Origin of the sequence: Echinicola pacifica DSM 19836, from assembly GCF_000373245.1 — a bacterium.
GTDB classification, from domain to species: Bacteria; Bacteroidota; Bacteroidia; order Cytophagales; family Cyclobacteriaceae; genus Echinicola; species Echinicola pacifica.
In genome coordinates, this window is sequence record NZ_KB890739.1 from 57672 (window position 1) to 115342 (window position 57671).

Annotated in this window: 43 protein-coding genes (1 of these 43 only partly in view); 18 read left to right on the forward strand and 25 right to left on the reverse strand. The window is 44.9% G+C overall.

All coding sequences use genetic code 11. The features are described 5' to 3' along the window. Window positions 1–876 precede the first annotated feature (876 nt). From B050_RS0104860 to B050_RS0104880, 3 genes are all read left to right on the forward strand, one after another. Window positions 877–1683, forward strand: coding sequence for a type IV toxin-antitoxin system AbiEi family antitoxin domain-containing protein (locus tag B050_RS0104860; RefSeq protein WP_018472764.1), 807 nt, complete (start codon window positions 877–879; stop codon window positions 1681–1683). Beyond that, complete coding sequence (locus B050_RS22050) at window positions 1680–2225, forward strand: nucleotidyl transferase AbiEii/AbiGii toxin family protein (RefSeq protein ID WP_018472765.1); 546 nt, start codon at window positions 1680–1682, stop codon at window positions 2223–2225. Before B050_RS0104860 ends, B050_RS22050 begins: the two co-directional genes overlap by 4 nt. Before the next feature lie 1095 nt (window positions 2226–3320). After that, the gene (locus B050_RS0104880) at window positions 3321–3779 is read left to right on the forward strand and encodes a DUF1569 domain-containing protein (protein ID WP_018472768.1); all 459 of its coding nucleotides are present in this window, start codon (window positions 3321–3323) and stop codon (window positions 3777–3779) included. A 239-nt stretch (window positions 3780–4018) separates the two neighbouring features. Here the strand turns inward: B050_RS0104880 and B050_RS0104890 are convergent, their stop codons facing one another. The 5 genes from B050_RS0104890 to B050_RS0104910 all read right to left on the reverse strand — a co-directional run bounded on the left by B050_RS0104890 (window position 4019) and on the right by B050_RS0104910 (window position 14143). Further along, the gene (locus B050_RS0104890; RefSeq protein WP_205744966.1) at window positions 4019–4885 is read right to left on the reverse strand and encodes a glycoside hydrolase family 16 protein; all 867 of its coding nucleotides are present in this window, start codon (window positions 4883–4885) and stop codon (window positions 4019–4021) included. A gap of 14 nt (window positions 4886–4899) precedes the next feature. After that, the gene (locus B050_RS0104895; protein ID WP_240473664.1) at window positions 4900–6240 is read right to left on the reverse strand and encodes a glycoside hydrolase family 5 protein; all 1341 of its coding nucleotides are present in this window, start codon (window positions 6238–6240) and stop codon (window positions 4900–4902) included. 86 nt (window positions 6241–6326) lie between these two features. Continuing rightward, window positions 6327–7850, reverse strand: coding sequence for a RagB/SusD family nutrient uptake outer membrane protein (locus B050_RS0104900; protein ID WP_018472771.1), 1524 nt, complete (start codon window positions 7848–7850; stop codon window positions 6327–6329). Window positions 7851–7868: 18 nt separating this feature from the next. Further along, window positions 7869–10982, reverse strand: coding sequence for a SusC/RagA family TonB-linked outer membrane protein (locus tag B050_RS0104905; protein WP_026235643.1), 3114 nt, complete (start codon window positions 10980–10982; stop codon window positions 7869–7871). Window positions 10983–11236: 254 nt separating this feature from the next. Continuing rightward, the gene (locus tag B050_RS0104910; RefSeq protein WP_018472773.1) at window positions 11237–14143 is read right to left on the reverse strand and encodes a ligand-binding sensor domain-containing protein; all 2907 of its coding nucleotides are present in this window, start codon (window positions 14141–14143) and stop codon (window positions 11237–11239) included. Between the two features lie 760 nt (window positions 14144–14903). Here B050_RS0104910 and B050_RS0104915 point away from each other — a divergent pair. Further along, the gene (locus B050_RS0104915; RefSeq protein ID WP_157492579.1) at window positions 14904–15881 is read left to right on the forward strand and encodes a M20/M25/M40 family metallo-hydrolase; all 978 of its coding nucleotides are present in this window, start codon (window positions 14904–14906) and stop codon (window positions 15879–15881) included. 205 nt (window positions 15882–16086) lie between these two features. Here the strand turns inward: B050_RS0104915 and B050_RS0104920 are convergent, their stop codons facing one another. From B050_RS0104920 to B050_RS0104930, 3 genes are read right to left on the reverse strand one after another with little or no spacing between them, the layout of a single operon-like run. Then, window positions 16087–16842, reverse strand: coding sequence for an SDR family NAD(P)-dependent oxidoreductase (locus tag B050_RS0104920; protein WP_026235644.1), 756 nt, complete (start codon window positions 16840–16842; stop codon window positions 16087–16089). A 13-nt stretch (window positions 16843–16855) separates the two neighbouring features. Then, entirely contained in the window at window positions 16856–19042 is a 2187-nt protein-coding gene (locus B050_RS0104925; protein ID WP_018472776.1) for an alpha-glucuronidase family glycosyl hydrolase, read from the reverse strand. A 22-nt stretch (window positions 19043–19064) separates the two neighbouring features. Beyond that, the gene (locus B050_RS0104930; RefSeq protein WP_018472777.1) at window positions 19065–20087 is read right to left on the reverse strand and encodes a LacI family DNA-binding transcriptional regulator; all 1023 of its coding nucleotides are present in this window, start codon (window positions 20085–20087) and stop codon (window positions 19065–19067) included. 300 nt (window positions 20088–20387) lie between these two features. Here B050_RS0104930 and uxuA point away from each other — a divergent pair, with 300 nt between their 5' ends. The 3 genes from uxuA to B050_RS0104945 all read left to right on the forward strand — a co-directional run bounded on the left by uxuA (window position 20388) and on the right by B050_RS0104945 (window position 26340). After that, window positions 20388–21554: a mannonate dehydratase gene (gene uxuA, locus B050_RS0104935; RefSeq protein ID WP_018472778.1), complete on the forward strand. Its 1167-nt coding sequence runs from the start codon at window positions 20388–20390 to the stop codon at window positions 21552–21554. 14 nt (window positions 21555–21568) lie between these two features. Then, window positions 21569–24478 (forward strand): glycosyl hydrolase 115 family protein, encoded by a 2910-nt coding sequence (locus B050_RS0104940; RefSeq protein WP_018472779.1) that lies wholly within the window; start codon window positions 21569–21571, stop codon window positions 24476–24478. Between the two features lie 218 nt (window positions 24479–24696). After that, window positions 24697–26340 carry a sodium/sugar symporter gene (locus B050_RS0104945; protein ID WP_026235645.1) on the forward strand — a complete coding sequence of 548 codons (1644 nt, stop codon included), beginning with the start codon at window positions 24697–24699 and terminating at the stop codon, window positions 26338–26340. 277 nt (window positions 26341–26617) lie between these two features. On the opposite strand, the gene B050_RS0104950 is transcribed toward B050_RS0104945, so the two are convergent. After that, the gene (locus B050_RS0104950) at window positions 26618–27457 is read right to left on the reverse strand and encodes an AraC family transcriptional regulator (RefSeq protein ID WP_018472782.1); all 840 of its coding nucleotides are present in this window, start codon (window positions 27455–27457) and stop codon (window positions 26618–26620) included. A 225-nt stretch (window positions 27458–27682) separates the two neighbouring features. Between B050_RS0104950 and B050_RS0104955 the strand changes: the two genes are divergently transcribed. The 3 genes from B050_RS0104955 to B050_RS0104965 all read left to right on the forward strand — a co-directional run bounded on the left by B050_RS0104955 (window position 27683) and on the right by B050_RS0104965 (window position 31961). Further along, a complete protein-coding gene (locus tag B050_RS0104955; RefSeq protein WP_018472783.1) occupies window positions 27683–29182 on the forward strand; it encodes a xylulokinase in 1500 nt (499 codons plus the stop codon). A gap of 107 nt (window positions 29183–29289) precedes the next feature. Continuing rightward, window positions 29290–30603, forward strand: a complete 1314-nt coding sequence (xylA, locus tag B050_RS0104960) for a xylose isomerase (RefSeq protein WP_018472784.1) — start codon at window positions 29290–29292, stop codon at window positions 30601–30603. Window positions 30604–31352: 749 nt separating this feature from the next. Next, the gene (locus B050_RS0104965) at window positions 31353–31961 is read left to right on the forward strand and encodes a hypothetical protein (protein ID WP_157492580.1); all 609 of its coding nucleotides are present in this window, start codon (window positions 31353–31355) and stop codon (window positions 31959–31961) included. A gap of 214 nt (window positions 31962–32175) precedes the next feature. On the opposite strand, the gene araA is transcribed toward B050_RS0104965, so the two are convergent. From araA to B050_RS0104990, 5 genes are all read right to left on the reverse strand, one after another. Continuing rightward, window positions 32176–33678 (reverse strand): L-arabinose isomerase, encoded by a 1503-nt coding sequence (araA, locus tag B050_RS0104970; RefSeq protein ID WP_018472786.1) that lies wholly within the window; start codon window positions 33676–33678, stop codon window positions 32176–32178. Between the two features lie 82 nt (window positions 33679–33760). Then, a complete protein-coding gene (locus B050_RS0104975; protein ID WP_018472787.1) occupies window positions 33761–35635 on the reverse strand; it encodes a sodium/sugar symporter in 1875 nt (624 codons plus the stop codon). Window positions 35636–35748: 113 nt separating this feature from the next. Then, entirely contained in the window at window positions 35749–36462 is a 714-nt protein-coding gene (locus B050_RS0104980) for an NUDIX hydrolase (protein ID WP_018472788.1), read from the reverse strand. A 506-nt stretch (window positions 36463–36968) separates the two neighbouring features. After that, the gene (locus B050_RS0104985; RefSeq protein WP_018472789.1) at window positions 36969–37415 is read right to left on the reverse strand and encodes a VOC family protein; all 447 of its coding nucleotides are present in this window, start codon (window positions 37413–37415) and stop codon (window positions 36969–36971) included. A gap of 80 nt (window positions 37416–37495) precedes the next feature. Continuing rightward, on the reverse strand, window positions 37496–39172 hold the full coding sequence (locus tag B050_RS0104990) for a S41 family peptidase (protein WP_018472790.1): 1677 nt from the start codon (window positions 39170–39172) through the stop codon (window positions 37496–37498). A gap of 168 nt (window positions 39173–39340) precedes the next feature. On the opposite strand from B050_RS0104990, the gene B050_RS0104995 reads away from it, so the two are divergent. The 4 genes from B050_RS0104995 to B050_RS0105010 all read left to right on the forward strand — a co-directional run bounded on the left by B050_RS0104995 (window position 39341) and on the right by B050_RS0105010 (window position 42038). Beyond that, on the forward strand, window positions 39341–40099 hold the full coding sequence (locus B050_RS0104995) for a hemerythrin domain-containing protein (RefSeq protein WP_026235646.1): 759 nt from the start codon (window positions 39341–39343) through the stop codon (window positions 40097–40099). Between the two features lies 1 nt (window position 40100). After that, a complete protein-coding gene (ruvX, locus tag B050_RS0105000; protein ID WP_018472792.1) occupies window positions 40101–40514 on the forward strand; it encodes a Holliday junction resolvase RuvX in 414 nt (137 codons plus the stop codon). Then, window positions 40511–41065 carry a peptide deformylase gene (gene def / locus B050_RS0105005; protein ID WP_018472793.1) on the forward strand — a complete coding sequence of 185 codons (555 nt, stop codon included), beginning with the start codon at window positions 40511–40513 and terminating at the stop codon, window positions 41063–41065. The genes ruvX and def overlap by 4 nt, the downstream gene beginning before the upstream one ends. A gap of 178 nt (window positions 41066–41243) precedes the next feature. Then, the gene (locus B050_RS0105010) at window positions 41244–42038 is read left to right on the forward strand and encodes an amidohydrolase (RefSeq protein WP_018472794.1); all 795 of its coding nucleotides are present in this window, start codon (window positions 41244–41246) and stop codon (window positions 42036–42038) included. A 210-nt stretch (window positions 42039–42248) separates the two neighbouring features. On the opposite strand, the gene B050_RS0105015 is transcribed toward B050_RS0105010, so the two are convergent. Next, window positions 42249–44375 (reverse strand): T9SS type A sorting domain-containing protein, encoded by a 2127-nt coding sequence (locus B050_RS0105015; protein WP_018472795.1) that lies wholly within the window; start codon window positions 44373–44375, stop codon window positions 42249–42251. Between the two features lie 385 nt (window positions 44376–44760). Here B050_RS0105015 and B050_RS0105020 point away from each other — a divergent pair, with 385 nt between their 5' ends. The 4 genes from B050_RS0105020 (at window position 44761) to B050_RS0105035 (ending at window position 48840) form a co-directional block, all read left to right on the forward strand. Beyond that, entirely contained in the window at window positions 44761–46056 is a 1296-nt protein-coding gene (locus tag B050_RS0105020) for a UDP-N-acetylmuramoyl-tripeptide--D-alanyl-D-alanine ligase (RefSeq protein ID WP_018472796.1), read from the forward strand. A 236-nt stretch (window positions 46057–46292) separates the two neighbouring features. After that, window positions 46293–47213, forward strand: a complete 921-nt coding sequence (locus B050_RS0105025) for an O-fucosyltransferase family protein (RefSeq protein ID WP_044201835.1) — start codon at window positions 46293–46295, stop codon at window positions 47211–47213. A 192-nt stretch (window positions 47214–47405) separates the two neighbouring features. Continuing rightward, complete coding sequence (locus tag B050_RS0105030) at window positions 47406–47816, forward strand: hypothetical protein (protein WP_018472798.1); 411 nt, start codon at window positions 47406–47408, stop codon at window positions 47814–47816. A 103-nt stretch (window positions 47817–47919) separates the two neighbouring features. Continuing rightward, window positions 47920–48840 carry an SGNH/GDSL hydrolase family protein gene (locus tag B050_RS0105035; RefSeq protein ID WP_018472799.1) on the forward strand — a complete coding sequence of 307 codons (921 nt, stop codon included), beginning with the start codon at window positions 47920–47922 and terminating at the stop codon, window positions 48838–48840. 103 nt (window positions 48841–48943) lie between these two features. On the opposite strand, the gene B050_RS0105040 is transcribed toward B050_RS0105035, so the two are convergent. From B050_RS0105040 to B050_RS0105085, 10 genes are all read right to left on the reverse strand, one after another. Continuing rightward, window positions 48944–50131 carry a molybdopterin molybdotransferase MoeA gene (locus tag B050_RS0105040; protein WP_018472800.1) on the reverse strand — a complete coding sequence of 396 codons (1188 nt, stop codon included), beginning with the start codon at window positions 50129–50131 and terminating at the stop codon, window positions 48944–48946. A 196-nt stretch (window positions 50132–50327) separates the two neighbouring features. Continuing rightward, complete coding sequence (locus tag B050_RS0105045) at window positions 50328–51407, reverse strand: HesA/MoeB/ThiF family protein (protein ID WP_018472801.1); 1080 nt, start codon at window positions 51405–51407, stop codon at window positions 50328–50330. Further along, on the reverse strand, window positions 51404–52003 hold the full coding sequence (locus B050_RS0105050; RefSeq protein ID WP_018472802.1) for an NTP transferase domain-containing protein: 600 nt from the start codon (window positions 52001–52003) through the stop codon (window positions 51404–51406). The genes B050_RS0105045 and B050_RS0105050 overlap by 4 nt, the downstream gene beginning before the upstream one ends. Further along, window positions 51987–52460, reverse strand: a complete 474-nt coding sequence (moaC, locus tag B050_RS0105055; protein WP_018472803.1) for a cyclic pyranopterin monophosphate synthase MoaC — start codon at window positions 52458–52460, stop codon at window positions 51987–51989. Before moaC ends, B050_RS0105050 begins: the two co-directional genes overlap by 17 nt. 1 nt (window position 52461) lies before the next feature. Beyond that, window positions 52462–53439 carry a GTP 3',8-cyclase MoaA gene (moaA, locus tag B050_RS0105060; protein ID WP_026235647.1) on the reverse strand — a complete coding sequence of 326 codons (978 nt, stop codon included), beginning with the start codon at window positions 53437–53439 and terminating at the stop codon, window positions 52462–52464. A gap of 13 nt (window positions 53440–53452) precedes the next feature. Next, window positions 53453–53869, reverse strand: a complete 417-nt coding sequence (locus tag B050_RS0105065; RefSeq protein ID WP_018472805.1) for a molybdenum cofactor biosynthesis protein MoaE — start codon at window positions 53867–53869, stop codon at window positions 53453–53455. A gap of 12 nt (window positions 53870–53881) precedes the next feature. Beyond that, on the reverse strand, window positions 53882–54121 hold the full coding sequence (locus B050_RS0105070) for a MoaD/ThiS family protein (protein WP_018472806.1): 240 nt from the start codon (window positions 54119–54121) through the stop codon (window positions 53882–53884). Window positions 54122–54477: 356 nt separating this feature from the next. Continuing rightward, window positions 54478–55158 (reverse strand): response regulator transcription factor, encoded by a 681-nt coding sequence (locus B050_RS0105075; protein ID WP_018472807.1) that lies wholly within the window; start codon window positions 55156–55158, stop codon window positions 54478–54480. Window positions 55159–55179: 21 nt separating this feature from the next. After that, window positions 55180–56997: a sensor histidine kinase gene (locus tag B050_RS0105080; protein WP_026235648.1), complete on the reverse strand. Its 1818-nt coding sequence runs from the start codon at window positions 56995–56997 to the stop codon at window positions 55180–55182. Window positions 56998–57060: 63 nt separating this feature from the next. After that, window positions 57061–57671, reverse strand: the final stretch of a protein-coding gene (locus B050_RS0105085) for a DUF4153 domain-containing protein (protein WP_018472809.1). 1285 nt of this gene lie beyond the right edge of the window; 611 of the gene's 1896 nt are visible here — the last part of the coding sequence; its start codon lies off the right edge, out of view — the gene reads right to left on this strand; it ends in the stop codon at window positions 57061–57063.

Here is a 57671-nt window from a genome sequence, read left to right on the forward strand (position 1 = left end):
GCCTCACAGAAATGTGGGGCTTTTTTATTTCCCATTTATGAGCTCATCGCAAAGCCCGCCCCAGGGTCAAATGAAGAACGACTGAGGCCTGAAAGACATAACAATGGGATAAATACCATGCTTTGCAAAACCAAGCTTAAAACGTGATTACGCCTTGGAAATAGGATGCTGTGCGATGGTGTAGGTTGGTGGTATGTAACTCATATTATGCAATTAAAGATAGAAGTTCCAGGACACTCTTGATAAAATCCAGAATCCCTTTCAAAGGAGCAGCTGCAGGAGCAAAGAGTCTTGTCCAGCAATGCCGAAGGATTGGGCGAAAACTTCAACTGGCTCCCCACTGGCAGGTTTGAAATAGACGTCGCCATAGTGAATATTGCGCTCAGCCCCATAACACAGGGGCGGAATAACTAATTCTTTTGTCGGATTCCATAAGGCTGCACAGTGAGCGGCCATGCTTTTCTCCTCTTTTGCCATCTACAAAAAAAACATGAAGGTAATCGCTGCGATTGGATAAATTATGCCCTTCCAAGCATTATGAATATTAATTATAAGGCTATCCAGCGTCTAAATCCCTTAAATTTTAAACCTTAAATGTGGGATGGAGGAATGGTTAATCTGAAAAAACACTGCCTCAGGTTTTTGATTCCAATAAGATGACAGATGAATTGAGAGAAGCACGTATGCAGAATGACCTCTTTATGGAGCATAGCTACCACATCAGACCACTAGAGTAGGATGAGCGGCGCTTAGAATATTTATTAAAGATCAATGAGAAAATACCTAGAGAAAATGCATTTGAATCAAAATTTATCAGTTAAGTTTGTGTATGCAAAAAGGGATAAATATCATCCCTTTTCTTAAACAGAAACTTAAATGATAGGGCAATACGGTTACTTAAAGGACTTTGTTAATGAACTGCGTTCTAATGGAAGGTATGCCTTTTCATTGCCGGAGGTACGGAACAAATTTGAACAATCTGATGAAGCAATTAAAAAGGCGCTACAGCGGTTAAAAAAGAAAAGAGAAATTACCTTAATAAGAAATGAGTTCTATGTGGTTATTACTCCTGAATATCGGAGTAAGGGCATTCTTCCACCATCCTTATTTATTGCAGAGCTGATGAAATTTTTAGATAAAGATTATTACGTTGGTCTATTAAATGCAGCCGCTTATTATGGGGCAGCCCACCAACAACCACAATCTTTCTCGGTAATCACAATGAAACCAAGCTTAAGGAATATTGACAATGACCAACTGAAAATAAATTTCTATATAAAGAAGGAATGGGCAAAAAGTGATATAGTTCAAAAGAAAGTTGATACAGGATATATAAACGTATCATCTCCGGAGTTAACCGCTTTGGATTTGGTAAATTATTTTGAACAGGCGGGTGGTCTCAACAGGGTTGCAACTGTGTTGGAAGAACTTTGTGAAAGTATCGATGCTGATAAAATGCTTGACCTAGCAAAACGATATTCTCCTATAACTGCGGTTCAACGTTTAGGCTTCCTGCTAGAAGAGATTTTGGATATGCGTGATTTAAGCGAGCCAATAAAAGAGTACTTAAAAACAGTGAACTATTTCCCTGTACTGTTAAGACCGCAGAAGGAAAAGCCGGAGATGATAACCGGTAATGACTGGAAGGTTGTGCAAAATTTAGAAATAGATACGGATTTATGATTCCACAGGCATATATAACAGCATGGCGTAAAAAGGCTTCCTGGCAGGAGGATTTTCAGGTAGAACAGGATTTGGTCATTGAGCGAGCTCTAATGGCAATATACAGTGATGAATATTTAAAAGAAAGATTGGCATTCAGAGGTGGAACTGCATTACACAAATTATATCTGGCACCAGCCGCACGGTACTCTGAAGACATCGATTTAGTGCAAATTACAGCAGAGCCATTCGGGCCAATTATGGATAAACTTCGTGAGGTATTATCTTTTTTAGGAGACAAACCCATATGTAAACAGAAACAACATAATAATACATTGATTTACCGCTTTGATTCAGAAGGCGGAATTCCACTGAGACTAAAAGTTGAGGTCAATTGCCGGGAACACCATACCATTTTTGGCATTCAGGATGTAAAGCACGATATGCAATCGGAATGGTATACTGGTGAAGTTCTTATTCCGACCTATGAACCGCTTAAAATATGTAGTCCCATAACCACCCAATTATTTACCCGGCCATTTTTCTTCACAACCACTGAATAAAAGTTCAATTCCTTTTCATAATACTCAAATAAATCTTGGATCATAGTGTTCTAATTAAATTTAATACTCGTTCATTTTTCTTCTATAAAATATATTCTCTAATGCCCCGATCACCCCTTTTGAGAAAAGCATATTGCTCCAAAGAGAGATGCGTATAAGTGGGGTAAGGTGACTTAGGTTTCCTGAAGGTCATGTCAGGTTTCCTCTTCATTTCCACCTTTAAAATAGATTAAGACATCTTTTCTCAATTGGGATTCTTCTTCACTTTTTCTATGTTTGACCCCAATATCCTTGATCTTTATATAGTTCTTGCCAGAGGGAAATACCAATGGGCTTCCTGCAAATGCCTGCGGATGTCATGCCAACTACCTAGAGGACCTGTCTGGTGACTTGGATTTCAGCGCATAATTAAATAGGCCCATCGAGAAATATAGAGATTTTTCCTTATGGTTTATCTACTTACTGGTTTTATTGTAAACCCTGATAATCACCATCTTCCTTATCTCATTGTTTTTTTTATAATTACCTTACTCAAATCTTCAGACCAGGCCGATATTTACAAAAGCTTAATACCAGATTTAGGTTATTTTTACCTATGTTTGGAGGAGGTGGAAGGGGGGCTTACTTCCCATTCTAAAGGGAATTAATCAGCCTTAAATTCCCGCCCTAAAATCTTTTTCCCCTTAATTGTGGGCGATTCCTTTGAGGAGGGTTTTCACCACTTACCGAGGAAACTATTTGTCCCATGACTATTATAAAGGGTGAAAGAGCAGGAAGCGATCTTGGGTTTAATTTGGTTCCTGAATAGCTTTATAAGCTAATATGGCTTATACTTATTGCTCTTTGCTAGTCCCTCTAGGAAATGCATTGGAAACATGTCAGGGCGATAGATTTAGAAGGAGGTAGGTGGGGCAGCTCGAGTGTCGAAGTAAGCGATTTGGGAGTGGGAAGAGGATTTTAAATGTTCGCCTCAGTCTAAATTACAAAGGCTTGGTCTATGGCGGTTCTAGGGCTTTAGCAGAGCTTTGCTCACTTTTATTAAAGGACAGGAATATTATAGTCGTTGATTGTATAAAATTTAACCAAAAGAAAAATATGGCCTTACCTAATATTTTCAGCAAGCCAGTTTCTGATCAGCTTATTGGTCGGATAGAGGCCCTAAACCCGAGTTCTCCAGCCCTCTGGGGGAAGATGGGAGTCTCGCAAATGCTAGCCCACAGCAGTGTGATGTATGAAATGGTCTTTGAAAACAAGCATGCAAAGCCTAATTTCTTTATGAGCCTGATCTTAAAATCCTTCGTGAAGAATATGGTGGTTTCAGAAAAGCCCTATAAGAGAAATTCGCAAACGGCTCCTGCATTTGTAATCAAGGGGGACAGGGATTTTGAGGCCGAAAAAAANCGGCTTATCGCCTATATTTCCAAATCCCAGCAGCTCGGAGAGAAGCATTTTGATCAGAAAGAATCTCTATCCTTCGGAAAGCTCTCCACCATAGAATGGAATAATATGTTCTATAAGCATCTGGACCATCACTTGCAGCAGTTTGGCGTATAGCAGTTTCGGACTTTGTCATCGATAGTGTCATGGCGAATTTCCAGTACTTTTCTTAGAAGTAACCAATATATCCATATCACAAAATGGCTATCCGCTAATGGCGCCATGCTTTCGCAAGGATATTGGGAAGCTGGGAGGATGGCTATTTTTCCTTTCACCTCTTTATATATTCACCCAAAAAAGAAGCCTTAGCCCATGATCAGGACTAAGGCTTCTCAGCGTTGGAAATGGTAGGTGGTTTATTTTTCGATCATTTTATATACTCTTACATAGTCCACCAAAAAGGTGGCAGGAAAGGCGGTTTCATCCATGCCCTGAGCGCCACCCCAGTCTCCTCCCACCGCAAGGTTTAGAAGTAGATGGAAGCGTTTGTCAAAAGGCCAAGCGGCAGAGCCCTGTCCCTTATTGGTGAAGGTGAAGAGGAGTTCATCGTCAATATAGCCACGAATGGCAAAGGGCGTCCAATCCACCCGGTACAGGTGAAAAGCCTCACTGGCATGCTCCACCTTACGGTTTTTGCCCACCTGTGTGCCTTGCTTATGGTTATAGGATTGGGTATGCACGGTGATGTGGACCACATCCTGATCATATCCCACATGCTCCATGATGTCTATTTCTCCAGATTCAGGCCATCCACCGTATTCCCAGTCGGTGGGTAGCATCCAGATCGCGGGCCAGGTGCCTTTGCCTTTGGGTAGCCGGGCTTTTACCTCTATCCGGCCATAGAGAAAATCCCCCTTATTCTTACTTACCAGTCTGGCGGAGCTATAGGTATTCCCTTCGATCTGTTGTTTTTTGGCGGTGATAGCCAATACGCCATGCTGTACCTCTGCGTTTTCCTGACTTTCGGTATAGTACTGCAGCTCATTATTGCCCCAGCCATGGCCTCCTGTGTCATAACCCCATTTTTCAGGGTCGGGCTTACCGGAATAGTCAAATTCATCTGCCCATACTGGTGTTTCCTCGAATTCCCAGCCTTGGTCCACCAGTGCTTTTGGTGCGGGGATATTGGGGCTCACTTGGTCAGACTGACCGGAGCAAGCCGTAGGGATCATGCACAGCAGTAGGTAGAAGAGGGGATTTATGGTGGTATGGAATGTTTTCATAGATTTTGTCATCTTTAATGTTCAGGGGCTACCGCCCGAATGGTGTTTTCGTTCGGAGGGTTATTTTCGAATTTAATATTTTCAATTACCTGCGCCATCACTTTTTTGCCATCGGTAGGGAAGGGCCCGTTGATTCGTGTTAGGGCCGCATTTTCCTTTAGGTCAAAGCGTTTGTACGTCCAGTGACACCAGCCGATATTTGCTGCGTCTAATTTAGCAATATTTTGTGCCAGCCATTCATTGGTATTTTCTCCAGTCTCTCCGATCCAGACGGGGACCTGCTCGCGGTCTCGGAAGGCCAGCAGGTTCACCATTCTATTGATCTGGTTTGGATTGGGGTCTGGAAGACTATCCTCCTGTGGAGGGATCCAATACCGATGGGCGCTGTATATGAGGTTTTCGGAAGTACTAAAGTCCTTAGGTAGCAGCAGGTCATAGTTATTCCCCCAGCCATTCCCCTCGATCATGATCATATGCTGGTCGCCACTGGCACGAATGCTATTGATCAGTCGCTCATATAGGTCGTGTATGGGCTGATTGGAGGGAATATTATTGGGTTCATTAATCAGGTCATACCAAGCAATGCGATCGTCATTAATATAGCGTTGGGAAAGCATTTCCCAGAGGGAGACCGTGATGTCCTGATAGATCAGCCTTCCCTGTGCGTCTTTCCGGTACCAAAGGTCGTTTTTGACCAGTATATCAGCGATATTGACGTCAGTACCCTGGCCTCCAGGGGCCGCGTGTAGGTCGAGGATCACATACATCTGCTCTTGCTCACACCAGTCGAGCAGCCGATCCAGGACCTTGATGGCTTCGAGTGTTTCCGCTTGCGCGAATAGCGATTCATCATCCAGCCACCTGGACAAGGAGTCTATATAAGAGCTCAGCTGCGTGGAGTCTTTGATGACCTGATTCCTGGCAGATCGCTGTTCTGAACTTAGAAATAGCTCATAGTGCATAGGGATGCGCACCGCATTAAACCCCAGGGAAGCGAGGTAATGAATGTCCTTTTCGGTGATGAAATTATCTCTCCATTGCTGATAAAAATCCTCCACTTCCTCCTCCGAAAGACCTTCCTCGTAATAGAGCTTTTTCATCTGCCATTGGGTGCCGATAGTGCTGCCTTGAGGGTTCAGCATATAGCCCTCCTGGAGCAGCCAGCCGCCAAGGCCTATAGTGCGAAGAATGACCTCCTCCCCATTTTCATTCACTACCTTGCTGCCTTTTGCTGATAATCGGCTTAGGGATGTACTGGATGTTGGTGCCTCTTTCTGGCCGCGCTCAGGGCCTGAGCAGGATTGAAATAGCGCTAGGCCTGCCATAAGCAGAGCTATTCGTAAAGAATGGATCACGGTGATTGTTTTTTTTTGGGTTTAATGAAAGAGGGCCCGGGTAGAAAGAAATCCTTCCACCCGAGCCCCAGGTTCAATAGGGGATATTATTTTGTGCCTCCGTATTCAGCATTCTGCTCAAGGATGGTATTATCCAGTTCCAAAAGTGGGATAGGCAAAATCTCATGCTTTCCAGCGACAAATCCCTTGTCTGCGAGTGCCTGAGCGGCGAGGCCGTTACGGATGAGGTCAAACCAACGGTGACCTTCTCCAGCCAACTCTAATCGACGCTCCTCCAGGATATTCTCTAAAGTCGCTGGGATAGGGGATAAGCCCACTCTCGCCCTGATTGCGTCCATTAGCTGCTGTGCGCGGCCAGCGTCTCCACCTCCTCTTACCAAAGCCTCCGCTTCGAGGAGATAGGTGTCCGCAAGGCGTGTTTCATAAATGTTCTGACGGAAATTCAATTCCATCACTCCTCCGCCCATGGAGCGGTCGGATTGTCTACCTACGTATTTTTCGAGGAAGTAACCTGTGTTTTGATAGCCCTTTTCATAGCTCACCGCCCCGGCTTTTTCTAAGCTGTCGAGGTTGGCGATCGTATGTGGATACCTAGGGTCATTATGGATGGCGTCAAATAGCCCTTCGGTCACAGGAAGGAAGCTCCACCCTGATACATAATCTGGGGCATCTGCGCTGATCGCATTATAGCCTCGTGGGCCCACCATGATATTGAGCACATTCCCCTCGGTACATCCCACACATCCCCAGTCACCATTGGATTGATTGGTATAGTTGATTTCGAAAATGGACTCGCTGTTGAACTTATTATCGACTACCCACAAGTCTCCAAAATTGTCCAACAGCTTATATCCATATTGACTAGTGCCACCTGGCGTGCCGTTTACTTCCGCTAGTTGCTCAGCCGCCAAGCTGAATTTCTCCTGGGTCAAATAGACTTTTCCCAATAGTGATTTTGCCATGCCGCGAGTCGCTCTGCCGGCTTCGGTACCCAGATCCACTGAGATAGGCAGGATGTCCATGGATTCCTTTAGGTCGGCTTCGATCTGAGCATAGACTTGCGCAGGGTCTGCTTGCGCAATATCGTACATCTCGCTGGTAGGGATTGGCTCACTTAGCAGTGGAATATTCTCAAAGAAGCGTACCAGGTCGAAGTAGAAATAAGCACGTAAGAATTTACTTTCCGCAGCATATCTTGCTTTTAGCGTTTCGTCCATTGGGACTTCGGGGAGTTTCTGCAATAATACATTGGCTCGGAAGATGCCTGAAAATCCCTTTCTCCATAGCTCATCTTGTGGGCCAGTGGCCGGGTCCAGTGTGTAGTTTGACCATACCTGTAAGGCTGTGATGTCTGTAGGGCCACCACCACCGGCATAGTGATCATCGGAGGCGGCATTGAGGGAATTTTGTTTAGTGACAAAACCATTTCCTGTCCAGCCCACCACATCATAGATCGCCACGAGACCATTATAAGCTTCCTGCTGGTTTTGATAGTAGTTGGCCTCGAGGTTGGTACCCTTTGGCTTGATTTCTAGAAATTCGTCAGAACAGGAGCCTAAAGACAGAAGCGCCACTGCTGATGCTATTATATTTAATTTATATGTTTTCATAGTTGATCAATTTTGGGTTTAGAATCCGATTTGTACGCCGACCATGAATGATCTTGCCTGAGGGTAGATTCCCCGGTCAATACTCATGACCCCACCACCGATTTCCGGGTCGTAGCCAGTGTATTTAGTGAAGGTCGCTAGGTTTTCACTCATGACATAGATTCTAGCCTTGCTCATGCCTACTTTTGCTGCGAGGCTTTTTGGTAAGGTGTAGCCCAGTTGCATGGTCTTGATTCTGAAGTAATCCCCATCTTCCAGATAGAAGTCGGAAGGGTTATTGAAGTTTTTGTTTGGATCGCCATCCACCACTCTTGGATAGTCATTAGTAGTGCCTGGTCCTGTCCATCGGTTGAGCACTTCGGTCTGCCAGTTGGCAGTGCCTATGTCCAGTCTTCTAAGGCCTTGGAAGATTTTGTTTCCAGATACTCCCTGCCCAAAGATCAGGAAATCAAAGTTTTTCCACTCTAAGCTTACCGTCAGGCCATAAGTCCAGGTAGGAGTAGGATTGCCGATAAAGGTTCTGTCCGTTTCTGTAATTTGGCCATCCTGGTCCAGATCTTCCCAGATGAAGTCACCGGGTTGAGCATTAGGCTGGATCATATTGCCATTGGCATCCACATAGGACTGTACCTCTTCGACGGTTTGGAATATCCCCTTGGTCTGGAAGCCATAGAAGGAATTCACCGCTTCGCCGATGGCGGTACGAGTGATCGGGTAGGAGCTGGCTTGGAAAGTCTGCCCTCCAGAGAGGTAGCTGATGTTTGGTCCGAGATTGGTGACGGTATTTTCCAAATAAGAGATATTGCCGTTAAAGGACAGGTTAACGTCCCCAACTTGCTTACGGTAGCCGAGCTCAAGCTCTACTCCATTGTTTTCCATATCTGCCACATTAGCGGCTGGATTGGAGATGGCGCCTACGTAGCCCGGGATACGAGGGTTCTGTAGGATGCCCTTGGTCGTCTTCTTATACCAGTCAAAAGTCACATTCAAATCCCTAAATAAGGTGGCCTCGAAGCCAAAATTGGCCTGACTCGTTTCTTCCCATCTTAGGTCGGGATTGGAGGGGGCGTTGGGGCTATAGCCGATTGCGTAGCTTCCTGTATTTCCCAGCGCATAGTTTCTTCCACTGCCGATCGTGGATAGGAAGGCGAAGTCGCCAATATTATCGTTGCCCACGATTCCATATCCACCACGAAGCTTGATGAAGTCCACCACATTGTTTTCTGGCCAGAATTCCTCTTGGCTGATCACCCATCCTGCTGAGAAGGAAGGGAAGACTCCATATCTGTTGTTGGTACCGAAGCGGGAGGACCCATCTCTACGCACCAAAGCCTCAAAAAGGTACTTTTCGTGGTAATTATAATTGACCCTAGCAAATAATGAGCTTACCGTATGTCCCGCGCCTTCTGATCCATCAGCGGTACGCTGGTCATTAGGAACTTTGAAGTTTAAGGAGGCATCGTCGAAGTTATCGGCTGGCACATTGAAGAAGGTGACCGAGGTGGATCTTCCACGGTTATCCATATAAGCACCTTGTCCGATTAGCCCGGTGAAATTATGTTTCCCAATGGTTTTACTATAAGAAATAGTGTTCTCCAGGTTCCAGTCGAGGCGTCTATTTTGGCTTCTATTATAGTTGGTTTGGCTGGATACATTGGTGGCGTTGAGGTAATAAAGTGGCGTAAATGATTCACCACCCCAAAAAGCCATTTTGGCCCCTAATGTGGAGCGTAATCGCAGCCCCTTGATAGGTTCTGCCTCTGCATATACATTGCCTACGAAATTATCGCTCCAGCCATAGTTGCCTAGACGTGTCTGGGTATAAGCCAGTGGATTGGTCATTTCCTGAGCCACGATAGTGGATATCCCATAAGGACGACCAAAAGGGTCTCTCACCACATTGTTGGTGCTGTAAGGAGCGTTGTTTGCTACATCCTCATCCGTGATGATCGCTGGAGTAATCGGGTCCAGGTTTATGGCCGAACTCAAAGGACCCCCAAATTCGCTATTGGTATTCCCTAAGCCTATAGACTCTTCATGTGAATACCCCAGGTTTTGGCCCATTTTTAGCCATTTGGCAAGTTTATGCTCGGAGTTTAGACGGAAGTTGATTCGCTTATAGTTGGAGATGTCCGTCGCCACGATTCCTTCTTGGTCCAGGTAGCCAAAGGAAGAATAGAAGGTTGATTTTTCATTTCCTCCACTGATGCTTAGTTCGTGATTCTGACGCTTTGCCCCCTTATTGAAGATTAGGTCTTGCCAGTCTGTGCCTGTTCCATAGCTTTCTGGATTAGGGAAGGGAGCTGCATTGCCGGCATTGACCGCAGATTCATTACGAATCATCGCATATTGGCTGGCGTCTAGCAGGTCTAGCTTCTGCGCTGGAGCGGAGGTACCGTAGAACCCATTATAGCTCACTCTTAATTTACCTTCTTCACCTTTTTTGGTGGTTACTAGGATCACACCCGCTGCAGCACGTGCACCGTAGATCGCTTGAGAAGAGGCGTCTTTCAGTACTTCGATGGATTCGATATCGGATTGGTTTAGGTAGCCAATGCCACCGTTATCCACCACGACACCATCCACGACCCAAAGTGGATCGTTATTACCGAAGGTCGTGAGCCCTCGCACCCTTACCGTGGAGCCTGAGCCCGGCTGCCCGGAGCTGGAAGCAATGGTAAGCCCGGAGGTCCTGCCCTGAAGGGCTTGCTCCACCCGGGTGATGGGGAGACTCTCCAGATCGGAGCCTTTTACGCTAGATATAGCGCCTGTGACCACGCTCTTTTTCTGAACTCCATAGCCCACCACGACGATCTCCTCCAGAGAACTGAGGTTCTCTTCCATGAGCACGTTTAGAGTGGATTGATTAGCAATAGTGATTTTTTGGGGCTCCATGCCGAGAAGGCTGAATACCAAGGTGCTCCCTTGAGGAGCGGAAATAGAGTAGAGACCATCTATATCCGTAATCGTACCGGTGCCGGTACCTTCGATCATGATAGCCACGCCAGGTAATGGCTCATCGTCGCTTTTTAGCGTTACTTTTCCTGTGATCTGACGGTCCTGAGCTTTCGCAAGCATAGGCATCATCAAAAAACAAGAAAGGAAGAACAGTATCGTAATTCTTCTTTCCATAGGATTTTGGGTTAGGTTATTTATTGAGATAAAATGTCCCTGCACTTTTAGCAATTAGACATTCTCAAAGGTATCTGTTGGGGGAGAGATACTGAAAAAATATGCCCCTACATAGCCCCTACAGAAAATCAAAAAGTGGGCTTTAAGGGAGTTTTGGGGCACTACATGTGTACTACATCCACCCTAAAAGGTGAATTTCTATTGCAAATCAATTGCTGGCTGTAGGGAGCTTGGCTAGCTGAAAGGATCTCCCTTTACTGGTCCGTAGAACTGGTGCTTTGGACTAAGAAATCAAAAAGATTGATCTCTGAACTGATTTTTAATTTCTTGCGCAGTCGGTACCTTCCGACTTCCACCGCTTTGAGCGAAATACTCATCAGCTGGGCGATTTCCTTGGAGGAAAGATTCATCTTGATGAAAGCGCAAATCTTTAGCTCGTTAGGGGTGAGCTCAGGGTATTTGTCTTTTAGGGTGCTGAGGAAATTAGAGTGTACATGGTCAAAATGGACGGAGAATCGATCCCAATCACTGTCACTTCGCTCCACTTCACTGATGAGCTTAAGCAGCCTCTTGAAGTCCGCCGACTCATTCTCCAGACGATGGTTTCGTCCTAATACCATCAGCTCTTCCTTGATTTTGGTCAGCACCTTCCCGCGCTGGACAAGGTGCATGGTGGTGGAGGCCAGCTCTTGATTCTTGAAATTGATATCCGCTTGTAGCTTTTCGTTCCTTAGCTTGACGATCTCTTTTTCACTCTTATCCACCTTTAGCTGATGCAGGTGCTTCAACTGGGTTTGCTCCTGGAGGTGCTTCTTCTTTTGCCTCTTAAAAATCAAGGCAAACAATCCTATGACAATGAAAAGATAGACCAGATAACTCCAGATAGTCTTGTACCAAGGGGGAGAGATCTCAAAGGTAAAGGTGCTTACTGTCGATTCATTGCCGAGGTTATTGCGGGACTTTACCTTGAATATATAGTGCCCTGCGGGCAAATTGGTGTAATCTTTCTCACTTTTATTGATCCATGCCGACCACTCTCTGTCGAAGCCTTCCAGAAAATAACTGTATTCCAAATTGCTGAATTGCCCAAAGAGGGTACTGGAATATTCGAAGTGCAGAGAATTCATGCTGTAGGGCAGTAATGCCTCTTTCGTTTCTCCCTTTTGCTCCGTATAGAGCGGATATCCTCCATATAATACACTGTCCTTCTTTCCAAAAGACCTCACCTTGCCAAACAATATATCAGGCTGGGTGATATTCTGCCGGTACTTGGTATAATTGATATGGAAGAATCCCTTATTGGAGCCGATGAAGATATTCTGCATATCCAGAGGATAGATGCTTTCATGGCCGCCCACCACCTTGTCCGAAAGCTCTGGCAGGTGAATGATGGTAAAAGGCTTGTTTTGCGTGGGCTGACTGTAATCGATTACCCCGACTTTCTTATTAGATATAAACCATATATTTCCCTCGGAGTCTTCCTTGAGGTGCTGGATATTGACACCGGCGAGGCTTCGCTTGACTAGATTGGAAGGGATAAATCGGTCCTTGGCCGCCTCATATTCGTACAAACCATCCTCAGTGGCGACGATCAAGCGATTCTTGATCCGGAACAGGTAATTGTAGAGGTCGGAGGGTAAGCCATCCTTGGATTGATAGATCCGGGAATGAAGGATTTTTGACTGGTCTGCGGAGAGCTCCAGTCTGAAGATTCCCCGATAGGGATGAGAGCCCCAGATGGCGTTTTGCTGGTAATCGACCACCATAAAACGGAGGGATTCATCGAATCCTTCCAGATGTCTTTGATGCTGGAAAGCCCCCTCTTTATAGTCGATTTCGGCAAGGCCTAGATAGGTGCCAATATATACCTTATCGCTCGGGGCAATGGTGGAGGCAGGCTGGAACATCCAGGTCCCGGGGGCAGGATAGATCTGGTAGGCTTGGTCTTCCTCCACAAAGAAGGCCCCATCCTCATGCGCCATGAGGAGCGACCCGTTTATTTCCTGCAGATTCCATACCTGACCTGTTCCGGATTTTACGGGTGCAAAATCCCCTTTGCTTAGGCCTAGATCATTATTTTTCTCGGAATAATCAAATAGGTATAAGCCATCTGAAGTGCCAATATAGAGCTTGTCGCCATGGGAAGCCGCCGCATATCCGGTCACCCGCTTGTCCTTGTCGGGATGGATTTGCTTGATGGAGCCATTCACGTCAATATAATCGATGCCATCATCCAGCCCCAGCCATAATCCCTGATTCTGATCCACGAAAATGCTCCTGACATTATTCGTTTGCATACCTTCCCGATAGCCATATTGCTGAATCAGCTCTCCCTGCTTATTGATGATCAGCAGCCCTGCTGACTTGGTGCCCAGGCCGATCCACTCTTCATTGATTTGGCCCATACAGTGGACGCGCTGATTGACCAGCAGGCTGTCGAAGTCCGTCTTATAGCGTGTTAGTGTTTGGTCGGATAATAAGAATAGGCCTCGGTCGGAGGAGGAGATGAGCAAGCTGTCTTCGTTCAATTGCAGCAGGCTATTGACATCGGGCATTTGCAGGGGAGGAGTGGACATCGCAGGCTTCCAGACTTCATCCTCGAACTTCAGCAGGCCATGCCCTTTCTCTTGAGCATATATGCTATTGCCGGCCTTTTCCATATATTTCCACTCTGTTTCCGACTTGTAGATGCGGATACGGTTGCCTTTGAGGTGAAATATTCGGGTCACCTCCATAAAGAATACCTCATCATTGTGAATGACAATATTCCAAATATCATCAAAATTGCGATCCTCTTCTGGAATCAGATGTTTTAGTGAAGTGAAGACCAACTCTCCATTTTTGGCGGGAGAAAAATAGCCTAAATCATCCTGTCCGCCCACAAATACCCTGTTTTGAGAGTCCAGCTTTACCGAGCGGATGATGGTCTGATTGGGCAATTGAAATAGCTCCCAATATTTTCCATTGAAAGTAAGAAGCCCCTCATTATTTCCGAAATACAATATGCCATTTTCGTCCTGTGTGGTGGACCAGTTCTGAATCCCTGCCTTGTATTCCAGATTCGTATAGTTGATGATATTAGGTGCAGCCAGCTGTCTTTGGCCGTAAAGTGGGCAGATATAGAGTATAAGGAGTGATAAAAGGAGTAATCTTGGATTCATGGGCTCTTTTTAGGTCCAGTGTATTTGCAATTTTACCAGATATATTACTTAAATGAAAGAAGACAATTGATAATCCTATATTTTAGGGTATAAATGACAAGGGTAGTTATTGCAGAGGAATGGGGATTTCAAAGTTTAGGTTCCTATCGATGTGAACCCACAAAGGAATAGCAGTGGCCATTTAGCTTTCGATTTATCTTCATTCCGATGATGGAAGTTAGCGCTCTCCGCAGATCTTGAGGAAGGTGATTTGTTATACGCCTGAGGGCAAATAGCTTATATGATACAATGTAATTGTACGCTGGCGCGAAAAGAACTTTCGTCCATTATAGATTTCTACCGTATTTTCCTTCAATTTCCTCCAAAAAACTTATGTTTTCTCCTAATAATGCATCATATTGTATATAATCTGCCGCGTTGCAAAGGCTTTATTTATAAAATAATCAGCCTAATTTCACTTTTAGAATAGATTGTACTATGGATTGTTTACTTTTATAGTTAGGAATTCAAGAGACATATCAATTTTTATTTTGAGATTTTATTTTGAGAATAATTCGATTTGTAAATTGTTCTGCTGCCAGTAAGGAGAAAAATATTTGGAAGTTTTGTGTTTTAACTGACGAGAATCATAAAGGAATTTTAGTTTAGCGATAAGGAGTAGAATATCTCTACAATTAAGCTATTAAAAAGAATAACTTTCATAGATTTGGCATCGTTTTTACTTTTGGTGTAAGGGATTTACCTTTAAATAATAATCAACGTGAGAAAAGTTTATACCAATGCTGTACTTTGGGCTTGTTTTTTTATAGGATGTAGTATTAGTTCTGTGTATGCCCAAGTCAATGAGGGGATGATTTCAGAAAGAGAAATTGAGGAGCACTTGATGGTGCTGACCTCTCCAAAAATGAAAGGTCGATATCCAGGGACTTTAGGTAACCGCAAAGTGGTAAGGTACCTGGAGAGCGAATTTGAATGCTATGGGCTTAAGACGTTTGATGATACCTATCGACAGGTCTTCAAGGCTGAGATGCGTGGAAAAAAAGCCGCAGGTCGTAAGGTGAAGACCTGGAACGTGGTGGGCTATGTCGAGGGAAATCACTCTGAGCGCAAGAATGAATACATCGTTTTAGGAGCGCATTATGATCACCTGGGCCAGGGTGGGCCTTCTTCTAAGGCGCCGGGAACCAAGGCCATTCACCCCGGAGCAGATGATAATGCCAGCGGAACTTCTGCATTACTTGAAATCGCCGAGAAATTGGCTTCTAATAGATATCTCCTGGGTAGAAGTGTGATAGTGGTGGCCTTTGGAGCCGAAGAGCATGGACTTCTCGGTTCTAAGCATTTTGTGGACAACCTCCCCGTACCCAAAGATAAAGTCAAACTAATGATCAATATGGACATGGTGGGAAGGCTCAATGAGTCCCGTCAAATCTATATGGGCGGCGCGGGGACTTTCCCCGGAGGAATGAAACTCATGAAAAAGGATGCCTTGGAAATGGGCCTAAATCCCATCATTCATGCAGGCGAAGTAGGTGGATCGGATCACGTATCTTTCTATAAGGCGGGGATTTCCGCTATAGGTCTCCATACCGGTGGCCATGACCAATATCACCGCCCTGAGGATACCCTGAATCTGATCAATATAGCCGGGGAAAAAAGCATAGCCGAATACATCTATAATGTAATCGTAAAAGTAGCTCAGGAAGATTATGAGCTTTATTTTATCAATCAGGATTAATAAAAAGACCTATTTAGCATAAAAAAAGCCATGCTGCTTACCGTCAAGCCGGTAGTAGCATGGCTTTTATAATCCCATAGATTGGACTGTCTACTAGAAATTTCCTAATAGGTCTGGGCTAGGTTTTTAGGCTGCTGTTTGAAATATCAGACCTTTTTTTGCAGATGATTATAAGGAGAGAAAGGGATTGCTCCATTTTATTGGGTCAAAATCCTATGGAGTTCCCACCGTCCACCGGGATCACGGTACCTGTAATATAGGCAGAACTATCGCTGGCTAGGAATAAAACCGTTTCTCCAATATGACTGGGCTCCCCCAGCTGGCCCATGGGCGTTCTGCTCAGCACCTTGTTTTTTCGTTCAGGATCATTGTCTAGCGCTTTTGCGGACATCTCCGTGGCGATGAATCCCGGCGCAATGCAGTTTATGCGGATGCCAAGCGGAGAGAGCTCCACGGCCATTGCGCGCGTCATCCCTTCTATAGCGGATTTGGAGGCGGTATAAGCAATGACTTTAGGGATGCCGTACTGGGAGGCCATAGAACTGATATTGATAATGGATCCACTTTTTTGGTCGATCATGATCCTGGAGACCTCTCTGCTTATTGCAAATACCGATCGTACATTCGTCAACAATATTTTTTCAAAGTCCTCATCGGTGACTTCTATGAGTTCTTTCTTCATATTAATGCCCGCATTATTGACTAAGATGTCTATACGACCAAACTCCTGAACTATTCGCCTCACCAGGTCAGGGATTTCTGCCAGCTCAGTGAGGTCAGCGGGGTAGCTGAAGCAATTGGCGCCTAGTTTTTCCTGTGCTTCCTGGAGTTTCCGGCCATTCCTGCCAATGATGATGGTCAGGATACCGGCATCACAGAGCCTTCTGGCAGCGGCCAGACCCAGACCCGATCCTCCGCCAGTTATAATGGCTACTTTCTGTTTTTCGCTTGCTGCTTTCATGGATAATGGGGGTTTATATTCCGGGGACAAATTTTGGCTCATAATTTTGATAGTATTCTAAACTGTGTTCGGGCTTTTCGACTTCCTTAGGAAAAGGCCGCTGTGAGAACTGCTGGAAGTATAATAAGCAAGCGTCTTTCCACCAGATAGCCTCCTTTTCCTGGATTCTCAGGAAGGACTCCACTTGGTGATATCGCGCTGGATCGATCTCGGTAGAGAGGCTTTGCCAGGCATATAGCATCTCCCTGCTTTGATCAACCCCTTTTTGGTAGTGAAGAGCGATTTCTTCCCATAAGCTTCGACCAGAAGGCATGACATATTCCCAAGGTAAATGATGAAACCAAAGCAGGTATTTTTCGGGACAGGTAGCTGGATTACCATATAACTTCTGGATTTCGGGAGCATATTGTCCCAAGGCATTACTTCCCTTTACCGTCCGGTCAAAGCCAATTCCTAAGCGGTCCGCCTGATGATAATAGGTGGAAGTCCAGTCATCGCGATGCTTATCGGTAACCCAGGGTCCAGGGCCATAATGATGACTCCAGCCCATAATATGGTGCAGTCCCAGAGGGGTCATATAGTTTACGGCAGCCTCATGTGACAGCATCATGATCCTAGTGATCGTTTCTGTGCTGCTCGGATCGTTTGTAAATGTCATCTGAGACCATTCTTCCGCAATCTCCTCAGAGGACAAGGAAGGATCCCAAGCCAGCTTACCAAATGCGTACCAATTGGCTTGTCCGAAAAGGTGACCTGTCCAGTTGCGGTCTGTACCAATATTGGAGACTCCCGCCATTCCGGTGAGCAGGCTGCCGCTCTGCCTTCCTTCAATAATGCCCGCTACCGTAGTGCCTGGCCCCTCAGCATAGGTGTCTGTATCCAAAACCTCCTCATACATCGGAGCCAGATATACGAGATGAGTTCCCTGACCCAGGTATTCCTGGGTGATTTGGAATTCCATCATAAGTGGAGTCTGGGGCATAGCTCCAAACATCGGGTGAAATGGTTCGCGAGGCTGGAAGTCTATTGCCCCGTTTTTTACTTGGACGATGACATTGTCATCAAAATCCCCGTCGAGTGGTTTGAATTCATTATAAGCCTGTTTTGCTCGATCATCAGGCGTCTCGTTGGTATAGACAAAAGCTCTCCACATTACTATTCCCTGATGCGCTTTCAGGGCTTGAGCAAGCATATTGGCTCCTTGCGCCTGGCTTCTGTCATAGTTTTGGGGCCCCGGCTGTCCTTCCGAATCGGCCTTAACTAAGAATCCTCCAAAGTCGGGAATGTATTCATAGATTTCGTTTACTTTATTGTCCCACCATTCCTGCACCTCGGGTTGGGTGGGGTCGGCGGTACTTAGGCCACCGAGTTCCATCGGGGCACTGAAGCGGGCAGTGAGATAGACCTTGATGCCGTACGGCCTGAATACCTCGGCCAGCTTGGCTACTTTTCGTAAGAAATAAGGAGTGAGCACCTGAGCGTTGGCATTGACATTGGTGAGGACGGTTCCGTTGATGCCTATCGAGGCATTTGCGCGGGCGTAATCCAGGTATTGGGGATGGATATAATCCGGTAATCGGTGCCAGTCCCATATGGATGCGCCAGCATAGCCTCTTTCCACAGTGCGGTCAGGATTGTCCCAGTGATTGAGAACTCTGATAGCGGTTTTAGGGCTGGATTGTAGGTTTATTTTTTCCAGGGAAGAATGTGTCTGCAGCTTTCGCAGTAGTTCATAGGTTCCATAAAGTAGCGCTATATCAGTATTACCTGTGATCAAAATCTGCGTTTTCTTCCCATTAGATATGGTCCTCAGGAGGTAGCCCTCTTCGCCTAATGCGGCATATTCCTCGCTGGTAATCATCTCATTTAATGAAGGCCGCTGACTTGGACTGGCGATGATCAGCCCAGGTGCCGTGCTGGAATTATTGGAGGAGGAATACCTTGGGGATAAAGCGAGCATTTTGCCCAGAGCAAGGTCCAGTTCATCTTGGATGACCTGCATCGTTGCAGAAGTATTACTGAGATAGATTTGCTGGAGCTGTTGTTTATAGCCTTCGGCCAAATCAGATTTTTCTATAGGAGCATATTGAAGCCATAGCCGGTAGCCGTCATTTGCCAAGGTAGGATGCTGCAGCAAGAGCAGGAGGAATAAGAGGGATAAGGTTATTTTTGAGGGCTTTGCAAGGTTTATCCGGGGCATAATTTAGGGATTTAAGGGTTTATCATTTTTTTAAGGAGGATTCCCGAACGATCAATTCGGACTTTAAAGTGATGGTTTCATTGGTGCCTGGGCTGTCATCATTTTCCGAAAGGCGTAGGAGGAGATTCCGCATGGCGATTTCCCCCATTTCATAGCCCGGGTAGTTGATCGTGCTGAGGTTTGGCTCAATGAGCCTTGAAATAGCATCATTATTAAACCCCACAATAGCGATGTCCTGCGGGATTCTGATGCCTTTTTTCTTTAAATATTGAATGCAACTTGCCGCGCAGGCATCGTTGGAAATGACTAGCCCATCTGGCAATGGGTCGATTTGGAGAATGATATTTGCGATCTCCTCTCCCGATTCCTCATTGAGGACAGAGTAGATATTCTGCTCTTCCGTATAGGGCAGTTGGCGATCCATCAGGGCATATTTGAAGCCTTTGATTCTGTTTTTATAGGTGCTGATCCCGGAATTGCCTACGATATGATGGATGTTTCTGCAACCTTGGTCCAGCAGATGCGAGGTGGCAGCATAGGCCGCCTGGGTATTGTCTATGATTATGCTGGGAGAGCTGGGCTCATCCGGAGTTCTGTCAAAGAAAATCAGAGGAATACCCTTTTCGGTAAATGGCTTAAAATGATCGGTATTGCCGGTGTTCTCCGCCATGCTCACCAGAAGCCCGTCCACATGGCTGTTATACATGGTCAGGGCATTGGTTTGTTCTTTTTTGGATGATTCTAAGGACTGACTTATGATCAGGTTATACTGTGCTTGGCTCGCAATATTCTCCATGCCCGCGAGTACTGAGGACTGGAAGGAAGAATTTAGCCTAGGGACGATCACTCCTATATTATGAGTGGATTTTTTGCGTAAGCTAGCCGCAAATATATTGGATCTATAGCCCAATGATTTGGCAGCTTGATTCACTTTCTCCTTGGTTTTTGGGCGTACCGATGGGCTGTCGCTGAGGGCTCTGCTCACCGTGGTCGGGGAAAGTCCCACCTTGTCGGCGATATCATAAATGGTGATTTCCTTTGCCATTTTTTTATAGTGTCTCTTTTTTGGAAGCTCAATGATTGTTTTTGCTGCCTTGGTTTATTCGCACCTGCGGAAGTCAATGCCTGCTTTCCCAATGTCGAATAAGTAAATATATTTGAAAAAAATTTTAAAATGAAATCGATTTCATTTAAATTACGATTCCATATCATGTTATTATAGGTGGGAATGATTGTTTTTTGCAAGCGATAGCTTGCGAAAAATGATATTATAATGAAATCGATTGTATTCTTATCTACCTATAACAAAATGGAATTGATCTTAAGCCTTAAATAGAAATAACCAATGTCATTAACTCAAACGTGGAGGTGGTACGGCCCGGATGATCCAGTAAGTCTGCAAGATATCCAACAAGCCGGGGCTTCGGGAGTAGTGTCTGCCTTGCATCAGATACCCCATGGTGAAGTATGGCCCATCGACCAGATCCTCGAGCGTAAAGCACTCATCGAGAAAGCGGGACTGCACTGGTCCGTCGTGGAGAGTGTTCCTGTCCATGAATCCATCAAAACTCGTGCTTCAGATTGCGAAATATACCTCGATCGGTACCGCCAAAGTCTTAAGAACCTGGCTGAGTGTGGCCTGAAAACGGTATGTTATAATTTTATGCCGGTGCTGGATTGGACTCGAACCCACCTGGCCTGGCCTCTGCCAAATAAAGCGCGGGCCTTATACTTTGATTGGGTGGATTTGGCGGTTTTTGATTGCAAGATTCTTGCTCGTCAGGGGGCGGAGACATCATATACTCCGGAGATAATCGCTCAAGTGGAAGACCGATACCCAAAGATGTCCGCGGAGAAAATCAAGCAGCTCTCCGAGGTGATCCTCATGGGGGTGCCCACCGAGAAATCCGTGACGGTGGACTCTTTGCAAAATAGCATCGAGATATATTCCAGCATAGGCAAGGATGGATTAAGAAATAACCTGAAGTACTTTTTGGAGAGTATAGCTGATCTCTGCACAGAAGAAGGAATACAGATGACCATTCATCCTGATGATCCACCATTTCCTATACTTGGCTTACCCCGAATTGCCTCCAGCAAGGAGGATTTGGAATTTGTTCTTCGTTCGGTGGACAGACCTTTCAACGGTTTATGCTTTTGTACTGGCTCCCTTGGAGCGGGAGAGCATAATGATCTCCCCGATATACTGGAATCACTGGGAGACAGGGTGTATTTTGCGCACCTTCGGAATGTGAAAAAAGACCGGCTTGGCAATTTTTTTGAATCAGATCACCTGTCGGGAGATGTGGATATGTTTGAGATCATGAAGCAGCTGGTCCTTCTCAATTCCAGCAGGGAGACCTCCATTCCCTTCCGGCCGGATCATGGTCATCAGATTTTGGATGACCTACATAAAACTACCAACCCTGGCTATTCTGCCATCGGCAGGCTAAAAGGTCTCGCAGAATTGCGCGGTCTTGAGCTAGGAATCGAGCGTTTGATTATAAAATAAGCCTTTATCTCATCATGAAACAACTAGTGAAGTTTGCATTAATCGGTCTTTTTTTATCCCTTTCCTTTATCGGAAAATGCTTTTCCCAGGAGCTTCAACTGGCGTTTAGCCAGCCAGCCTCAGGAGATTATTTTCCTTTGGTGGCCGGGGAGGCCATCCCCATCCTAGTGGAGCAAAAAGCTCCAAAAGCAGTGAAAGTGGCGGCGGGGAATCTGCAAATGGATATCGAGCACGTCACATCCCATAAACCAGCCCTCTACCACAGCCCTGAAGAAGTGAATACGAAAAGGTTGGTGATCATAGGGGTGGATGGAGAAAGTAGCTTGCTGAGCAAAATGGAGGATCAGGGCTTATTGGATCTGGAAGCCATCCGCGGGCAATGGGAGACCTATCAATACACGGTCGTTCCATCTCCACTGCCCGGAGTAGAGGAGGCCTTAGTGATCGCAGGAAGTGATATGCGCGGGGCAATATATGGTATTTACGAAGTTTCCCGGCAGATGGGAGTCAGCCCATGGTCCTGGTGGGCAGATGTGCCTGTCACCACACATGAAGAGGTGTATTTCCCCAAAGATAAACTCTATAGTATGCCACCTTCGGTGAAGTACAGGGGTATTTTCATCAATGATGAGGACTGGGGTTTACAGCCCTGGGCCGCCAAAACCTACGAGCCCGAAACAGAAGACATTGGTCCGAAAACCTATGCAAAGGTCTTTGAACTATTATTGAGGCTGAAGGCCAATTTACTTTGGCCGGCCATGCACCCAAGCACCAAGGCGTTTTTTCACTATCCCGGAAATGCGCAGGCAGCCAAAGATTATGGGGTTGTATTGGGCACCTCTCATGCTGAGCCTATGCTAAGGAATAATGTGGATGAATGGAGCCATGAAGATAATGGGGAATTTAACTATACCAGTAACCAGCAAAATGTGTATCGCTACTGGGAGGAGCGGGTTCAGGAAAGTGCAAGGATGGATGCGATCTATACACTAGGAATGCGAGGGGTGCATGATAGTGGCATGGAAGGAGTGAGCAGCACCAAAGAAGCTGCTGCAATAACAGAATCCCTGATCAAAGACCAACGTGGATTATTGGCAAATTATATAGATCGCCCTCTTTCCGAAATTCCTCAGGCTTTTACAGTATATAAAGAGGTGTTGAAGATCTACGATGAGGGATTGGAGCTACCCGATGATATTACCATTGTCTGGCCTGATGACAACTATGGATATATCCGAAGACTGAGTGATGAGGTGGAGCAGAAGCGGTCTGGTGGAGCAGGGGTCTATTATCATGCCTCCTATTGGGGGCGGCCGCATGATTACCTGTGGTTGAGCTCGGCCCATCCAGCATTGATCCGTGAGGAGATGATGAAGGCCTATGAGATGAAGGCGAGAGATATCTGGGTGCTCAATGTGGGCGATATAAAACCACTGGAATTCAATATCCAGCTCTTCCTTGATATGGCCTATCAGGCTGTGCCTTTTGAGCAATCCGATTATCTTGGTGAATATGAAGAGGCCTGGTACCAAGAGATTTTTGGCGATCTAGGCAAGGACATTTCTTCTGTAATGCGAGAATATTACCATTTAGCATTTGAGCGGCGACCAGAATTCATGGCATGGAGCCAGACGGAGCCCACCACGGCGATCCAGGAGTCGGCGTATAGCCCCTTTGTGAATGGAGATGAAGTGGAGCAGAGGATTTTGGCTTATGAGCGCTTAGAAAATCAGCTTAAGAATATGCTAAAGATACTCCCTGAGCAGGATAAGTCAGCATTTTACGAATTAGCTTATTACCCTGTGCGTGGAGCTTCACTTATGAATAAGAAGTTTCTGTATTGGAAAAAAGCCCTAGAATATGCCCGTGAAGGTAGGCTGTCGGCAGCAGATTATGCCGGGAAAAGTCAGGGAGCTTTTGAGGAGATAATAGCAGAGACGCGCTATTATAATAAGGAGCTGGCCGGTGGGAAGTGGGACTATATGATGGACTATGCCCCACGTCGCCTTCCGGTATATCAAAGCCCAGTGGATAGCCTGCCAAAAAGCCTGGCCAGCCATATGATCATGGGAATTAGCCCTGAGCAAACCGGAAATAAAGACATGGGTTTGCCCGTCTTTTATTCTTCCTCCTCAAGGACTCATTTCTTTGATGTGTATTTGCAGGCCGAAGGCCATATCTCATGGGAGGTGTCTTCTTCTGCCCCCTATATCTCCCTTAGCAAATCCTCAGGACGGCTAGATCCTGAGAATAAAGAGGAGCGGGTATGGGTAGCCGTAAATTGGAAGGAGGTCCCGGAAGGTTATGACTCTGTGGAAAAGTTAATTGTCGCAGCGGGAGATCAGCGGGTCGAATTGAAAGTTCCTATTAAAAAGGTTCCTGCACTGCCTGCTGGAGTCGATTATATTGCAGAAAACGGAAGAGTGTTGATGTATGCTGAAAATCATTCCAGTGAGGACTCCGCCAGGGACACTTGGGAGAAGGTTGCCGGATTAGGGCATTCGGGAAATGTGATGATGACCTCCCTAGAGGAGCGGGGTTCAGGGAATGAAAATACCAGTTTGACGTATGCGTTTTTTCTGGAAGAGGAAGTGCCTGCGGCCAGGGTCAGGGTGGCTGCACTTCCCTCACATCCGCTCACGAGACATCATGGGCTGAAAATCGGTATATCGATCAATGGAGGAGCTGTTCAGGTCTTGGATTTTGAGACGGAGGGAAGGTCTGAGGAGTGGAAGGAGAATGTGCTGAGCAATAAGGCCTCCAAGCAACTAAAAGACCTGGACTTAAAGGCTGGAAAAAACATCATTCAGATCCATAAAATAGATCCGGCGGTGATGGTGGATTATATTCAGGTGGATCTCCAGTCACCAGAGTGGGAGGATGAAGGCTATGGCTTACCGAAAGAGACGAGAGTACAAAGGTGAAATTGACTGCTTCCTGTATGGGTGATAGAAAAGGGAGGCTGGCTTAGTTCAGGAATGTTCCTGTCAGTAAATAAAGCTTTGCAGGATGCATGATTGATAACGTTTTCATAAAAAATGCGGCCTACTAGCTTGATTTAATGAGGATAGTTTGCAAAAAAAACAATAACTTGAATGCCAATTTCAAATAAATAAAAAACCATTAAACCTTAACAGACAAAATGACCTTCGATACTTTAGATCTTGTTGTCTTTGTAGCCTATTGTCTTTTGATTATCACGATGGGGATTGTCGTCTCCCGTGAGAAAAAAGGCCATGTTAAAGATTCCAAAGATTATTTCCTTGCGAGTAAAGCATTGCCCTGGTGGGCAGTAGGAGCTTCACTAATTGCCTCTAATATTTCTGCGGAGCAATTTATCGGTATGTCCGGATCAGGATTTGCTTTGGGACTAGCCATCTCCACCTATGAGTGGATGGCAGCTGCCACCTTGCTGGTAGTGGCGATTTTCTTCCTTCCTATTTATCTTAAGGAAGGTATTTACACCATGCCTCAGTTTCTTAATAGAAGATATGACGGGCGAGTGAGAACGGTAATGGCCATCTTCTGGCTATTAATTTATGTATTCGTAAACCTTACCTCTGTCCTTTACCTTGGAGCGCTTAGCTTGGAGACGATTATGGGCGTACCATTGAACTATGGTATCATGGGTCTGGCTGCTTTTGCCATGCTTTACTCTATCTATGGAGGGCTGAAGGCCGTCGCATGGACAGACGTGGTACAGGTAGTATTCCTAGTTGCCGGTGGATTAGCCACCACCTATTTGGCACTTTCCATTGTTGGAGAGGGCGATGTATGGGCAGGACTTGGCGCCTTGAGAGATGCAGCTCCTTCTCACTTCTCCATGATTATGGAAAAGGGTGAACTGATGATTCCTGATGGATCTGGCGGTTCCAGAGATGCCTACCTGGATCTTCCTGGTATCAGTGTATTGATCGGTGGAATGTGGATTATTAACCTAAACTATTGGGGATGTAATCAGTATATCACCCAAAGAGCACTGGCTGCTAAGACTTTGAATGATGCCCAGACAGGACTTCTTTTTGCAGGTTTCTTGAAGCTTTTGATGCCTTTGATCGTTGTTATTCCAGGTATTGCAGCTTATGTAATTGTACAGGAAGGCATGGATACCACCTTTATCGAGTCCATGACTGATCCTGTGACGGGATTAGCTAAGTCCGATAGAGCATACCCTACTTTATTGCACCTGCTTCCTCCAGGCCTGAAAGGCCTCGCTTTTGCGGCCCTTACTGCTGCGATCGTGTCCTCTTTGGCCTCTATGGCAAACAGTACTTCGACCATCTTCACCATTGATATCTACAAGGAATTCTTTAATACCAAGGCTTCAGAAAGCAATCAGGTAAATGTGGGACGTATCACGGCTGTTGTGGCCTTTGTTGTGGCAGCCATCGTAGCTCCTCAGTTGAGACAGCTCGACCAGGCCTTCCAATATATCCAGGAATATACCGGTTTCGTATCCCCAGGGGTATTTGCCATCTTTATCTTCGGATTCTTCTGGAAAAAAACCACCTCCAATGCCGCTTTGACGGCTGCCGTATTGACCATTCCTTTGTCAGCTGCTTTCAAGTTTATTACCCCAGACCTTCCTTTTATCGATAGAATGGGCGTGGTATTCCTAGTGCTTGCCGTACTTATGATCGCCATAAGTTTATATGAAAGCAAAGGGAAAGACAGCGAAAAAGCCATTATTGTGGATAAAGAATTGTTCTCTACCTCTACCAAATTCAAAATTGGTGCCGTGCTTATCTGCGGAATATTAGTGGCACTCTATACCGTGTTCTGGTAAGAAAAATAAAGTGGGATTTTTGAGTAAGAACTATTTGTCTTCTCAAGAACCCATAGCCAGGAGGCTGCCTCAAAGGGTTGGTTCCCTACTTTACTCCTGCAATGGGACGTAAATGGGGCCTGCCGGATGAAGCAGCCTCTTTTTTTGTTTACCTATCGATCCTTTGGCTGGATATAAGGTCTCATGGGCTATCCATGAGAATCCAATTAGAGCGAGAGGAGGGTTTTTATTAGGACTGAGCTATTTTATTGCAGTAGTTTGCTTGACTTTGTCCGCTTCAGGGCTTCCAGATTTGCTCCCGGTATTGGCTGGGGGTGATGCCTTTTACCTCCTTAAATTGCCGGTTGAAATTGCTGATGTTACGGTAACCACATTCGTGGAATATTTGTGAAACGAAGACATTCCGATCTTTCAATAATTTGCAGGCATGGGCAATTCTGATTTCCTTTATAAAGCCCGAAAAGCTCTTCTTGGTGTTCAGCTTAAAGAACCTCCTGAAATTGGAGCTGCTCATCTTAGCAATCGCCGCCAGCTCTTCTAGCTGGATGTTTTTATTGAAATGACTAAAGATATATTCCAATACCTCATCGATGATCCCCTTGGAGTCAAAGGAATCTATGGGTTCGTTGGTGATCAGTTCATTCTCCGTGTTTGCGCTGATTTCATCCAGGATATTTAGCAGCCCATTGATATGCCCAAAGCCCTCCATGGACTCCAGAGAGAGCACTCTCGGCAGCAGGCTGCTTAGGGAGGAATAATGGATGCGCATACCTTGCTTGAGCTCCACCAACTGCCGGATGCGTGCCATCTCAGGCAGACTAATAAAGGATCGCCCAAAGATCGTAGGGTCAAACTGGATGACTTTTACCGTGCAGAATAGGTCATCAGTGGATTTCTTAAACCAATGAGGGACGTTGGAGCCTATATAGAAGAGGTCGCCGCTGGTAAACTCCCCCACATAATCCCCAATAATGGCCGTCCCAAAGCCTTTGTGGATGTACAGGATTTCACTTTCTATATGTCGGTGCCAGGGGGTTTCGAACAGCGGGGTGCTGAGTTCTAGGGATACAAAAGACTTAAATTCCTTACGAGGCAGTTTCTGAACTAAGGGTTTCATAAATCGGGATTATTTAGTGAGATATAGACGGAAGGCCTGGCTTGCTCGTGGATTAGGCTTTGAATATAATACTGTTTGATTATAATATTGATCAATCAGTATTATTATTTAATCGAATAGTGTATGTGATGGCCTTATTTTTAATCGAAATTTGCTAATGGAGTTTTGAAAACCCTTCGATGGTCAGAGGGAAATTAGAATTAGTCAAAAAACCCAAAATACACTATGCGAAAGATTTTATTAGGATATGATATTGGGAGTTCATCCGTGAAAGCCACGCTGCTGGATGCAGATTCGGGCAAGGTGCTTGCTTCTGAGGGCCAGCCCAAGGAAGAGATGCCGATCGATGCTCCCCAGAGTAATTGGGCCGAGCAAGACCCGATGATGTGGTGGCGGTATATCACCTTAGCCACCAAGAACCTATTGCAGCAAGCCTCCGTCAAAGCTGGCGAGATTCAGGCTATTGGTATTTCTTACCAAATGCATGGGCTGGTGCTGGTGGATAAGGAACAGGAGGTGCTGAGACCTTCTATCATCTGGTGTGATAGCCGGGCCGTAAGTATAGGAAATGAGGCTTTTGGGACATTAGGTGCAGAGTATTGCTTACCTCATTTACTCAATTCTCCCGGGAATTTCACTGCTTCTAAACTGAAGTGGGTCAAGGAAAATGAGCCCTCCGTATATGAGAGGATCCATAAGGCGATGTTGCCAGGTGATTTTATTGCCATGAAGCTCACGGGAGAGATCTTCACCTCCGAGTCAGGCTTGTCAGAAGGCGTTTTTTGGGACTTTAAGAATAATGCACTTAGCCAAAAGCTACTCGATCATTATGGTATAGATAAATCAATTTTGGCGCAGCCACTACCTTCCTTCGCAGAAGGCGGACGGGTGTCCAGCAAAACCGCAAAAGAGCTGGGTTTGGACGAAGGAATTCCTGTGACCTATAGAGCAGGGGATCAGCCAAACAATGCCTTCTCCCTTAATGTCCTTCACAGCGGTGAGCTAGCCACGACTGCAGGGACTTCCGGAACTGTGTACGGGGTCAGCAATGAGCCACTATACGATCAGCAATCCCGTGTGAATACCTTCCTGCATGTCAATCACCAAAGCTCCAGTCCTCACTATGGCGTACTGCTCTGCATCAATGGTACAGGCATACTCAATAGCTGGCTGAAGAAGTCGCTGGGTGGAGAGATGAGCTATGAGCAAATGAATCAACTCGCCGCGGAGGTTCCCGTTGGGGCAGAAGGATTAAGTTTTGTGCCCTTCGGCAATGGCGTAGAGCGGATAATGGAAAACCGCCCGGTGGGGGCTCATCTGAATGGCCTGAACCTACTCCAGCATGATAAGCGGCACCTGCTTCGTGCGGGTCAGGAGGGGATAGTGAGCGCCCTTACCTATGGCTTTAATATCATGAAAAACATGGGGCTAAACTTGAATACCGTAAAAGCCGGTCGCGCCAATATGTTTCTCAGCCCATTATTTAGAGAGGCTTTTGTGAATATGAATGAGGTAAACCTGGAGTTTTATGATACTGATGGATCCCAAGGAGCTGCGAGAGGTGCTGGGGTAGGTGCAGGGATATATGCCAACTTTCAGGAAGCATTCACAGGCCTGGAGCAAGTGGGCGCTTTTGAGCCAAAACCTGAGCTGGTAAGTCAGTATAAAGAAGTGTATCAGCGCTGGGAGGAAAATCTGAACCAGCTTATCCGCAAAGAAGACTAAGGTAAAATACACCTTTCTTTCTTGGGCTTTGGCGGCTTAGCCAAGCCGCAATAATAAAGAATAGTAATCAAGAAAAATTATATAAATAACCTAAAATCAATACAAGCATGTCAACTACCTATTTTCCAGAAATAGAAAAAATCAAGTTTGAGGGCAGAGAATCCAAGAATCCTTTGGCCTTCAGATTTTATGATGAAACCAAAGTCGTGGCTGGTAAGTCCATGAAGGAGCATTTTAAGTTTGCGATTGCTTATTGGCATTCGTTTAATGCAACAGGAGATGATCCTTTTGGTCCAGGGACGAGAAAGTATGCCTGGGATCAGTCCTCAGATGCCCTTCAGCGTGCCAAGGATAAGATGGATGCCGCCTTTGAATTTATCAGCAAGATAGGCGCTCCCTACTATTGCTTCCACGATATCGACCTGATCGATGAGGGAGCGACCATAGAGGAATACGAAAGTAGAATGAAAGCCATCACTGCCTATGCCAAGCAGAAGCAGGAAGAAACAGGTATTAAATTGCTATGGGGAACGGCCAATGTGTTTAGCAACCCTCGCTATATGAATGGTGCCTCCACTAACCCGGACTTCAATGTGGTCTCTTGGGCTGCGACTCAGGTCAAAAACTCTATCGATGCGACGATCGCCTTAGGGGGTGAAAACTACGTGTTCTGGGGTGGCCGTGAAGGATATATGTCCTTATTGAATACCGATATGAAGAGAGAAACGGAGCATCTCGCCCAATTTCTTACTATGGCAAGGGACTATGCTCGTAAGCAAGGTTTTAAGGGGAATTTCCTCATCGAACCTAAGCCTATGGAGCCGACCAAGCACCAATACGATTATGACGCCGCCACTGTGGCTGGCTTCCTGAGACATCACGGTCTGGATAAGGATTTTAAATTGAATATCGAAGTAAATCATGCGACTTTGGCGGGCCATACCTTCCAGCATGAACTTCAGGTGGCCGCAGATGCCGGAATGCTTGGGAGCATTGATGCCAACCGCGGTGATTATCAAAACGGCTGGGATACCGATCAGTTTGCACTGAACTTGCAGGAACTTACCGAATCGCTCCTGGTCATACTGGAAGCAGGTGGACTCCAAGGTGGAGGTGTAAACTTCGATGCGAAGCTGAGAAGAAACTCTACGGATCTGGAGGATCTTTTCCATGCTCATGTGGGAAGTATGGACGCTTTTGCCCGTGCCCTTCTGATTGCCAATGATATCCTCGAAAAGTCAGATTATAAGGCCTGGAGAAAAGCCCGCTATGCCTCCTTCGATGAAGGGGCAGGACAAGACTTCGAGACTGGTAAACTAAGCCTGGAAGATCTCCGTGACCATGCCGTGAAAGTGGGCGAGCCTACTTTTGCCAGTGGCAAACAAGAGATGTATGAAAATATTCTCAATCAGTATATTTAATTAGTAGCCTGAATAAGCGTATTTTTTTACAACAAAGCCCTCTGGAAGATATTTCAGAGGGCTTTGTGTTACTATAATTTTATATTCTCATTAAAAGAGGAGACTTTATCTCTTTATAGCCTCAGTTGAGTGGCGAGGATGCAGCCGGAAACCAAGTGATGTTGAATGGGATATCGAATTAGAGTGGCTGCTTTTTGATGAGGTTTGGTAGGCTGTAAATTGAAATTTGCTTATGATATATTTTTTATTAACTTTAAAACTGATCTACTAATTAAATTAGTTCGTTTAGTTAATTTTCACCTGTGATAAGTAAAGATTTAAAGAGGAGTATTTAGGTGATAGATGCTAGCTTTTTCTATTCAAAGGTGAATTTTTGCGAAGTTTTGGCCTTTTTGAGAGAATTCTGAGCCTTGTGGGTAAGGCTGATATTATTTTTTTAAACCAATTTTGACTTGATTGTTTTTATTAATGAATCCTTTTATATCATTTAAATAGGGTGATTGTAAATTAATTAGCCGGATGGAAGTAGGTGATAGCAGCGGCAATGAAAAGGTAATAATAAGGAAGTGAGATATTTGAATAGCAGGAAATCAAGTGGAATAGATTTTCTACAGGGGAAGTAATGATGTGTGAGAATTTAGATAGGTATTTTATTAACTAAAATAAAGAAAAGGATGGGGAAAATTAATGGGCTAATTTTATTTGCATTGCTAGTATTGGGGGGATTTTCCTGTACAAGTTCAAAAATCGTGAAAGACCAGTATTGTACGGTATGTTTGACTCCTCAGGATACCATTGTGTTGGATATTAATTTCAAGCAGTTTGATTTTGGGGAGAATGATCAATTGAATGATGCTTTTGCTGATATTTTGATCAAGGAAGGCTTTACGAATGTATTCAGGTGGTACGAACTAGAGTATGAGCTCCTCAGTAATAATATCAAGCAGGTAAAAACGGAAGAGGAGATAAAAAGTGTGTATGAAAAGCTGGGGATAAAATATATAGTCACAGCTGGTCTTTCACGATTTATCGATCGGGAAAATTATTCGTTTCAGAGTGTAGAGGATAAATACTCTCCACACCCTAAAGGGCATTCGCCGGTAGGGGATGAGGCCACCTTGACGCTATCTATGTTGGAAACGAAAACTAATAGTGTTTGCTCACAGATAACTGTTATTTCTAAAAGTGATACTTATTCCAAAGATGACAAAGATGGAAATGAAGGGTTGATAAATTTGGCCTCAGCCTGGAACTCACTTTTTGCGGGTACGAAGAGGGGCGCGAAATACATCACCGCCGACTGTCAATGCCCAAAGGGTAAATATATCCGATCCCGAAGAGTTTTAGGTAAGGATTAAATGGTCCTTAATTATCCCGAAGGTTCTTCTCATAGGATAATACTACTATCAATTAGGCGCAAGTGATCCTATAAGCCAAATATAATATACAGACAAAGCCCTCTGAAGATGTTTCAGAGGGCTTTGTCTGTATTTAGGTAAAACCAGTATAGGTATTTTAAGTGGGTATTTCCTTTATCTATTGGTGTATAATGATTTGCTTAAACCAAGATCATTATTTATTATTAAACTGATAATAGGCATCAGACCATTTCAATTCATTTTGGAGTGTTCTCAGGTTGGTTTCCTTGTCAATTGTGACACTTTCGATTCCGGCCATTGTGGCAAAATCATTTAGGTGTTCGCTATTTAGGTTTTGGCTGAAGCAGGTATGATGAGCGCCTCCGGCTAAAATCCAGGCGGCGCAGCCGGTTTTCATATCTGGCATTGGTTTCCACATGACGCGTGCCACGGGGAGTTTCGGCAGGTCTTTGATAGGAGCGACCGCTTCCACTTCATTGACGATCAATCTAAATCGATTGCCCATGTCCACGATGGAAGCATTGAGGCCATTGCCACCTGCACCATTGAAGACGAGTCTCACAGGGTCGTCTTTTCCTCCAATACCGAGTGGATGCACCTCGCAGGAGATTTTGCCAGAGCTCAGTGTGGGGTCTACTTCGAGCATATGAGAGCCCAGTACCAGGCTGTTTTTAGGGTCAAAGTGGTAGGTATAGTCTTCCATAAAGGCATTGCCGCCTTCCAGCCCACTGCCCATGACTTTCATAGCCCGCACCAAAGCGGCAGTTTTCCAATCGCCCTCACCAGCATATCCATAGCCGTCTGCCATGAGCCTTTGGGTGGCGATTCCTGGCAGTTGCTTCATTCCATGGAGATCCTCAAAGGTATTGGAAAAGCCTTTAAACCCTCCTTCTTCCAAAAAGGCACGCATGCCCAATTCAATTTTGGCAGCATCCAGCAGGGATTGTCTTTTATTGCCATTCGCCAGTAAGCTATCTGTAAGAGTATAGCAAGCTTCATACTCTTCGATGAGGGACATTAGCTGAGCATCGCTTACGGCCTCGATACGCTCCACCAGATCACCGACCGCATAGGTATTGACAGAAAAGCCAAATTTAAGTTCGGCTTCCACCTTATCCCCGTCAGTCACAGCTACATAGCGCATATTGTCTCCGAATCGGGCGAATTTTGCTCCCTGCCAGTCGTGCCATCCGCTGGCAGCACGTGCCCAGCCGTCGATTCGCTGATGTACTTCCTCATCTTCCCAATGACCTACGACCACTTTTCGATTTACTTTCATTCGCGAGGCGATAAATCCAAACTCCCGATCTCCATGAGCACTTTGGTTTAGATTCATGAAATCCATGTCAATGGAATTCCAAGGGATATCCTGATTGTATTGGGTATGGAGATGAAGCATTGGCTTTTGCAAGGTTTTCAATCCATTGATCCACATTTTGGCTGGTGAGAACGTATGCATCCAGGTGATTATACCTATGCAATTGGCCGCATTATTGGCTTCCTGAATGGCCTGTGTGATTTCCTCCGTACTGGTTACTATAGGTCTAAAAACGGTCTTCACCGCTATTTTTGAAGATTTATTGAGGAAGTTGGCGATGATTTCTGCATGTTTGGCTACCTGCTTGAGCGCTTCCTCCCCGTATAAGTTTTGGCTGCCCGTAAGAAACCAAACTTCATTTTCTTTTAAATTCTTCATGGTTAAGTGTTATAAGTGTTTATTGTTCTTTTCGATTTATTGACTTGGAATTATTACCTAGTTCTGATGATACAGAATTGGATTACATCCAAAAGATGAAATATAATGAGCCCACAATGAGCACTATTCCAGCCGCTCCCACATTGAAGGCGGTGGTGGTCTGAAAGATGGCCGGGTCCGTGTCAAAAGATTTTGGATCAGCATGCTCCATTTTTACATTGGTATAAAGGATCAGCCCGAGCATCGTGAATAGTGTAGCAAGCATCAAGATAGATTCTATCCCTAAATAGGCATAATGGTTAAATAATGCAAAGCCTATTCCCGCGCAAATCAGTCCCAGGATAATAAAGAAATAACTAAAGATCACCGATTTGGTAGCCTCTTTGGTGGAGACATAGTCCGGATTGAGGTATTTCTTTTTCTCCCCAAAACTAATCAATGAGGCGATGAAGCACAGGATGATAAATACATAGCCCATGCGCAGCAGGAATGGCATCTCTGGATAAAATACCTTGAAGATGATCCCTGCGGGAATGGTGGCAATAGCGGTCCATAAAGCGGCATTGGCGGTGGCCTGTCTCCATATCAGTCCCATACCAAAGACCACCACGACACCGGGATAGATATAGCCAGTATATTCCTGGATATATTGGAATACCTGATCCAGAGTGGCCAATTGGGGTGCGACGATCATCGCGATCAGCAAGGCTACGATAGCCACTATTCGCCCTGTACGTACCAATTGCATATTATTGGCCTCGGGATTGAAATACACCTTATAGATGTCCATCGTGAAGATGGTGGAGGTACTATTGATCATCGAGGCCAGTGAGGAGACGATGGCCGCAGCCAGAGCCGCAAAAGCCAATCCTCTAATGCCATTAGGGATGAAATTTCTAAGTAACCAAGGATACGCTTCATCTGATTTCTGAATACTTCCGATCTGCTCTATCGGCATATTTAATAGCTGAGACAGCTGCTCAGGGCTATAATCATTGATCAACACATAAGCAGCAATGCCTGGAATCACCACAATGATGGGCATGAGTAGCTTTAGATAGCCTGCAAATAAAAGTCCTTTCTTGGCCTCTTCAATACTTTTGGCAGCGAGGCCTTTTTGAATTATATATTGGTTAAAACCCCAGTAGCCTAGGTTGGTAAGCCACATTCCTCCCAACACCACCGCGAGTCCGGGCAGATCCTGGAAGGCGTCACGGGTGCCTCCCGAACCATCGGGGACCATGAGATGGCCTTGGGGAAGGATCATCACGAAGTGGTCTTTGGCGTCATTATATAAATTGCTCATCCCGGCAAAAACGCCCTCTCCCATACCTACAGCATCCAAGGCTAGGTAGGTGGTGATCAGGCCACCAGCCACTAATATGACCACTTGTACCACATCCGTCCATGCCACCGCTTCCAGACCTCCATAGATGGAGTAGATTCCCGAAAATACCAATAAGCCTATAATGCCATATTGGAGGGGGAGGCCCATGATTTTGTCCAGGGCTAAGGCTCCCAAATAACTTACCGAAGTAAGGTTTACAAAGACATATACCAGGAGCCAAAATACGGCAAAAGCGGTGCTTACTCCTTTATTAAATCGCTCACTTAAGAACTGGGGCATGGTATAGACGCCATGCTTTAGGAATATAGGGAGGAAGTATTTGGCGACCACAATCAAGGCGATGGCAGCGATCCACTCATAAGCAGAGATGCCCAGGCCGATGGCAAAACCCGATCCTGAGGTGCCAATAAAATGCTCTGCGGAGATGTTTGCCGCAATCAAAGAGGCTCCCACTGCCCACCAGGTTAGGGATTTGTCTGCTAGGAAGTATTCCTGAGCAGTCTTCTGCACTCCTTTCTTGGTGCGCGACACCCACAGCCCAACCGACACAATCGCCAGAGCATAAACTACAAAAATGACATAATCTAATGTCGAAAATCCTGCGTTCATAATAGAATATTAAGGGTTTATTAGTATCTGCTAATAGCGCAGACGGGTTAAAAACTTATTTAAGTGTCATATTTACACCTAAAAAATCAGAAAAAAAAATAATGAGCAAAAAATTACTCATTAGCATTCGGCATTTCATTCCGAGGAATGAAATTTAGAACGGTCTGGAATTGGTCTTTATACTGGGTTTTATCGATACTATAATAAAAAGCTCCTTTTTTAGAACTGGTTTTGTCTTTTTCCTTCTCTTTCACTAGCATATTGGTGGAGAGGACTTTCCGGGTAAAATTCCGCTTATCGATATTGGTTTCATACAAGCTTTCGTACATGGCTTGCAAATGGGGCAGGGTAAATTTGGCAGGAAGAAGTTCGAAGAGAATAGGGTGCAATGCGGCTTTATAGCGAAGACGGGACTTGGCCATATTCACCATTTCTTCATGATCAAATATCAGGTTGGGAAGCTCATTCATCGGGAACCAATGGGCATGAAAGTCATTACTGATCTGCTTTTTGTATTTCTGAATATCTATAAGCGCGACATAAGCCACGGCAATGGTCCTTTCGACAGGATCACGATCAGGCTTGCTGAAGGTATGCATTTGCTCCATATAGACATTCTCTAAGCCCGTCAGTTTCTTCAGCACCCGGTCCGCGGCCTCATCCAGGGACTCGGAAGGCTGTAAGAAGCCTCCCATTAAGCTCCATTTCTCCTTTTCGGGGGCAAAGCCTCTTTGGATCAATAGCAGTTTGTAATCCGAGCCATCAAAGCCAAAAATGATACAATCTATGGCGGTGAGGATGCGGGTTTGATTGGAATATTTGATCATTAGTTTTCGTTAAGGTCAAGTCGATTTAGGATCCATTTCACTCGATCCCCGCCTCTCTTGGCAAAAAAGGGGCGTGTAAAACTAACCATTATTTTTATTATTTGCCAAAATCGTTGGAATCTAAAGAAAAACCATAATGCAGTACTGAGAAAAATGAAATCCTCCAGCGTCCTGTATTATATGCTGTTATTTTGGGGAGGGCTGGGGCAATAAAAAGCATGGTGCCCTCATTGTTTGCCCTAATACCAAGCGAATAATCCTTACTATTACCAATATTAAGGAATAATCACCTTATTTCAAATCCATTTTGGCCTCAATTAAAGTCAATAAGCGTCTTTTGACCTTCATTTTGCGCCATATATGCGGGGCTTAATTATATTTTCTCTCCCGAAAAAGAGAGAAGCCTTATAGGAATTTCACCTAGTCCAAAAAAAAGTCTTTCCAGATGAATTCTGAAAAGACTTTTGATATAATATTATTGCTCTGCGTAGCAGAAGTGATGATGATTAATGCTCGTCATTAACCTCTACCCAATAGCCATTAGGATCCTGGATATAGATCTGGCGGATGCCATCAGGACGCATATTGATCTTGCCTTTTTCTCCTGGCCAGTCTTCATAGCTGATGTCATTATCATCAAGTTTTTGGATAAATCCATCGAGGTCAGCCATGCTGAAGCATAGGTGATTGATTTTGCTGATAGTGGGAGTTTCCCACGCCTCAGTTCCCTCGATCAGGTGCAATTGCCCCCCGCCTACATTATACCAGGTGTGGCGACCGTCTTTGAAGGGCTCTTCTATTTGCTCTAGACCCAAAAACTCCCCATAGAATTGATCACTAGCTTTGAGGTTTTCTACATATACAGCGATATGGTTGATTTTTGTCTGACTGTAAGTGTTCATGCTGATACTGACTAAGATAAATAAGGTTAAAATAGAAAATAGGTTTTTCATGATTTTGAGTTTGTTAAATAGAATAGGGCTGATGGGAATGGAGTATAACTGAAAAAAGGCGGGCCGAGGCCCGCCGATGTTTATTCAGCTTCTTTTTCTTGGGTAAAAGCAAGGCTTTCGGCCTCTTCGAAGAGTTTCAATCCCTGAAGATAGATTTCATTGATATCATTGATGACCTTATAGAAGGCATTATCATCATAAATATTTCGGCCCATATGGGCTTTCAAGAGGATCTTAAGGTAATTTTTTGACTTATCATAATCCGCCTTGTTGAAGGTGACCTTGTTTTTCTCTCCTATTGCAATTACCTGTTGCAGCATCTTATCTGAGATGTCGAAGTCATTATAATATTCCTCAAAAGTCATATTGTCAAACTTCTTCTTATTGTCTTCCAGGTAATCAAGGATAAATTCACGATGTGAATCTGTGCCAAACAGCCTGTTTACATAGCCACTGGTCATGGAGGTGTCCATTGGTACGAAATAATCAGGCATGATTCCTCCGCCTCCATAGACCGTTCTTCCTTTTACCGTTTCATATTTCAGACTGTCGTTAAAGTGAATGCTGTCAGCACTGAAGAACTCTCCATGCTCAAGTCTATTGAACCAATCCATATTATAATCCTTAGAATTGTCTCCATAAGGCTTCTGGATAGATCTTCCGGAAGGGGTATAATAGCGAGCGATGGTCAATCGAAGTTCTGATCCATCGGAGAGGTCGATCGGCATTTGCACCAAGCCTTTACCAAAAGATCTTCTACCCACGATCAGTGCGCGATCATTGTCCTGCAAGGCTCCAGCCACGATTTCTGAGGCTGAGGCACTTCCTTCGTTGATCAGTACCACCACTGAGCCATTTTCAAATTCTCCCGGACGCATGGCAAATGCCTTTTGATTGTATCGTTTCACTTTTCCTTTTTGAGAAACAATCACGGCATTGTCAGCGAGGATCTCGTCAGCAATATTAATAGCAGCCCCCATATATCCACCTGGGTTTCCTTGCAGATCGAGCAGAAGCTTGGTCATACCCTGCGCTTTAAGGTCTTCCAGTGATTTCTTAAATTCCTCGTAAGTGGTAGCGGCAAACCTGGTGATTTTTACATAACCAGTATTTTCATTGACCATATAGGAAGCATTGATGCTGTACTGAGGGATCTTGTCACGGGTGATGGCATAGTCCATCAACTCCTTATGGTTTTTTCGTTTAATGGCCACATTGACCACCGAGCCTTTAGGGCCACGGAGCAAGGTAAATACATCCCTATTGGTCACTCCTGTACCCGCGACGGTTTCGCCATCCACCTTGATGATCTGGTCACCCGACTGAATACCGAGTTTCTCCGATGGGCCACCAGTAAGTGGAGCCACCACATAAATGGTATCTCTCAGGATGCCAAACTCTACACCGATTCCGTCAAATTCACCGTCTAGCTGACTCTGAGCAAGCTCAGCATCCTCTGCGGGGATATAGCTGGAGTGTGGATCGAGCTCCTCGAGCATCTTCTCTATCCCATGCTCCACCAGCTGGCTGGTATTTACCGTATCCACATAGTCCCTGTCGATATAGGTGATGATTTCCTGGAGCTTGTATAATGCGGCCTTGAGATCGTTTTGATCAGTTTTGGGCTCAGCAAAGGTAGCTCCAATCCAGATGCCAGCGGAAATCGCTAATGCCAAAATAATAGGGAGCCGTATTTGAGACTTAGTATTATTTTTTGTTTCCTCTTTAGGTAGGTTCGTGTTGTTTTCTTCGATCACGTTATCCTCGTTTTTTGGTTGTTCGAAAAGGTTTAGCTTTCCTGCTAAAATTCAAATATACAATTTAACAGCTTTTTACACTATTTCGTTTTAATAAACGCATTAAAATCAATTTAGGTAATTTATTCCAAGTGTTTTTACATGAAAAAATTTTACTTTTGTCCTTACATGCCAAAAGATTCGCATATATATAAGCGTTCGATCCAAGACTTAGTTCAAGAAAACTATGTTTTTGCGGGTGTGCTGCACTATTTCGGGATTAGTTTTTACGAATATGAGCAGCAGTCACTGGAAGAGGTATGTGGAAAATTTCGCGTCAACCCTAAGCAGTTGATCAGTGAGCTGGAGGCTTGGGCATGGAAAAAAGATCCGAGTAAAGAGGAGCTCTATCTGCGGCCCATAGAGGTGTTGGTGGAATACCTGAAAAAAAAGCACCATTTCTTCCTCCGTCATGAGCTGCCATTTATGTCCAATATCATCAGTGGGGTGGATCTGCCAGCAGAATATGCAGGTTTGATCGCGGATTTGAGGTTGATGTTTCCTCTGTTTGTGGATGATTTTATTCACCATATCCATGAGGAAGAAAATTCAGTATTCAAAAGAATCAAAAAACTACAAGCCATAGAGCGCAATGAGGTACGGCTGGAAGAGGCTGTAAAGCTATTGGCCCGCCCATCCATCGCAGCAATGGCCGAGGAGCATGACGCTCATGATGACGAAATGGAGGGCATACGGAAGCTTACACAGGAATATCACCTGGATAGCAATGCTCCCATGGCCATCAAGGTCCTCTATCATGAACTTCAGAATTTCGAGAGGGAGCTGATTATTCATGCTCATATAGAAAATGAGCTGCTCTTCCCAAAGGCGGTGGAGCTGGAGAAGGAAGTGAAAAGAAAAGTGGACAAACAAATTAAATGCAATTGACATGGGGAGGGTTTTAGCCATTGATCTGGGAACAAAAAGGACCGGAATAGCCGTTACTGATATACTGAAGATAACTTCCAATCCGTTGGAAACGATAAGGACCATGGACCTGGACAAGTACCTGAAGGACTATACCCAGCGGGAAGAGGTGGAGGCCATCGTGATCGGCTACCCAAAATCCCTGGATGGGAGCGATACCAATATGACCCAGCCCACCATTAGGCTGAAGGCCAAACTCGAAAAAGCATATCCTGAAAAGAAAGTGGTGCTGGTAGATGAGCGATTTACCTCCAAGATGGCCATGCAAAGCATGATCACCATGGGCTCAAAAAAGAAAGATAGAAAAGAGAAGGCGGGCAATCTGGACAAAATCAGTGCTGCCATTATATTACAAACTTATTTAGACCAACTATGATATATCCGATTGTAGCATACGGAAATCCAATATTGAAGCGGGAAGCGGAAGAGATAAACGAAGGTGAAGATATCAATGCATTGATTTCTGATATGTTTGATACGATGGATCATGCCAGTGGTGTGGGACTTGCCGCTCCTCAAATCGATAAGGGCATCAGGCTGTTTGTGATTGATAGCTCCCTGATGCTGGATGAAGACAGCGAGGAGCAGGGTTTTCGTAAGGTGTTTATAAACCCCATCATCTTGGATGAATATGGTGATGAATACGGCTATGAGGAAGGCTGCTTAAGCATCCCTGAGGTGCGTGCAGAGGTGATCAGGCCGGAGAAATTGACCATCGAGTATTTTGACGAAAATTGGAAACTAAAGGAAGAAGAATTCTCCGGAATGACCGCTCGTGTGATTCAGCATGAATACGATCACCTCGAAGGCATCCTTTTTGTGGACTATATCAAAGGCCTGAAGAAACGCATGGTCAAAAGTAAACTTATCGATGTCAGCAAAGGGAAAATCCCTACAGATTATCGCATGATTTATCCCACGCGCTAAATACACGGGAATATTATTGTCCCTACAGACCATAAACCTTGGAAGGATCAGCAGGGATATAGAATTGATTGACTGTGAGGGTTCACCTTCGCGATTTTATTCCTCTATTCTGGACATTATCAAATTGAAAATACTAAAGTAGGCTATAGACCTACTTTTTTTTTACTATTAGGACGATATGGAAAACTTAAAAGTAGCATTGGTGCAAACGGATCTTTATTGGCAGGACAGCCAAGCCAATCTGGCGATGCTTGAAGAGAAAATATGGTCTCTTCAGGGGAAAGCTGACCTGATCGTATTGCCAGAAATGTTTCCTACTGGATTTTCTATGGAGGCCGAAGCGCTCGCCGAGCCGATGAACTTCACCAGTACCAAATGGATGAAGCAGATGGCGGCACATACTGGCGCCATCCTTACGGGGAGTGTGATTATTAAGGAGAATAAGAAGTTTTTTAACCGGCTGCTGTGGGTTCACCCTGATGGACAAGTGCAGCATTATGATAAACGCCACCTTTTCAGAATGGCCGATGAGGATCACCATTTTGATATGGGAATGGAGCGCAAACTCTTTCAGGTGAAGGGGTGGAATATTCTTCCTCAGGTGTGCTATGACCTGCGCTTCCCGGTTTGGGCCAGAAATGACGCTGATGAGTCGGGCAAAATGGATTATGATTTAGTGTTTTTTATCGCCTCCTGGCCTGCCGCCCGGAAGTCGGCTTGGGATATTCTGCTAAAAGCCAGGGCCGTCGAAAACCTTTCCTATTGCCTCGGGGTCAACCGTGTGGGGGTAGATGGAAATAATATCGCTTATAATGGGCATTCCGCAGCCTATGACTTCAAGGGGAATACCCTTGCTTTTTGTGCAGAAAAAGAAGAAATCCTTCTGATAGAATTGGACGCTAAGGAGCTCAATGCCTACCGGGAAAAATTCCCCGCATGGATGGACGCCGATGATTTCTCCATTCAAAAATAGTCTGATAGGACTGTCTTTGTTTTAGCACTGTTGCTATCTGCTGAGCACCTTTTTAGGATAGTTTAGGTGTTTGCCTAGCGGCAAAAAAAAATGGTGTAATAAAACAGATACCCGTAAAAAGATGGATTCCAATCCATTCCACCTTTCGCATACATCCGCTAGGAAAGTGGCTGTAGGTGTATCAATGAAAAGAGTATCTGTTGACTATACTTACCTCAATATTAACTTCTTCACCATTTTATTCCCTTTACTGGAGGTGAATTCTATCAGATAAACCCCACTGGAGAAGTTCCTCATGTCCAATGGTTGAGGTTCATTGGCTATAATGCTGATGTCAGAAATTAATAATTGTCCAAGGGTATTGATGAGTCGGGCTTTGCCATTTTCGTTGCTGAGAATATTGACCGGGCCATTGGAGGGATTGGGGAAGAGGGTCACCGAAATGCCGCCGTCCACCGGCGGGGTAGGCGAGGAGGAGATCTCCTGGAGCAGCTGAAGTCCGCCTGCATTTCCTCCCAAAAGAAGTTGATCGCCCTTACCGATAAGCCCGGGAGCTATTCCCAGCCAGGTATTGCGGCTCAGGCGACTTGGAACAGCCGTATTGTCTTCCAATACGATCTGAATCGGCTCCGCTGCGGGAGGATTTGCTTGGGTGAAATTGGGGATATGGCTGATGATTCCCCTTTGGCTGACGGCATAGAGGTCGAGCTGCTCACCATTCTGCGTCGTCAGCACGCATAGATTACGGTCTGCAGGATCATCCTTGAATCCCAGGAAATCCTCATCCAGTAGCTCAAAGGCCACATTTCCTGAGAATTTGACACTATAACGCTCTAATTCCCCAGTCTGGCGAGCCAAAAGCAGGAAATCCGCGCCAGCATGGGAATAGTAGGAGAAGTTGTCGTAAGCACGCAGGCTACCGGTTGGAAGGCTGATCTCCCGAAGCTCGCCGGCTCCTGGGGAATTGGCGTAAAATAATTTTCTCACTAATACAAAATCTTCAATCACCACTCCAGATACAAACCAATAATTCTGGCCGGCAGCAGTGGTATAAGCAATATATTGTAGCTCAGTAAGTCCCAGGCTGGACAGGTTCTGATAGTCGGACTCCACGAGTAGATAGCCTTCATTATTGACTTCAAATCGGAAAGCCATACCCGTAGATTGTCCATTTAGGAGTTGATTGGCAGTTAGGATCAATTCGCCATTGGACTGGCTGCCAGTGAAAAAGGGACGGGTATTTTCACCCAAATCAATCATTTCTTCTTGCAGCAGCGCAGTGGTGACGATATTAAGACTGGTCTGCGGAGCGAGTTCGTAAATGCTATGAGCATAGTCTAATCCGCCCGTTAGGGAGGTTTCGGAGCTGTTGACACTGACTAGAAAGGAATCGCCTATCATGCTGCCTACCTGAAATAAAGGAAAAACGGGGAGGCTGCCATAGCTGGGGAGCTCAGTCGAAAATTCATCATAAATAGGGTCAACGGAGCTGCCTTTATTTTCCAAATAGTATAATGTGCTACATTCATCCTGTCCCATGACCAGATCCAGGTTCCCATCGCCATTGAAGTCCTCCAATAGGATGGAATGCCCTCCAGAATGCTCTATTGATAAGTTTTCATCACCGGGAGTCTTGCGGCTGATGGGGCTTCCATCGCAGGTCTGGCCAAAAGAAAAACTCCCGCAAGCACAGAACTCAAAATTCCCCCAGCGGATCTTTCGCCTCTCAAAGCCGCCCAGGCCGGCCATGCCTGTTTCTTCCATACTGGTGTTGATATATAGCTCCAGGTAATCTCCAGCGGCATAATTAAACGTGACAATGTCCAAATCACCATCTCCGTCAAGGTCTTGAATGGCCGGGATATCCAAAATATTTACCTGCAGGTTCGATCCATTTTCCAGACGAAGGAAATTCTCCGCCAGCTCCCAGCTGGGAGTAGCGCTGCCTGTAGGACTGGTGTTTTTATAGGCTTTGATGCCAAAAGCAGAACCCGTAAATAGGTCTTTTTTACCATCTCCATCATAATCTGCCATGACCACAAAGCCCAACAGATCAGCAGGGAAATAATGCGGCATTTCAGGTAATACTTCGTAGCCGTCTTCGCTGACTTCAATGACTTTCAGGGATCGTGCATTGATATCCCAAATCACCCATTCTTCGACTCCATCGCCATTTAGGTCCGCCGTGTGGATCTGTGCTGCATTGATGCCGCCGGCAAAACCCATGGATAATAATTCTTCTCCTATATATGCCTTGGGATTAGTGTATTCGAAGCTTTGCTGCGCGAAAGTAAAGTGGCATGTGAAAAAGATAATGGAGAATAAAAGGTGTTTCATAGATGAAATAAGGATTTTCGGCTTCGTTTTACAATATTACCATTAACGTAGGAGCCACAAAAGTAGTCTAAAAAAATCTTCAGAATATAGAGACTTATTTCGGCTCTCTAGAGGATAAGGTTCAAAAATGTTGTCCTTGGTGCTTACCATATAATAAAAGCGGGAAAAATATCCTCCCGATGAAGCTTTTTCGGTGCTGGCAAAAGATATAAATGACTACCAGACAAGCTCTGCAAGCCATAAGCTTTAGCCGATCTCAGTTTTAGGGATTGCAGCGATAGAGCAAATCAAGGCTTAATTGTACATAATCGGTTTATTTATTTTGAAAGGAAGGGCTAAATCATGAAATTTGTCGAGGCAAAATAAATTGATATTCACTCATCCTATGGAAAATATAGAGGCTCTTTATTCATTATTCAAGCAGACGACGGGGATCAGCACCGATACTCGAAATATCGCTGAGGGCAATTTATTTTTTGCACTAAAAGGACCGAATTTCAATGCCAATGATTTTGCCCTACAAGCCCTCGAGGCAGGTGCGGCGGCAGCGGTGGTGGATGATCCTGCGGTGATTCCAGATCAGGACCCACGGTTTTTTCTGGTCAAGGACGGTTTGCTAGCCTTACAGCAACTGGCGAATTATCATCGCCGGCAACTGGATATCCCCTTTCTAGCCATCACCGGCAGTAATGGGAAGACCACCACAAAAGAGCTCATCAATGCGGTGCTCAGCACCAGCTATACCACCTATGCGACTAAGGGAAATTTGAATAACCATATAGGCGTTCCCCTAACCTTGCTGGCTATGGATGAGCATACCCAAATCGGAATCGTGGAGATGGGGGCGAATAAGCTGGGCGATATTGCCGAGCTTTGTGAGATCGCAGAGCCCAGCCATGGTCTGATTACCAATATAGGCAGAGCCCATTTAGAGGGTTTTGGAGGATTTGAAGGAGTGCTTCGCACCAAAACTGAACTCTATCAATTCCTGATCAAGCATCAGGGGAAGATTTTTGTCAATAGCCAGAACCCTGTTCTTGCAAATATGATGAAGCGGATGGATCATCCGATCAGCTATCCCGCAAAGGGTGATTTCTTCCACTGTGAATTTGTGGAGGCCAATCCATTGGTTCGATTCAGGACGGATGATGGCCAGGAATATTCCACCCAGATGCTGGGCGAATATAATTTTGAGAATATAGCCACTGCACTGGCGGTTGCTAAATTTTTTGAGGTGGATCAAAAGACTGCTGCTCAGGCCGTCAGTGCCTATGTGCCCGGAAATATGCGCTCTCAGCTGGTGGAGAAAGGCAGTAACCTGATCGTTCTGGATGCTTATAATGCCAATCCTTCCAGCATGGAACAGGCCATTCGGACCTTTGGGAAGATGAGTGGAAAGGCGCATAAAATGGTCATCCTCGGAGATATGTATGAGCTGGGCGATAGTGCTGCTGAGGAGCATAAGAAGCTCGGGGAATGGGTGAGTGAATACGATATAGACAAGGTCTGCTTTACCGGGGAGCTAGTCCAAAATGCCCTGCTTAAAGCTCCACGAGCCTTGTATTTCCCTGATCCTTTCAGCCTTCGCAACTGGCTTGCGGATTCTAATCTTCAAAATCACCTCATCCTTATCAAAGGTAGCCGAGGAATGAAACTGGAAGGCTTGGTAGAATATATTTAATCAAAGAAGAAATGGCATCGCTATTTTGATTTTGATAATAATAAAAATCCTATTTTGAATAAGTGATACTTTAAAAAAGATTCATTTGTAAGAGTGAATTATCCCTTATTCTTATTCAAAAAGATAAGCATTAAGTATTAATTTAATAATTTTTATTCTGTACATAGTTGATTTTTTTATTGTAAATTAGAATTGATTTTTATTAGTGACTATTTTTTTTAAATAAAGCGAAGACGATGGGACAGGATTTTGTGCATAAACTATTGGGGAAAATATTCCCCGTTGATTATTCGGGGAAGTTCTTGCAATTAGACTTTAGGGGAGGGCTTTGTAATAAGCTACATTTTCTTATTAGCGCTTGCGATATAGCCATGGATAAGAATTGCAGCCTGATAGAGCCTGAGTTTGGCTGGAAGGAAAAGATCCTTTTTTCTGATATTTTTGACCTTGATCACTTCAATGCCAGCATGGCCGCCTATACCAATGGCCGATCCATCATGCTTCCCTTGTCCCAAATCAATAGTGAGGATAGGGTGCGTAATAATATGAATTTATGGAAGTATTCTGAAAAAGAACTTTCTAAAGAACGTATTGATTGTCAAGTGAGTAGCTGCTCTACCAAAGCCCGTGTGCTCAAGGCTCTGAGGCTAAGGCCGGAATATGAGCAGCTGGTGGCAGCACATGTCCAGGCTCCGTTTACGGCCTTGCAGGTGAGGACAGAGTCGGATTGGGTGGCTTACGCCAAAAAGAAAACCGTGGGGAATAATGAGACCCTACTGATCAACCTGGAGGATCTATTAAAGATGGTGGCAGAGTTTGATTTGGTAGGAGATTTATTTTTTACCTCAGGTGAAAACCATCAGCAATTGCTTGTGGCCTTTCAGAGTCTGGGCGTGAATCCCTATTATTTTTACCAGCCTAATCTGGAATACGAAATCAATGCCGCCATTAATTTTGAGATTTGTTGCCGTGCACATTATTTTATTGGCTTATCCCGAAGTTCTTACTCTAATTTAGTCGCTTTAAAAAGAGCACTTATTTTAGGAAATGATCAGTCATTTATCTATAATTTAAACGACAAAATAATTAGAAGAATTGATAAAGGCTTGCAGGCTATCGCCCATGATAGTGTTACAAAAGAAACAACGATTGTTTAAACCTCGACCACCAAGGATCTATAGATTCCAGCAAATTATAATAGGGTTCAACAGCAGAGGCGATATTCCAATCATCTTATTGTTTCAATTATGATTTTTATAAATGACTGGACTTTATAGGGTTTCATGGTTTGTAATTAGTGAATTCATCAAATCGATTCTTTTTTCCTGTCAAATCTGTAGGTTTATGAGATGGTGATTAGGCCAGAATATTTTGAATATAAGGGGTTTCAGGTTCCTCGGGGCCAGACTTTTGATGAGGTGTTTGCCCTTTTGCGTACAGGAGAGGGAGACGGCTCAGCCCCGAATTCATGCGAGGCACAGTTTCCATGCTCTGCCATTATAGTAATACCATCCCTTTCCTTCACCATTCGCGCGCCCCAGCCTGATAGGCCCATCAAGCAGCTTCAGTACTCACTCGCTCCCCTCAAATCGACCATGGCTCAAGAAATATATTCCCCTTATTTGGAGCTGTTGGAAAGGACCATGGGTGAGCCTGATTCAGGGAAGTATTTCCCTGAGAGGATGGAGAAGACTTACCATAGCAGTCTGGTGGTGTATTCTGCAAAATGGACCTTGGGAGGTATTAGTATTCAGCCTTGACCTAGGTGGAGGGTTTTGGGGGTGTTTTTTTGATTTTATGATATCGCTCATGATGATTGTATTGGTTATATTGTAAGCCTCAATCAGCCAAAACATTGCTATTATGAAACGTTTTATATTATTCGTCATTTTTTCCTTTGGGGCGTATTTGCCGCTTTTTTCGCAGCACTATAAAATTCCTGAAGGGGTGGAGCGAATTGTGTTCCTGGGGAATAGTATTAGTTATCAAGGAACTTATATTGAGTATATCGAAACCTTCCTGCGGCTGAAATATCCTGAGAGAGAATTTACTTTTATCAATGTGGGTTTACCAAGCGAGACGGTTTCGGGTCTTTCGGAGCCCAATCATGCCGGTGGTGATTTCCCAAGGCCGGATCTCCATGAGAGATTAAACCGAGTACTAGCTCTCACCCAGCCGGATATGGTGTTTTCTTGTTATGGGATGAATGATGGGATTTATTTGCCATTTGATACCGAGCGCTTTAACAAATATCAGGAGGGCATTGACTGGCTGGATGAGCAGGTAAAAGCCTCTGGAGCCAATATTGTGCATATTACTCCACCTATCTATGATGAACGAAAGGGCGCCGCCTATGCCAATGTATTGGATATTTATTCTGATTGGCTGCTTAGTAAGCGCTATACCGATCAGTGGGAGGTGATCGATTTGCATTGGCCGATGAGGAAGAGTCTGGAAGATCAGCGGCTGGAGGATTCCACCTTTGCATTTGCAAAAGATGGGGTGCATCCCGATGCCGCCGGCCACTTCCTAATGGCCAGAGAGATCCTCCTTTCCTTAGGGGAGTCGGATTTGCAGGGCAGGAAGGATTGGCAGGAGGTTATAGACAGTTTTGAGAATGGGGAGCAGCTATTTATGCTGGTGGAGCAGCAGCAAAAGATGATGAAAGATGCCTGGCTGAGCTATATCGGGCACCTAAGGCCAAGGATGAATACAGGGCTTCCAATGGAAGAGGCTATGAAAAATTATGAGCAATTCAAGCTTGAAGTCGGGAAGATCCAATAAATATATACTTCTATTGCTTTTGCGCCATGGCGCAAAAAAACCTTATGGAGGATTATGATAGGCCTTTTGCCAGTTTAGTGATTATGGGTTTCGAGGATTTGATTTATTTCAAGGCTAGGAAATCAACTTTTTCTCCCGGCATATAATCAGTTCCCCTGGCTGGTAATAATACGAAACCCTCGGTCTGTGCAAGGCTAAATAGATCACCTGACCCATTATGGTTGAGGGCTTTTGCAGCTCCTGATTTGGGATCTAGCCGTACCGACACGAACAGGGCGAGTGCCGGATTGGAAGGGATACTTTGGGCCAGTTCCACCCTGGATAATGCCATATCTTTCCCTAAGGAAGCATATAGCCATTGCTGGAAATAGTAGAAATGGTTGACATAGGTCGATACGGGATTGCCCGGATAAGCAAACACCTTAGTGTTTAAGCTTTGATGTGCCCCAAACCAAAATGGTTTTCCGGGACGCTGAGCCACTCTATGGAAGATCTTTTTCACTCCCAGCTCATGCAGAATCTCAGGTATATGGTCAAATTTCCCTTTGGAAACACCGCCGCTCAGCAGTAACACGTCAAATTCCTCTAGCAGTGCAGCAAGTGACTGCCGTAAGGCTTCCTTATCATCATTTATATGGTATAATTTACCTGTGATGCCCTCTTCCATCAGCCCCGCCCAAAGCGTATAAGCGTTGGACTTTCGGATTTGATGGGCTTGTGGCTCCTGATCCACCTCCACCAGCTCGTCGCCTGTGGAGATGATGGCGACTTTTGGTAGCTTAGCCACAGAAACAGTGCTTTTGCCTACAGTCGCTAATAGGCCGATGTCAGCAGCAGTGATTTTCTTGCCTTTGGATAAGATCAACTCCCCTTTTTTAGAATCACTACCCTTATAATGAATGAAGCGCTTCGCCAGCTTGGCGGCTTGTATATAGGCTCTTCCCTCCTTAATTTCCACCTCTTCATAAGGGATTATGGTGTCCGCCTGATGCGGCAATATCGCCCCCGTCATGATCTCGAGGCAATAGGTCTCCTCCTGAAGGCTTAGTTGCGGAGAGCCCGCTGCCTGTATTCCCTGTACCTTATAGCTTGCTGCAGGAGGCTCATCCAGATCCTTATGCTGAATGGCGATTCCATCCATCATCACCCGATCAAAAGGAGGAGCATCTCGATCTGTGAAAATGTCCTCCGCTAGGAAGCGGCCTTTTGCTTCCAGAAGGGATATTTTCTCTGTACCATACGTGCTGCGTTGCTTTAGCACCTGCTGTAGCGCTTCGTGGATGGGGATCATGGGTAGTTTGATTTTATGAATAAAGGTTCAAAATCACCTTTTTTTTGGTGTATTAAAAGAAGTGAAGTAGTGAAATGAGTTTTTTATATCGAATAAAATGGTTTGCGATATCTCTTGGTAAGCGAGATTTAAGAGGCAGGAGTGGCCTGTTTGGCCTTCCGACCGATTTATAATGGCTTTTGAGGAACTGGTAAGTTTAGTTATTAATGTTGTGAAGTGCTGCCATTCCATCAGAGATACTATAAAGTTTGGTGTTTGGAAGTTCGGTTTGTAGAATTTGGGCGGCTTGGAGGCTTCTTTTACCTGATTGGCAGATGAGATATACGGGTAGCTCTGCATTAATTTCCTGCATGCGTTCAGTAAGTTGCTGTAAAGGGATGTTTTTGGCCGATGGAAGGGAATGTTGATAAAATTCCTCCTGGCTTCTTACATCTATTAGCTGCAGCGCTTCACTATTGGAGAGCTTTTCCAGGAGATGCTGCACGGTCTGCTTCTCAATAGGGCTGCTGAGCTCACATTCCCCTTGTCCATAGGTAGTTTTTAGACTAGTGATTACGTGATTTTCGGGGAAATTGGGAACGCCAATCTTAAGATGAGTCTGTGCTAGGCTGTCGATGATGAGTAGTTTTCCGCTTAGGACTTCTCCTATTCCGCTGATGATTTTTACGGCTTCGATAGCTTGGTAGGTTCCTATCAGTCCTGGCAAAACTCCCAACACCCCATTTTCATCGCAGTTGGCGATGGCGGAATGGTCGGTGGATTCGGGGAATAAGCAGCGGTAAGTGGGGCCGCCATGGAAATTGAGTACGCTTACCTGCCCTTCAAATCCGTGCAGAGCGCCATAGATAAAGGGTTTGCCAAGGATGACACAGGCATCATTGACCAGGTATCGTGTGCCAAAATTATCAGAAGCATCGATCACCAGATCATGAGATTCTATGACTTTTAGAGCATTTCTGGGAAGCAAATATTCCCGGATATTGGTCAAATTGGTGCCTGGGTTCTGCTTTGAGAGCCGCTTGATCAGGCAGTCTGTTTTATATTGGCCTATATCAGCAGGCGTGAAGAGGCTTTGGCGGGCCAAGTTGCTTTCTTCCACCCGGTCAGCATCCATCAGGGAGATCTGACCTATCCCCATCGCATTGAGGTATTGAGCCACGGGAGTGCCTAATCCTCCAGCGCCGATGATCAGGATACGGGCGGCGGCTAGTTTTTCTTGTCCCTCTGTCCCAAAACCTTTTAATTTAATTTGCTTTGAATACCGGCTGAGATTCATTTCCCTTCTTCGATTCTTGATTTTGCGAGTTCGTAATCCTCAGGATAGTTGGCGTTGAATAGCTCAAGGTCATTTTCCGGATAGATCAACTGAATGTCTGCGTTCATCAAGAATTTTCTAGGGCAGCTTTTTCCAGATTCGATCATAAACTTTTCCGCTTCCTGAAGTCCCTTGGGTTCCCAGATGCCTATGAGTGGCTCAGGCAATTTACTTTCATGCGTAGCATAGACGGTAGCGGCCTTTTGGGATTGTCTTTGCTTGACGAGTGCCTGAAGGCTCTCCTCATGAATGTGAGGTAAGTCCACCGCGACTATGAGCCAGGCCTTATCAGGATGAGCATGATGTGCAGACAAAATGCCATTTAGTGGACCTCCATAGAGGTCTTCATCCATAATATAGTCCATTCCGGACTGGATGACACTTTGCTGGTCTTGTCGGCAGCTGATATAGGTCTGTGGACAAAGCTCCTTTAACGTATAATAGAGATAAGACCGATGGTTGGTCCGGTAATATTGCAGTTCTCCCTTGTCTTGGCCCATTCGGCTGCTCTGGCCGCCAGCCAGCACCAAGCCATATAGATCATCTGTTGAATACATTTTTACCTCCTTCTTTTGCCATTAGTTTTGTTTCTGAAATGATAATATCATGAGAGAGGGCCTTGCACATATCGTACACAGTCAATGCCGCCACGCTTGCGGCGGTCAGCGCCTCCATTTCCACTCCTGTTTTGCCCTCACATTTTACTGAGGCGGTGAGGATAAGACGATTGTCTCCTGGGATGATTTCCAGGTTTATCTTGCTCAGCGCCAGCGGGTGGCAAAGCGGAATCAGGTCGGAAGTGCGCTTTGCAGCCATGGTCCCGGCGATGATGGCTGTCTGCAAAATACTGCCTTTTTTGCCTAGGAAATTATCGCTGGCCAATGTCGCAAAAACCTCTTCAGGAAATACAACGATAGATTGGGCCGTTGCGGTGCGAATGGTGATGGTTTTTTCGGAAACATCTACCATTCTGGCATTGCCGTCCTGATCTACATGTGATAGTTTGTGGGCCATATTATCCTCCTATTAAAGTCATCGATTTTTTGGTGATATTTTGGTTCTCTGCCTCAAACCCATCCTTAGCCCGGATTTTCATCGCTGCGATGATGCTGAACTGAAGTCCGCTGAGGCTCGCATGATTACGTATCATGGGCATTAGATTGATGGTGTCTGCGGAATAGAGGCAGGTTTGCATCTCGCCTTTGGCGCTTACCCGTACCCGATTGCAGGTGCCGCAGAAGGTCCTGGAATAAGAGGCGATCACCCCAAAGCTCCCCGCTGAGCCCGGTACTCTATAGTTGATAGAGGTCGAACTTGCAGGGACAGGAAGCCTCTCCAAGGGTCCAAAGTGGGCCTTGATATGCTCTGTGATGCGAATATAATCCCAGGAAATGGGCTGTACTCCTGTGGTCTGACCGTTAAAGGGCATTTCCTCCAGAAAACGAACCGTAACTTTATGCTTTCGTGCAAATTCCACCATAGGGATGATATCATCCGTGTTTGTATCGTCCATGACCACACAGTTAAATTTCACATCAAAGCCCTTATCGATCATCATCATGATATTCTCCATGACCAATTTATAGTGCTTGCGGCGGGTAATCTGGTTAAAGCGATCTTCGTCGAGGCTATCGATGCTGACATTAATCTTAGTGATACCAAGACGCTTTAAGTGATCTATATGTGGAGCAATCAAGGTGGCATTGGTGGTGATGGAGATCTCTTTTAAGTCTTCGATGTTCGCTAGTTTTTCCAAAAAATCCATCAGTCCCTTACGGACAAAAGGCTCCCCTCCGGTAATTCTGATCTTGTCCACACCAAGGTCTATGAAAGCCTGAGCCATCCTTAGAAGTTCATCCCAGGTCAGTAGCTCATGCTTATGGGCAAATACCACTCCCTCTGCCGGCATACAATACTGACACCGCAGGTTGCAATTGTCGGTGACAGCCAGCCGAAGGTAGTTGATTGGTCTTCCATGATTGTCGATTAGCATAAAATTCCTTGATTTAGGGATGTGCATTTATCCAGGTACTGTGGTCCTGGTAAGTTTCTTTTTTCCAGATAGGAACCACTTCCTTTAGTCGATCGATTAGGTATCGACTAGCCTCGAAGGCTTCTGCCCGATGGACGGAGGCTGTGCCTATGAATACCACGGGATCGGTGATCTGCTTCAGGCCTTTGGCATGTATCATCACTAGCCGATGGATGTCCCACCTGGCCGCTGCTTCCTCAGCAAGCTCCTGCATTTTCAGTAAAGCCATCTTTTCGTAAGTTTCGAAAAATAAATGGCTTACTTCTTTACTATTATTCAAATCCCTTACGGTGCCTATAAAGGTGCATATCCCCCCACATTGTGGGTGAATTAAGGATTGATGCGCCGCTCCAAGGTCTATTACTTCTTCTATTTTGATAATACTATCCATATATACTACGGCTCATCCCCCACTTACAGGGGGTATTAGTGCTACCTCATCATGTTTGTTTACCATGGTGTCTTCACTAGCATAAAATAGATTTACGGAAATCGCCAGAGAAGGCAGATTGGTTAAATCCGGATACTTTGCATACAGTAAGCTTTTCAGATCCTTGACCTTCACAAAGGTCTCCTCCACAGGAAAATCAATCAACGAGCTGCCTGTAATATCCTTAGCCGCTCCAAATGCATGAATTTTCATAATTATAATATTTATGGTTTCCGTTAAGCATTACGCAAAAAATGGCAGCATTTTTTGCGGTAACGAGGCTGTAAGGTACACTAAATTTTTGAAACTTACGTAAAAATACGTAGTTAATTTCATCTTCTTCCTCGGCTTAAGGTTAGGAAACAGTGGTAATTTAGGTAAAAATTATCAGCTGCCAATGGCCCTTGTTTTTATGGAGGATAACAAGTGGTTATGGGTGATGGGCAGGAGCGCGAACTACCTCCTCTACTTGCTTTAAAGGTGGGTATGACTTCATGCTAGCCCCGTTCACTTCCTTGCCATCCAAAGCCTGGCCTGGTCGGAGTGAGCTTTTACCGGTGATTGGGCGATTAGAGGCTTTCGATATGCTGCTTTAATCCTGGCTCGTCTTCGAGTTTTTTAAGTAATTCCACCACATTATTTACTTTTAATTTTTTCATAATATTAAAGCGGTGGGTCTCGATGGTACGAATGCTTTTGCCGAGTTGGTCGGCTATTTCCTTATTGCTGATTCCGTCTGATATCATTTTTAGGATCTGCTTTTCTCTTTTGGTGATATCATATTGGTTGGAGGAAAGGACTGTTTTTGGCGTTTTTGTTCCTTGATTATTGAGGTAGCTTTTGACGAGCACCTGGCTGATATCACCGCTGAAGTATTGACCACCTTGGTGGATGGTGCGGATGGCTTTCATAAATTCTTCCTTGCTTGTATCTTTTAGCAAATAGCCCGATGCCCCGCTTTCGATGGATTGCAGGATATAGTCTTCATCATCATGCATGGACAATATGAGTGCTTTGATGCCTTGATCGAGAGAGTTAAGCTTTTTGGTAGCTTCCAGCCCGTTCATGACAGGCATGCGGATGTCAATAATCAGCAAGTCAGGTTTGACTTCTTGTACGACCTCAAGAGCTTCTTCTCCATTGGAAGCCTCGCCGATCACGGTGACTTCCCCTTCATTTTCTAATAGATTCTTGATGCCGCTTCTTACCACCATATGGTCATCTGCCAAAACAACTTTTATTTTTTCCATTACTTGAGTTTAATTTTGTGATTAGTCCAGGGGTACATTAATATTGATCGTGGTGCCTTTGCCTTTTTCGGATTGGATGACACACTGTCCATTGATAAAATTCGCCCTTTCGCGGATATTGAACAAGCCATGGCCGGAGGCCGAGAAATGCCCTTTTTCTTCCAGCTTACTTATATCAAACCCTTTGCCATCATCGGCAATTTCTACATTTAGAAATTGGGAATTATGGGTTAAAGTGATCTTAATTTCCTGCGCTTGGGCATATTTTATTGCATTATTGACCGCCTCCTGGCATATCCTATAGAGGTTGTTTTCGATCTTTCCTTCCAGACGACTGATAAAACCAGTTTGATTTTCGAAGTTTACCTGTACATCGGAGAGCTTGGAGATTTCCTTGCAAAACTTATTTAGTACCGGCACGATACCATAATCAGAAAGTGCACTTGGGGTAAGGTTAAAAGAGATTCTGCGGACCTCTTTGATGACATTCTTTAGTAGATCCTTGGAGGTGTTTAGCTTGTCCCTTTCCACATCTGATTTCACCGTATGTATCCCTTCTAAGTTGAACTTCATGGCGGATAGCAACTGGCCAATACCATCATGCATATCTCTGGAAATGCGTTTTCTTTCCTCTTCCTGCCCTTCCAGGATCAATGCAGAGCGAAATTGTTGCTCTTTTACGCGCTTTTCGATTCTCTCGCGATTGATTTCCTGGGAGATGGCCTCGGCTTCTTTCTTCTCTGTCTCATCGGTGGCAATGACGATAAGAGTCCCCACCTGTCCATCATCCCCCATGGTGGGCGTGATATTCATTTTTAGCCAGACGAAATCCCCCGCCGTATTCGTAACCTTAATGTCGCCCGACCAATTTTTTCCCGTCAAGGTCAGCTTTTGAATGTTCTGAACATATTGCCCATCATAGCCTTGCTCCTTCAGCCATTGAAAGATATTGCTGGGCTTTTCCTCTTCAAACTCCATGATCCTGATGAATGGATCGGAGAGAAAAATGATATTTCCGTCAGGATCAGACTTTGCAAATACCGTAAAATCTTCCACGGTAATATCCACTTCCAGGAGATCCTGATAGGCCAACTCCAGGGAACTGTAAAGCGAACTTATTTCCAGCGTCATCTTTCTGGCTTTCTGCTCGCTTTGCATGAGCTTTTTGAAGGCTTTGCGGATGGTTTTTGCGGAGGGGATAAAGATGAAAAATATCTCAAAGGCGATCACTCCAAGCGAGAGGATGAGCAGAAAAACCTCGATACTCTGCAGGTTGGTTACTTTCCCTTTGACCTCATGGTCATATTGGAACACTATTTTTTCCATTCCCTCTAGGAAAGCCTGCTCATGCCTAATGATGGTTTGGATTCCTGGCCGAAGCTGGTCTATGGCAGTTAAGGGGTTTTCTCTGAGTATACGAATGATGCTTTGAGCACCATCGACCATCTTCTGGTGATCGGTCTCAATAGTGGCAAAAAGCTCCTCGATGGTCTTGCTGTTTCTCCCGTGTGTTTCTAAGGTCGGATTGCCAAATTTCAAGCCTTGATGTGCGGTGTGCCATTCTTCTACCGACTCTGTCAATTGCTCCAAGAGGGCTTCACGGCCAGGAAGGTCTGTATTATCATCTAGGAGTAATACGGTTTTTGCAATGCGCTGGCTCAGCATTCGTTGCCTGCCGGCCAGGTTTATAAGGCGGGAGTCATCCTTCTGTTCGTTGATGAATTTCTGAACAAGAATCTGGCTGAGGATGATACTCGTGGCGATAGCGCTTAAAGCAATTAGGTAATACCTAACCAGTTTCTGGTATTTTGGACGTTCGTGGAGGTTGAGGTTTTCCATTCCTTGCTGATAAAGCAGCAAAGTACGTAAAACCACTTAAAAAAATAAGTAAATTAGGTTTCTTTATTGGTTGAGGTCCTTTGTTAAAAGAATCCCATTCAAAGTTGTGATTTCCTGACCACTGGTAATAGAACCATTTACGATGATTCGGCGAATGATTAATTTCGTTTTTAAATCAGGAAACTGCTGTTCCCAGGTTAAAGTATCAACGGAATAGGTAGCGTAGTGGACTTTTCCTGTGATTGCCAAGAGCTTTAGCTTTGGTTTGAGATTGATGAGGTAAGTACTTGAATCTGATTTTAATTCCAAATTGGTGTTTTGGCCCATCAGCTTTAGCGAATAAGTTTTTTCATTGATGTTATAGGTGTTTTCAATTTCACCCGATAAATCAAATTCCATCGAATAATCATACCCTTTTATAGAATAGGCCTGCTCGTCAGCAATACTCGCTGTATAAGAATTATAATCACTAAAAGAGCCATTTTCCGGTACTCCGATGGTCTTTAGATAGAGTGTGCTGGCTAGATTATTATGGTAATTAGAACTGTCGTAAAGTACTTTGAGAATACCTTTCATATCTTGAGAAAACCAATCATTCATAGATTCCAGACCATGGTTTTCCTCCAGGTAGCGGGTGATAGAGTTTATATCGTTCACCTGCTTTTGGGTAGCGA

Excerpts from the sequence above, each read along its gene's own strand:
- B050_RS0104860 (WP_018472764.1), top strand. The coding sequence starts at position 877 with ATGATAGGGCAATACGGTTACTTAAAGGACTTTGTTAATGAACTGCGT.
- B050_RS22050 (WP_018472765.1), top strand. The coding sequence starts at position 1,680 with ATGATTCCACAGGCATATATAACAGCATGGCGTAAAAAGGCTTCCTGG.
- B050_RS0104890 (WP_205744966.1), bottom strand. The coding sequence starts at position 4,885 with ATGAAAACATTCCATACCACCATAAATCCCCTCTTCTACCTACTGCTG.
- B050_RS0104900 (WP_018472771.1), bottom strand. The coding sequence starts at position 7,850 with ATGAAAACATATAAATTAAATATAATAGCATCAGCAGTGGCGCTTCTG.
- B050_RS0104905 (WP_026235643.1), bottom strand. The coding sequence starts at position 10,982 with ATGGAAAGAAGAATTACGATACTGTTCTTCCTTTCTTGTTTTTTGATG.
- B050_RS0104910 (WP_018472773.1), bottom strand. The coding sequence starts at position 14,143 with ATGAATCCAAGATTACTCCTTTTATCACTCCTTATACTCTATATCTGC.
- B050_RS0104920 (WP_026235644.1), bottom strand. The coding sequence starts at position 16,842 with ATGAAAGCAGCAAGCGAAAAACAGAAAGTAGCCATTATAACTGGCGGA.
- B050_RS0104925 (WP_018472776.1), bottom strand. The coding sequence starts at position 19,042 with ATGCCCCGGATAAACCTTGCAAAGCCCTCAAAAATAACCTTATCCCTC.
- B050_RS0104930 (WP_018472777.1), bottom strand. The coding sequence starts at position 20,087 with ATGGCAAAGGAAATCACCATTTATGATATCGCCGACAAGGTGGGACTT.
- uxuA (WP_018472778.1), top strand. The coding sequence starts at position 20,388 with ATGTCATTAACTCAAACGTGGAGGTGGTACGGCCCGGATGATCCAGTA.
- B050_RS0104940 (WP_018472779.1), top strand. The coding sequence starts at position 21,569 with ATGAAACAACTAGTGAAGTTTGCATTAATCGGTCTTTTTTTATCCCTT.
- B050_RS0104945 (WP_026235645.1), top strand. The coding sequence starts at position 24,697 with ATGACCTTCGATACTTTAGATCTTGTTGTCTTTGTAGCCTATTGTCTT.
- B050_RS0104950 (WP_018472782.1), bottom strand. The coding sequence starts at position 27,457 with ATGAAACCCTTAGTTCAGAAACTGCCTCGTAAGGAATTTAAGTCTTTT.
- B050_RS0104955 (WP_018472783.1), top strand. The coding sequence starts at position 27,683 with ATGCGAAAGATTTTATTAGGATATGATATTGGGAGTTCATCCGTGAAA.
- xylA (WP_018472784.1), top strand. The coding sequence starts at position 29,290 with ATGTCAACTACCTATTTTCCAGAAATAGAAAAAATCAAGTTTGAGGGC.
- araA (WP_018472786.1), bottom strand. The coding sequence starts at position 33,678 with ATGAAGAATTTAAAAGAAAATGAAGTTTGGTTTCTTACGGGCAGCCAA.
- B050_RS0104975 (WP_018472787.1), bottom strand. The coding sequence starts at position 35,635 with ATGAACGCAGGATTTTCGACATTAGATTATGTCATTTTTGTAGTTTAT.
- B050_RS0104980 (WP_018472788.1), bottom strand. The coding sequence starts at position 36,462 with ATGATCAAATATTCCAATCAAACCCGCATCCTCACCGCCATAGATTGT.
- B050_RS0104985 (WP_018472789.1), bottom strand. The coding sequence starts at position 37,415 with ATGAAAAACCTATTTTCTATTTTAACCTTATTTATCTTAGTCAGTATC.
- B050_RS0104995 (WP_026235646.1), top strand. The coding sequence starts at position 39,341 with ATGCCAAAAGATTCGCATATATATAAGCGTTCGATCCAAGACTTAGTT.
- ruvX (WP_018472792.1), top strand. The coding sequence starts at position 40,101 with ATGGGGAGGGTTTTAGCCATTGATCTGGGAACAAAAAGGACCGGAATA.
- def (WP_018472793.1), top strand. The coding sequence starts at position 40,511 with ATGATATATCCGATTGTAGCATACGGAAATCCAATATTGAAGCGGGAA.
- B050_RS0105010 (WP_018472794.1), top strand. The coding sequence starts at position 41,244 with ATGGAAAACTTAAAAGTAGCATTGGTGCAAACGGATCTTTATTGGCAG.
- B050_RS0105015 (WP_018472795.1), bottom strand. The coding sequence starts at position 44,375 with ATGAAACACCTTTTATTCTCCATTATCTTTTTCACATGCCACTTTACT.
- B050_RS0105020 (WP_018472796.1), top strand. The coding sequence starts at position 44,761 with ATGGAAAATATAGAGGCTCTTTATTCATTATTCAAGCAGACGACGGGG.
- B050_RS0105025 (WP_044201835.1), top strand. The coding sequence starts at position 46,293 with ATGGGACAGGATTTTGTGCATAAACTATTGGGGAAAATATTCCCCGTT.
- B050_RS0105030 (WP_018472798.1), top strand. The coding sequence starts at position 47,406 with ATGGTGATTAGGCCAGAATATTTTGAATATAAGGGGTTTCAGGTTCCT.
- B050_RS0105035 (WP_018472799.1), top strand. The coding sequence starts at position 47,920 with ATGAAACGTTTTATATTATTCGTCATTTTTTCCTTTGGGGCGTATTTG.
- B050_RS0105040 (WP_018472800.1), bottom strand. The coding sequence starts at position 50,131 with ATGATCCCCATCCACGAAGCGCTACAGCAGGTGCTAAAGCAACGCAGC.
- B050_RS0105045 (WP_018472801.1), bottom strand. The coding sequence starts at position 51,407 with ATGAATCTCAGCCGGTATTCAAAGCAAATTAAATTAAAAGGTTTTGGG.
- B050_RS0105050 (WP_018472802.1), bottom strand. The coding sequence starts at position 52,003 with ATGTATTCAACAGATGATCTATATGGCTTGGTGCTGGCTGGCGGCCAG.
- moaC (WP_018472803.1), bottom strand. The coding sequence starts at position 52,460 with ATGGCCCACAAACTATCACATGTAGATCAGGACGGCAATGCCAGAATG.
- moaA (WP_026235647.1), bottom strand. The coding sequence starts at position 53,439 with ATGCTAATCGACAATCATGGAAGACCAATCAACTACCTTCGGCTGGCT.
- B050_RS0105065 (WP_018472805.1), bottom strand. The coding sequence starts at position 53,869 with ATGGATAGTATTATCAAAATAGAAGAAGTAATAGACCTTGGAGCGGCG.
- B050_RS0105070 (WP_018472806.1), bottom strand. The coding sequence starts at position 54,121 with ATGAAAATTCATGCATTTGGAGCGGCTAAGGATATTACAGGCAGCTCG.
- B050_RS0105075 (WP_018472807.1), bottom strand. The coding sequence starts at position 55,158 with ATGGAAAAAATAAAAGTTGTTTTGGCAGATGACCATATGGTGGTAAGA.
- B050_RS0105080 (WP_026235648.1), bottom strand. The coding sequence starts at position 56,997 with ATGGAAAACCTCAACCTCCACGAACGTCCAAAATACCAGAAACTGGTT.